Origin of the sequence: Olleya sp. YS (assembly GCF_029760915.1) — a bacterium.
In the GTDB taxonomy this organism is placed as follows: domain Bacteria; phylum Bacteroidota; class Bacteroidia; order Flavobacteriales; family Flavobacteriaceae; genus Olleya.
On record NZ_CP121685.1, the window covers coordinates 2,142,471 to 2,190,000 of the forward strand.

Annotated in this window: 46 protein-coding genes, 2 tRNA genes and 1 rRNA gene (2 of these 49 only partly in view); 27 read left to right on the forward strand and 22 right to left on the reverse strand. The window is 32.0% G+C overall.

Translation table 11 applies throughout. From position 1 onward, the window contains the following. Both Ollyesu_RS09815 and Ollyesu_RS09820 read left to right on the forward strand, forming a co-directional pair. On the forward strand, positions 1-43 hold the final stretch of the coding sequence (locus Ollyesu_RS09815) for a LysE family translocator (RefSeq protein ID WP_279301048.1). It extends 584 nt beyond the left edge of the window; the window shows 43 of its 627 coding nt (coding positions 585-627); the start codon falls outside the window, past its left edge; its stop codon occupies positions 41-43. A gap of 29 nt (positions 44-72) precedes the next feature. Continuing rightward, entirely contained in the window at positions 73-936 is an 864-nt protein-coding gene (locus Ollyesu_RS09820) for a hydroxymethylglutaryl-CoA lyase (RefSeq protein WP_279301049.1), read from the forward strand. A gap of 77 nt (positions 937-1,013) precedes the next feature. On the opposite strand, the gene Ollyesu_RS09825 is transcribed toward Ollyesu_RS09820, so the two are convergent. Next, a complete protein-coding gene (locus tag Ollyesu_RS09825) occupies positions 1,014-3,245 on the reverse strand; it encodes a TonB-dependent receptor (RefSeq protein ID WP_279301050.1) in 2,232 nt (743 codons plus the stop codon). A gap of 250 nt (positions 3,246-3,495) precedes the next feature. On the opposite strand from Ollyesu_RS09825, the gene guaB reads away from it, so the two are divergent. The 3 genes from guaB to Ollyesu_RS09840 all read left to right on the forward strand — a co-directional run bounded on the left by guaB (position 3,496) and on the right by Ollyesu_RS09840 (position 7,182). After that, positions 3,496-4,965 (forward strand): IMP dehydrogenase, encoded by a 1,470-nt coding sequence (gene guaB / locus Ollyesu_RS09830; RefSeq protein WP_279301051.1) that lies wholly within the window; start codon positions 3,496-3,498, stop codon positions 4,963-4,965. A 184-nt stretch (positions 4,966-5,149) separates the two neighbouring features. Then, positions 5,150-6,412: a putative DNA modification/repair radical SAM protein gene (locus Ollyesu_RS09835; protein ID WP_279301052.1), complete on the forward strand. Its 1,263-nt coding sequence runs from the start codon at positions 5,150-5,152 to the stop codon at positions 6,410-6,412. Then, positions 6,412-7,182, forward strand: a complete 771-nt coding sequence (locus Ollyesu_RS09840; protein WP_279301053.1) for a TIGR03915 family putative DNA repair protein — start codon at positions 6,412-6,414, stop codon at positions 7,180-7,182. The genes Ollyesu_RS09835 and Ollyesu_RS09840 overlap by 1 nt, the downstream gene beginning before the upstream one ends. On the opposite strand, the gene Ollyesu_RS09845 is transcribed toward Ollyesu_RS09840, so the two are convergent. The 5 genes from Ollyesu_RS09845 to Ollyesu_RS09865 form a co-directional block, all read right to left on the reverse strand. Then, positions 7,179-8,255: an endonuclease/exonuclease/phosphatase family protein gene (locus Ollyesu_RS09845; RefSeq protein ID WP_279301054.1), complete on the reverse strand. Its 1,077-nt coding sequence runs from the start codon at positions 8,253-8,255 to the stop codon at positions 7,179-7,181. The genes Ollyesu_RS09840 and Ollyesu_RS09845 overlap by 4 nt on opposite strands. A gap of 53 nt (positions 8,256-8,308) precedes the next feature. Continuing rightward, complete coding sequence (locus Ollyesu_RS09850; protein ID WP_279301055.1) at positions 8,309-8,743, reverse strand: SRPBCC domain-containing protein; 435 nt, start codon at positions 8,741-8,743, stop codon at positions 8,309-8,311. A gap of 78 nt (positions 8,744-8,821) precedes the next feature. After that, complete coding sequence (locus tag Ollyesu_RS09855; RefSeq protein ID WP_279301056.1) at positions 8,822-9,058, reverse strand: hypothetical protein; 237 nt, start codon at positions 9,056-9,058, stop codon at positions 8,822-8,824. Further along, on the reverse strand, positions 9,059-9,511 hold the full coding sequence (locus Ollyesu_RS09860; RefSeq protein ID WP_279301057.1) for an SRPBCC family protein: 453 nt from the start codon (positions 9,509-9,511) through the stop codon (positions 9,059-9,061). It abuts the gene before it with no gap. Positions 9,512-9,607: 96 nt separating this feature from the next. After that, positions 9,608-10,348, reverse strand: a complete 741-nt coding sequence (locus Ollyesu_RS09865; protein ID WP_279301058.1) for a hypothetical protein — start codon at positions 10,346-10,348, stop codon at positions 9,608-9,610. Between the two features lie 207 nt (positions 10,349-10,555). On the opposite strand from Ollyesu_RS09865, the gene Ollyesu_RS09870 reads away from it, so the two are divergent. From Ollyesu_RS09870 to Ollyesu_RS09915, 10 genes are all read left to right on the forward strand, one after another. Then, positions 10,556-12,496 carry a peptidylprolyl isomerase gene (locus Ollyesu_RS09870; RefSeq protein WP_279301059.1) on the forward strand — a complete coding sequence of 647 codons (1,941 nt, stop codon included), beginning with the start codon at positions 10,556-10,558 and terminating at the stop codon, positions 12,494-12,496. Position 12,497: 1 nt separating this feature from the next. After that, the gene (locus Ollyesu_RS09875; RefSeq protein WP_279301060.1) at positions 12,498-13,349 is read left to right on the forward strand and encodes a peptidyl-prolyl cis-trans isomerase; all 852 of its coding nucleotides are present in this window, start codon (positions 12,498-12,500) and stop codon (positions 13,347-13,349) included. Next, positions 13,333-14,763, forward strand: a complete 1,431-nt coding sequence (locus Ollyesu_RS09880; protein WP_347567252.1) for a peptidylprolyl isomerase — start codon at positions 13,333-13,335, stop codon at positions 14,761-14,763. The genes Ollyesu_RS09875 and Ollyesu_RS09880 overlap by 17 nt, the downstream gene beginning before the upstream one ends. A 5-nt stretch (positions 14,764-14,768) precedes the next feature. After that, positions 14,769-15,722: a MoxR family ATPase gene (locus tag Ollyesu_RS09885; protein ID WP_279301062.1), complete on the forward strand. Its 954-nt coding sequence runs from the start codon at positions 14,769-14,771 to the stop codon at positions 15,720-15,722. 1 nt (position 15,723) lies between these two features. Further along, a complete protein-coding gene (locus tag Ollyesu_RS09890; protein ID WP_279301063.1) occupies positions 15,724-15,918 on the forward strand; it encodes a gliding motility protein GldL in 195 nt (64 codons plus the stop codon). Between the two features lie 11 nt (positions 15,919-15,929). Continuing rightward, complete coding sequence (locus Ollyesu_RS09895) at positions 15,930-17,075, forward strand: acyltransferase (RefSeq protein ID WP_279301064.1); 1,146 nt, start codon at positions 15,930-15,932, stop codon at positions 17,073-17,075. Positions 17,076-17,278: 203 nt separating this feature from the next. Continuing rightward, complete coding sequence (locus tag Ollyesu_RS09900; protein WP_279301065.1) at positions 17,279-19,549, forward strand: aconitate hydratase; 2,271 nt, start codon at positions 17,279-17,281, stop codon at positions 19,547-19,549. 115 nt (positions 19,550-19,664) lie between these two features. After that, positions 19,665-20,336 carry a Crp/Fnr family transcriptional regulator gene (locus tag Ollyesu_RS09905; protein ID WP_279301066.1) on the forward strand — a complete coding sequence of 224 codons (672 nt, stop codon included), beginning with the start codon at positions 19,665-19,667 and terminating at the stop codon, positions 20,334-20,336. Between the two features lie 84 nt (positions 20,337-20,420). Next, positions 20,421-21,500 (forward strand): hypothetical protein, encoded by a 1,080-nt coding sequence (locus Ollyesu_RS09910; RefSeq protein ID WP_279301067.1) that lies wholly within the window; start codon positions 20,421-20,423, stop codon positions 21,498-21,500. Between the two features lie 100 nt (positions 21,501-21,600). Then, positions 21,601-22,164, forward strand: a complete 564-nt coding sequence (locus Ollyesu_RS09915; protein WP_279301068.1) for a TlpA disulfide reductase family protein — start codon at positions 21,601-21,603, stop codon at positions 22,162-22,164. On the opposite strand, the gene Ollyesu_RS09920 is transcribed toward Ollyesu_RS09915, so the two are convergent. The 7 genes from Ollyesu_RS09920 to Ollyesu_RS09950 all read right to left on the reverse strand — a co-directional run bounded on the left by Ollyesu_RS09920 (position 22,159) and on the right by Ollyesu_RS09950 (position 27,344). After that, a complete protein-coding gene (locus tag Ollyesu_RS09920) occupies positions 22,159-23,304 on the reverse strand; it encodes a lycopene cyclase family protein (protein WP_279301069.1) in 1,146 nt (381 codons plus the stop codon). The two genes, Ollyesu_RS09915 and Ollyesu_RS09920, sit on opposite strands and share 6 nt — an antisense overlap. A 3-nt stretch (positions 23,305-23,307) precedes the next feature. Further along, the gene (locus Ollyesu_RS09925; protein ID WP_279301070.1) at positions 23,308-23,757 is read right to left on the reverse strand and encodes a sterol desaturase family protein; all 450 of its coding nucleotides are present in this window, start codon (positions 23,755-23,757) and stop codon (positions 23,308-23,310) included. A 4-nt stretch (positions 23,758-23,761) separates the two neighbouring features. Next, positions 23,762-24,601 carry a phytoene/squalene synthase family protein gene (locus Ollyesu_RS09930; RefSeq protein WP_279301071.1) on the reverse strand — a complete coding sequence of 280 codons (840 nt, stop codon included), beginning with the start codon at positions 24,599-24,601 and terminating at the stop codon, positions 23,762-23,764. Between the two features lies 1 nt (position 24,602). Beyond that, positions 24,603-26,066: a phytoene desaturase family protein gene (gene crtI, locus Ollyesu_RS09935; protein WP_279301072.1), complete on the reverse strand. Its 1,464-nt coding sequence runs from the start codon at positions 26,064-26,066 to the stop codon at positions 24,603-24,605. A 5-nt stretch (positions 26,067-26,071) separates the two neighbouring features. Continuing rightward, positions 26,072-26,980, reverse strand: coding sequence for a MerR family transcriptional regulator (locus Ollyesu_RS09940; protein WP_279301073.1), 909 nt, complete (start codon positions 26,978-26,980; stop codon positions 26,072-26,074). Positions 26,981-27,135: 155 nt separating this feature from the next. Next, a tRNA-Leu gene (locus Ollyesu_RS09945) sits at positions 27,136-27,221 on the reverse strand. 50 nt (positions 27,222-27,271) lie between these two features. Beyond that, a tRNA-Lys gene (locus Ollyesu_RS09950) sits at positions 27,272-27,344 on the reverse strand. Positions 27,345-27,468: 124 nt separating this feature from the next. On the opposite strand from Ollyesu_RS09950, the gene Ollyesu_RS09955 reads away from it, so the two are divergent. After that, positions 27,469-27,984: a shikimate kinase gene (locus Ollyesu_RS09955; protein WP_279301074.1), complete on the forward strand. Its 516-nt coding sequence runs from the start codon at positions 27,469-27,471 to the stop codon at positions 27,982-27,984. On the opposite strand, the gene Ollyesu_RS09960 is transcribed toward Ollyesu_RS09955, so the two are convergent. Together Ollyesu_RS09960 and Ollyesu_RS09965 are read right to left on the reverse strand one after the other, a co-directional pair. Next, the gene (locus Ollyesu_RS09960; RefSeq protein WP_279301075.1) at positions 27,976-28,479 is read right to left on the reverse strand and encodes a phosphoribosyltransferase family protein; all 504 of its coding nucleotides are present in this window, start codon (positions 28,477-28,479) and stop codon (positions 27,976-27,978) included. The genes Ollyesu_RS09955 and Ollyesu_RS09960 overlap by 9 nt on opposite strands. 3 nt (positions 28,480-28,482) lie before the next feature. Then, positions 28,483-28,857, reverse strand: a complete 375-nt coding sequence (locus tag Ollyesu_RS09965; protein WP_279301076.1) for an RNA-binding S4 domain-containing protein — start codon at positions 28,855-28,857, stop codon at positions 28,483-28,485. 80 nt (positions 28,858-28,937) lie between these two features. Here Ollyesu_RS09965 and Ollyesu_RS09970 point away from each other — a divergent pair, with 80 nt between their 5' ends. Beyond that, positions 28,938-29,897, forward strand: a complete 960-nt coding sequence (locus Ollyesu_RS09970; RefSeq protein WP_279301077.1) for a hypothetical protein — start codon at positions 28,938-28,940, stop codon at positions 29,895-29,897. 35 nt (positions 29,898-29,932) lie between these two features. Here Ollyesu_RS09970 and Ollyesu_RS09975 read toward each other — a convergent pair whose 3' ends face one another. The 3 genes from Ollyesu_RS09975 to Ollyesu_RS09985 all read right to left on the reverse strand — a co-directional run bounded on the left by Ollyesu_RS09975 (position 29,933) and on the right by Ollyesu_RS09985 (position 32,539). After that, the gene (locus Ollyesu_RS09975; RefSeq protein WP_279301078.1) at positions 29,933-30,574 is read right to left on the reverse strand and encodes an outer membrane beta-barrel protein; all 642 of its coding nucleotides are present in this window, start codon (positions 30,572-30,574) and stop codon (positions 29,933-29,935) included. A 145-nt stretch (positions 30,575-30,719) separates the two neighbouring features. Beyond that, complete coding sequence (locus Ollyesu_RS09980) at positions 30,720-31,673, reverse strand: transketolase family protein (RefSeq protein WP_279301079.1); 954 nt, start codon at positions 31,671-31,673, stop codon at positions 30,720-30,722. 20 nt (positions 31,674-31,693) lie between these two features. After that, positions 31,694-32,539, reverse strand: coding sequence for a transketolase (locus Ollyesu_RS09985; protein ID WP_279301080.1), 846 nt, complete (start codon positions 32,537-32,539; stop codon positions 31,694-31,696). Between the two features lie 212 nt (positions 32,540-32,751). Between Ollyesu_RS09985 and tgt the strand changes: the two genes are divergently transcribed. The 9 genes from tgt (at position 32,752) to Ollyesu_RS10030 (ending at position 42,638) form a co-directional block, all read left to right on the forward strand. Continuing rightward, positions 32,752-33,882, forward strand: a complete 1,131-nt coding sequence (gene tgt / locus Ollyesu_RS09990; protein WP_279301081.1) for a tRNA guanosine(34) transglycosylase Tgt — start codon at positions 32,752-32,754, stop codon at positions 33,880-33,882. Continuing rightward, complete coding sequence (locus tag Ollyesu_RS09995) at positions 33,883-34,956, forward strand: LptF/LptG family permease (RefSeq protein ID WP_279301082.1); 1,074 nt, start codon at positions 33,883-33,885, stop codon at positions 34,954-34,956. It begins immediately after the preceding gene. Next, complete coding sequence (locus tag Ollyesu_RS10000; protein WP_279301083.1) at positions 34,943-35,830, forward strand: DMT family transporter; 888 nt, start codon at positions 34,943-34,945, stop codon at positions 35,828-35,830. Before Ollyesu_RS09995 ends, Ollyesu_RS10000 begins: the two co-directional genes overlap by 14 nt. Positions 35,831-35,960: 130 nt before the next feature. Further along, entirely contained in the window at positions 35,961-36,914 is a 954-nt protein-coding gene (locus Ollyesu_RS10005) for an acetyl-CoA carboxylase carboxyltransferase subunit alpha (protein WP_279301084.1), read from the forward strand. Between the two features lie 255 nt (positions 36,915-37,169). Then, positions 37,170-38,705, forward strand: a complete 1,536-nt coding sequence (gene dnaB / locus Ollyesu_RS10010) for a replicative DNA helicase (RefSeq protein WP_279301085.1) — start codon at positions 37,170-37,172, stop codon at positions 38,703-38,705. 21 nt (positions 38,706-38,726) lie between these two features. Then, positions 38,727-39,761, forward strand: a complete 1,035-nt coding sequence (locus Ollyesu_RS10015; protein ID WP_279301086.1) for an AI-2E family transporter — start codon at positions 38,727-38,729, stop codon at positions 39,759-39,761. A 70-nt stretch (positions 39,762-39,831) separates the two neighbouring features. After that, positions 39,832-41,091 carry an asparagine synthetase B gene (locus Ollyesu_RS10020; RefSeq protein WP_279301087.1) on the forward strand — a complete coding sequence of 420 codons (1,260 nt, stop codon included), beginning with the start codon at positions 39,832-39,834 and terminating at the stop codon, positions 41,089-41,091. Positions 41,092-41,279: 188 nt separating this feature from the next. Beyond that, entirely contained in the window at positions 41,280-41,549 is a 270-nt protein-coding gene (locus Ollyesu_RS10025) for an EF-hand domain-containing protein (protein WP_279301088.1), read from the forward strand. A 9-nt stretch (positions 41,550-41,558) separates the two neighbouring features. Then, positions 41,559-42,638: an adenylate/guanylate cyclase domain-containing protein gene (locus tag Ollyesu_RS10030; RefSeq protein ID WP_279301089.1), complete on the forward strand. Its 1,080-nt coding sequence runs from the start codon at positions 41,559-41,561 to the stop codon at positions 42,636-42,638. Between the two features lie 77 nt (positions 42,639-42,715). On the opposite strand, the gene rplT is transcribed toward Ollyesu_RS10030, so the two are convergent. The 4 genes from rplT to thrS form a co-directional block, all read right to left on the reverse strand. Next, positions 42,716-43,060, reverse strand: a complete 345-nt coding sequence (gene rplT, locus Ollyesu_RS10035) for a 50S ribosomal protein L20 (protein ID WP_111660471.1) — start codon at positions 43,058-43,060, stop codon at positions 42,716-42,718. Between the two features lie 108 nt (positions 43,061-43,168). Then, entirely contained in the window at positions 43,169-43,366 is a 198-nt protein-coding gene (gene rpmI / locus Ollyesu_RS10040; protein ID WP_279301090.1) for a 50S ribosomal protein L35, read from the reverse strand. Positions 43,367-43,430: 64 nt separating this feature from the next. Beyond that, positions 43,431-43,940: a translation initiation factor IF-3 gene (gene infC / locus Ollyesu_RS10045; RefSeq protein ID WP_279303071.1), complete on the reverse strand. Its 510-nt coding sequence runs from the start codon at positions 43,938-43,940 to the stop codon at positions 43,431-43,433. Positions 43,941-44,010: 70 nt separating this feature from the next. Further along, positions 44,011-45,945 (reverse strand): threonine--tRNA ligase, encoded by a 1,935-nt coding sequence (gene thrS, locus Ollyesu_RS10050; RefSeq protein WP_279301091.1) that lies wholly within the window; start codon positions 45,943-45,945, stop codon positions 44,011-44,013. Between the two features lie 678 nt (positions 45,946-46,623). Between thrS and Ollyesu_RS10055 the strand changes: the two genes are divergently transcribed. Next, positions 46,624-47,530: ribosomal RNA gene (locus tag Ollyesu_RS10055) — 16S ribosomal RNA — on the forward strand; it runs 613 nt beyond the window's last position.

Sequence of the window (47,530 nt, forward strand, 5' to 3'; positions counted from 1 at the left end):
ATTTATTGGTATTGCCATTTTCATTTTCTTTTCTGAAAATTAACTACTTTTATACAAGATTTAAAACCGACAATGTCAAACTACGTAAAAGTTATAGAATGTCCTCGAGATGCCATGCAAGGCATTAAGCAGTTTATTCCTACCGAAAAAAAAGTGCAATACATACAGTCATTGTTAAGAGTGGGTTTTGATACTATAGACTTTGGGAGTTTTGTGTCACCAAAAGCTATTCCGCAAATGGTAGATACAGCAGAAGTTTTGGCACAATTAGATTTGTCTAAAACTACTAGTAAACTGTTGGCAATTGTAGCTAATTCGCGTGGTGCAGATGATGCGTGTCAACATCCAGAAATTGATTATTTAGGATATCCTTTTTCTATTTCAGAGAATTTTCAGATGCGTAATACTCACAAAACTATTGCGCAATCTGTAGTGACTTTACAAGACATTTTAAATAAAGCTGATGCAGTCAATAAAGAAGTCGTGGTTTATATTTCTATGGGTTTTGGAAATCCGTATGGTGATCCTTGGAATGTAGATATTGTTGGCGAGTGGACCGAACGTTTAAGTAAAATGGGAGTAAAAATCTTGTCTTTAAGTGATACAGTTGGTACGTCCAACCCAGAAAATATCGAGTATTTATTCTCTAATTTAATTCCGCAATATGCTAACATCGAGTTTGGCGCACATTTACACACCACACCATCAACATGGTTTGAAAAAGTAGATGCAGCCTACAAAGCAGGATGTAGACGTTTTGATGGAGCTATACAAGGATTTGGTGGATGCCCTATGGCTAAAGATGAATTAACTGGCAATATGCCTACAGAAAAAGTTTTCTCTTATCTAACCGCAAAAAAAGCACATAATTTAAATGCCATGTCATTTGAAAGTGCTTACAATGAAGCCTCTAAGATTTTCAATGCATATCATTAAAAATTTGATATAGCATAAATTAAAAAAAGCTCATAACTAATTAGATATGAGCTTTTTTGTGTTGTAACTATACTTAATTAAAACTGAAACTCTAAACCTGCATAAGCACCAAAAGGATGTCCTGGTCTTAATCCTGCAGGTACACGTGACACTGCATACTCATTATTCAATAAGTTAATGATATTAGCAGTAGCACTTAATTTAGGTGTGATTTTATAACGACCAGATAAGTCTAATACAATTGCGGATTCCACTTTTTGGTTAGCTGGTATATCACCACTTCCAGAGACTGTTCTAAAGGCACCATTGTATCTTGTATTTAAATTAACGCTGTATTTTGCATGTTCTAAACCTATGCTAGCATTAAATTGATGTTTAGCTATGTAAGGGATTTCATCACCTTCTGTAACAGTTCCCCAAATACCATCATCACTTCCAAAACTATTTAAAAACTCGGAGTCTGTCAAGGTATATCCAAGTGTAATTGGTAATGCAAATGTTGTGCTACTTTCTAAAACATCATAATTTAATAGTAGCTCAATTCCTCTTACTGACACTTCTCCAGCATTAAATAAGTCTAAGCTTCCTGTTCCTCCAGAAGCTGATAAATCACTTCCTAAAAGATTACTATAGTCATTATAAAAACCAACTACTTCCCCTTGGATACCATTAACATTGAATCTAGTTCCTAATTCGTAATTTATACTCTCTTCAGCCTTTTGACCGTCTTCATTACCTGGAGGAGAAAATCCTTTGTGTACACCTCCAAATAAGGATAAATCGTTGTTAAATCTATAATTAAAACCTATTCCAGGAATAACTATATCCACTTTGTTTTCTCTACTAGATAAATTATCTCCACTTCTTGAAAGATCACTAGTTCCAAAATTATCTCGGGCTAAAACAATGTTTTCATAACGTAAACCAGGTGTTAGTGTTAAGTTTTTGTATTTAAATTTATACATAGCATAACCTGCAAAAGCTTTGGCGCTACTAATTCTGTTTGCATCACTACCTTCTGGTGCAGCAGTTGTTAGCTGCATGATTCCATTGTTAATGCTATAACCATCTTTCCATTGGAATCGATCTTCCTCATCATAATGATAACGAAATCCAACTTCTACATCGTGAAATGTATTGTCTCCATAAAAGTGATAATCAAATTTAGTTTGTACACCTTTAGAAATATAAGCTCTGTTATTTGCTTTCACTAGTAAAGCATCTGCACCAGAATTTAAATTTCCGTTTGTAAAACCAAAATGAGTAGGATAGTCCTCAGGATTTTCGACAATGGTAGCAATACCAACTTTCTCTCCATTAGCAACAACATCATTCAATTTGTACCAATTACGTTCAAATTTATTGTAGTATGCATTGGTGCGAATACTAAAGTTTTTGCTAAATTCTAGATTGTGTGTTATCAAAAATTGTAAATGCTCATTAGTCATTTTATCAACTTGAGAGCTAGCATAACGATCAAATGGATTGGCTTCAAAATCTGCTTCAGTTAATCCTAAATACGTTTCATTTGACACTTCATCTGCATATTGAAATTTAAACTCTATATTTTGTTGAATTGCTGCATCTTTACTATTATTAAATCTCAATTTTGCTACTATATCGTTTTTATCAAAACCTGTGTTGGCATCATTTAATAGATTTTTAAACCCAGCAGAATTAAAGTTTAAATACTCAATATTATAACCAATATGCTCTTTGCTATCTCCAACAGAAGCATATAATTGTCCACTATTAAAGCTACCGTAAGAGGCTTTTATTCTACCAGAAAAAGTATCAGGAATTTGAGTCGATACCAAGTTAATAGCACCTCCAGTAGTAAAAGGTCCATATTGTACTTGACTACTTCCTTTTAAAATTTCAACTGCTTGCATACGTCCTACCGATGGAAAATAATAAGCAGCAGACGCGCTGTAAGGTGCAGGAGCTATTAGCACTCCATCTTCCATTAAACTAATTTTTGCACTTCGCTCTGGTGAGGTTCCTCTTAAACTAATATTTGGACGTAAACCAAAACCATCTTCTTCTACAATTGTTACTCCAGGAACAGTTCTTAACACACGATTAATATCTGTATATCCTAATTTTTTCAATTCCGCAGGAGAAATATAGTAGGCTGAACCTGTTCTGTTTTTAGCAACATACTTGTTACCAAAAATAACATTTGACTTAATTAATACTTCATCTAACTTTTGTACAGAATCTAAAGTGGATTTTTGTTGATTTTCATTATTTTGGGCAATAATTATACTTGTAAAGCATAATAAAATAAGGGGTAATAGCTTATTCATTTATTTAGACTGATTAAAAATAGTGTTATTTTGAGAGTGCAAATATAAGCCTCACAATTACTTTTTCAAAGCTTATTTAGAATAAATAAAAACAATATTTTTAAGCTATTGATAGTTAGCACATTGCAAATGTTAAAATTTTTTAAAAAAAACTTAAGGTCTTAGATGTGATATCTGTTTTGAACATAAAAAATGAATAATAGTTCATATTATTAACGTATATTTGCTTGCAATTAATTCTAATTGCATCATGACAGCACACGAAAATAAAATTGTTGGAGAAGGTCTTACATATGACGACGTACTTTTAGTTCCAGCATTTTCAGAAGTTCTTCCTCGCGAAGTCAACATTCAGTCAAAATTCACAAGAAACATTACCATAAATGTACCTATAGTATCTGCTGCTATGGATACGGTCACAGAAAGCAGAATGGCTATAGCTATGGCACAAGAAGGTGGCATTGGTGTATTACATAAAAACATGACCATAGAGCAGCAAGCTACTAAAGTGCGTAAAGTAAAACGTGCCGAAAGTGGTATGATATTAGATCCTGTCACGTTACCCTTAACCGCAATTGTTGCAGATGCAAAAAATGCCATGCGAGAATTTAGTATTGGAGGTATACCAATTGTTGACAATAATGGTGTTTTAAAAGGAATTGTTACGAATCGGGATTTACGCTTCGAGCATAATAACAATAGACCTATTGTTGAGGTAATGACTAGTGAAAATCTAGTAACTGCTCCTATAGGCACCTCTTTAAAAGATGCGGAAAAAATTCTTCAAGAAAATAAAATTGAAAAGTTATTAATTGTAAAAGGTAATAAATTAGAAGGGTTAATAACATTTAGAGATATAACTAAAGTCACCCAAAAGCCATTTGCAAATAAAGATACTTACGGACGATTACGTGTTGCAGCTGCAATTGGAGTCACAGGTGATGCTATAGACAGAGCTGCAGCTTTGGTTAAAGCAGGTGTTGATGCAATAGTCATAGACACAGCACATGGACATACCAAAGGTGTGGTAACGGTCTTAAAAGAAATTAAAACTAAATTCCCGCAACTGGATGTTATTGTGGGTAATATTGCTACTGGTGAAGCAGCTAAATATTTAGTCGAAGCAGGAGCAGATGCTGTAAAAGTTGGAATTGGACCAGGTTCTATTTGTACAACGCGAGTGGTTGCTGGTGTTGGCTTTCCTCAATTTAGTGCAGTGCTAGAAGTTGCTGCAGCTATAAAAGGAAGTGGAGTACCAGTAATTGCAGATGGCGGAATTAGATATACAGGTGACATCCCTAAAGCATTGGCAGCTGGAGCAGATACTGTGATGTTAGGGTCGTTATTAGCAGGAACAAAAGAAAGTCCTGGAGAAACCATTATTTACGAAGGACGTAAGTTTAAATCCTATAGAGGTATGGGTTCTGTAGAAGCGATGAAGCAAGGTAGTAAAGATCGCTATTTCCAAGATGTGGAAGATGATATTAAAAAACTAGTACCAGAAGGTATTGTTGGTCGTGTACCATATAAAGGCGAGTTGTATGAAAGTATCCATCAATTTATTGGAGGATTAAGAGCAGGAATGGGTTATTGTGGTGCAAAAGATGTGGCGACTTTAAAAGAGACAGGACGTTTTGTAAAAATTACAGCATCAGGTATTAATGAAAGTCATCCACATGATGTGACTATTACAAAAGAAGCACCTAATTATTCGAGATAATATATTTTCTGCTTTGACAGAAATATTAATATAAAAAAGCACAACTTTATAGTTGTGCTTTTTTTGCTTTCAAAAGAAAAACTAAATAAAAAATATCACAAATATGTTTAAATATATTTAAACATAATACATAAAATGAAATATAATTTTGTAATTTAGCACCTCATTAATTATATGCTATTTTATGTCTTTTGAACGGATTAAAGAAAAACTTAATATCCTTGCTGACGCTGCTAAATATGACGTGTCTTGTTCTTCTAGTGGAAGTAACAGAACTAATAAAAACAAAGGTTTAGGTGATGCTTCATCGTCTGGAATTTGTCATACCTACACAGAAGATGGTCGTTGTGTGTCGCTATTAAAAATTTTGTTAACCAATCATTGTATTTTTGATTGTGCCTATTGTGTGACACGTAAAAGTAACGACATAAAACGTGCTGCGTTTAAGGTTCAAGAAGTTGTTGATTTAACTATTAATTTTTATAGACGTAATTATATTGAAGGCCTTTTTTTAAGTTCTGGTATTTTTAAAAATGCTGATTATACTATGGAACGTTTGGTAGCTGTGGCTAAGAAGTTAAGATTAGAAGAAAATTTTAATGGTTATATCCATTTAAAATCTATTCCAGGTGCTTCAGACGAATTAATGCGAGAAGCTGGTCTGTATGCTGACCGATTAAGTGTTAATATTGAAATTCCTACAGAAAAAGGATTAAAATTATTAGCGCCAGATAAAAACAGAGCTGATTTTATAAAGCCAATGCTTAAGGTAAAAAACGAAATTATTCAGTATAAATCAGAAAAGAAATTAATTAAAAGTACACCAAAATATGCGCCTGCAGGACAAAGCACACAAATGATAATTGGAGCAACTGGAGAGAATGATATGCAAATTATGTATACCTCTAATCATTTTTATAAACACTTCAATTTAAAGCGTGTTTACTATTCTGGATATGTTCCTATTAGTAACGATTCTAGGTTACCGCAAATTGGAAGTGCAGTACCAATGCTTAGAGAGAATAGGTTATATCAAACAGATTGGTTATTGCGTTTTTATGGATTTAATATCGAGGAAATTTTAAATGCCTCTCATCAAAACTTAGATTTAGATATAGATCCTAAGTTAGGTTGGGCTTTACGTAATTTGCACGAGTTTCCTGTAGATGTAAATACAGCAGATAAGCGGATGTTAGCCAGAGTTCCAGGCTTAGGAATGCGTTCTGTACATAAAATTTTAAATGCTAGACGATTTAATAAGCTTAACTGGGAGCACCTTAAAAAAATAGGCGTTGCACTTAATAGAGCGCAATACTTTATCGTTTGTGCCTCAAATCAGTTTGAAAGAAGGGATTTAACTCCAGAACATATCAAAGGATTAATATTGCAAAATTCTAAAAGCAAATACACATCCATGTTAAGTACTCAAATGTCTTTGTTTAATTGATGCAAAATACGTTACTAATATATGATGGGTCGTTTGATGGATTTTTATGTGCAGTATTTTATGTATACGAGTATAATGTAGTTACTCCAAAAATTATCAAAGCATCACAATATCAAGAGCAGCTGTTTTCAAATACAGAAACTATAATTACTGATAAAGAAAAAGCAAATCGTGTGTGGAATAGCTTAAAAATTAAATGCGGTAAGCGTGGTGTAGCACAATTGTATTACGCTTTTTTAAGCGAATTGTATAATGTAGAAAACACGTTGTTAGAAGTTATTAAATATGCTTTCAAGTCTACAACATCTATAATGAAAGATTATGCAAATATGTATGTTTTGGAGATGTCCAAAATAACAAAAAAGGTAAGCAGAGAAAAGCATAGAATGGAAGCTTTTGTTAGATTTAGATTAACAAAAGATGAAGTGTATTTTGCAAATATAGAACCCGATTTTAATGTATTACCACTTATTGAAACACATTTTAGAAAACGTTACGCAGACCAACAGTGGATAATATATGATTTAAAAAGAAACTACGGATTATATTACAATCTAAATACAGTTGAGATCGTGGTTTTAGAACTTTCAAAAAATATAACAACAAACACGACATCCGAATTTTTTACAGATACGGAACTAGAATTTCAACAGTTGTGGAAAGATTATTTTAAAAGTACAAACATAGAATCTAGAAAAAACTTAAAATTACATAATCAACACGTTCCTAAACGGTATTGGAAGTATTTAAGCGAAAAGCAACCATTTTAATCAAAATGAGTCTTATTGTCAAAATGCTTTTCTAAATGTTTATTAGCTTCTTCTATTTCTAAAGATGTTGGAGGTTCTTTTTTTTGAGCATTTGCTAAATTTGGCTCAAAACTTAATGACATAAACAATGGAAAATGGTCAGAATCTATAGACTTGCAGACTCTTTTGTTTTTAAACCTAAATTCTTCAGAAACAAAGATATGATCTAATGGCCAACGCAAAATAAAGTTTTTAGCATTATAAGTGTTGTAAAATCCTCTTCCAACTCTTGCGTCAAGTAAACCGCTTATTTTTTTAAATAAATTAGAAGTTTCAGACCAAGCTACATCGTTTAAATCACCTAAAACTATAACTGGGTAATTAGAGTCGTTAGCCAATTTTGCAACTAACATTAATTCTGCATCACGTTCTGTAGACATTGGGTTTTCTTGAGGCATTGGAGGTGTTGGGTGAATCGCATAAAATTGCACAATACTTTGATTAGGTAGTTGCAATTTGGTATGTATTGACGGTATACTATCGTTAATTAAATATTTAACTTCAGGCTCTATTAATTTATGTTTAGAATAAAACAACATACCATAAGTGTTAGGCAACGCTATTTCTACTTTATATGGGTACAAAGAATTTACAACAGAACTTAAATCGTTCTTCCAACGGTTATTGGCTTCTGTCAAAACAACCACATCAGCCTCTATTGATTGAATAGCTTGCATGACCTTGGATGGATTTTTGTTTTTCTGCAATAAATTAGCGGTAAATAATGTTAAAGAATCTTGACTAGTTGTAGTATAATCTTTTAACTCTGTATTAACTAGAGGTGTAAAAGGGATGATTTTACTAGTTTGAAAAATAAAACATCCTAAAAGTGTTATGATAAACAAATAATCTTTATAATCTTTAAAGTCAAACTTAATTAAAAAGATTAAAGCAGAAACCAAGGTTAGAATAGTTAATTGAATATGAGGAAAATCTAACATTCTTATAAACCAATAGTCTAAATCCAAAGTTGGTAATAATGTTAGTATTACTGTAATTAACCCAAAGGTTTGTAAAAACTGTTTTAATTTCATTATTTATTTGCCTAAATAGTAATAATATTTGTTTGAAATTAAAACTTTAAATATTATTCTTCTGATAATTCTTTGATTTTTTTTAAAGCTTTTGGAAAAGTCTTGTCAAAGTAATCTATATATTCTTCTGTGGTGTCCATATTTACATAAAGCTCAGTGTTTCCATTTTTTTCAATAAGCTCATAAGATTCTTTTGCGTTTTCCCATGCTTTAGATTTTTCATCGTAAACTTTTTTACCTTCTTTTATAAACCCTAGGTGGTTAAAAACCATAAGTTTATTTGGTGTTTTCTGATGAATCTTACTAAACATACCATCACCATTTGGTGTCAAAAAATCGACAGAACTGCCTTCTTTCCAATCAGTTTTAGCGTAAGCTCCTTCAGCAAAAACTTTAACCCATTTTGGATAATTTCTATCTGTAAAAAGTGTATTCCAAACTTTTTCTTTAGATGCATTGATAGCTATATTGTACTTTAAAGTTCTCATATTAATATCAACTTTTTATATAATTATTGGTCATACCTACTGTAATGTCAATATTATAGATGTAGATTAATTTCTTGCTTAATCATTGTAAACTTGACCACGATGTGGTTTTAAAGCATCACGTATAGGCTTCATTTCACTCTCATTAACTACCATAAACGCTATACTGTGCATATCGTTTACTTGCTCAAAACCAGTAATGTTTAATTCTGTTTTTTCTAAAGCAATGTATTCTTTAAGATGTATTTCGTGATGCTCAGCAATTTTTAAAGCATCAGGACCTCTAAAGTCCCAAATTAGTTTTAATTGTCTCATTTATTTAGCTAAAGAGGTTCCGTTTTCGGCAAAGTTTTTAAAGTCAGTCAAGTATTTTTTTGATTGCTTCTTAAACGCTTTTGGCATTAACAGTGCCATCATGCGCATTGTAAAATTAGTAGGAGCAAATTCGTTAATACTAGTCCATTGAGTAGTATTATCATCAATTGCTTCAAAAAAATTTTGCTGGATATTATGCATGCCTTTAGTATCAAAATTAAAATGATAGGCTTTGTTTTTTTCTTTGAAGGTAATAGTTTCTACCAGAGTCATCTTACGGTTACCAAAATTATAATTTAATTTCATCTTGGCGTTTACAGTTCCAGGGTCTCCAGAAATATGCTCATAGCTCACTAAGCCTTCTTGCCAATGTTTCATGTTTTCATGATCATCCAACAATTTAAAACACTCGTGTAACGATTTGTTAATAGTGACTTGAACAGTATATTTCATTTGTAAGCGATATAGTACTAAATCTAAAAAAAAAATAGCGATTGTTACATTACAATCGCTAAAGGTATTAAGATAGTCGTTAAAATACTTTTATCGTTATAAAACGACTTTTAAAGTAAGTCTAGACTTTATAGTTTCTATAACCACAATACTAATTTGGTTTTTCGGTAAATTTAAATTTTTTCGTAAGGTATTATTGACTTCTAGATTAGGTAAACTCAAAATTTCTTTACCTAAAATATTGTATGCCTTAACCGTTACTGATCCATTGTAGTTAGAAATCAATAACTGATTGTCAATCATTTTAGCAGTCAATGCAGTATTTGTAGCTTCAGGAATACTTAATGTAGAATTTTTTGGCGCATCTATTAAATCTATATATAAATCTGCAGTTTGATTGTTTCCACCACCTCCAAACTCGTTTTGGAAAAGTAAATTAAACCCAAAAACGGTTGTTCCATCAGGAACAGCTGTGTAAAACTGAGATAAATTTATGGTAATACTGTACGTGTTTGGTCCAGCATTTGGGTCAGTATCAGAACTTACCAATGTCAATTGTGGTTGTGCAGCTAAATCGCCAAAAGCAGGTGCACCTTGAAAGCCTCCTGATGGTGTATCTAAGCCACCATACATGTGAATGTAAGTACGACCCTCTGTATAAAAATTGTTAATAATATCTACATCTTCAAAAACAATAGTGATTTGGTCATTAACAGTAGATGAGGTTGCAGTTATTGTAGCTGGTGCACCATCATAACCGCTAAAGGTTAAAGTTTCTTGTGCTAAAACAGCATTTGACACTAATAGCAATAACAGTAAAAAGTAATTTTTAATCATATAAATTCTATTTTAAAGTAAAAATAGCATATTAATTAATACTAACCATAATTTTAATACTTCTATAACGTTTTCGTGTTAATAATTTTTCCATTTTAGCGTTTTAAACCTACCTCAATTAAGTTTATTGGATGGTTTGCAAAAGTGCTTGTATTATAGTGTAATATTGCTATTTTTGCAGACATTGCTAATAAAAGAGCCCTTATTATGAAAATGAATTTTTTACATGTTACATTAACACTGCTTTTACTGTTAGGTTTCCATGTTAATGCACAAAACAAAACCGTTTTATTTACTGTAGATGGTGAGCCCGTTTATACTAATGAATTTAAACGCGTGTACAGTAAAAATTTAGATTTAGTTAAAGACGATTCACAAAAGGATATTGACAATTACTTAAATTTATTTGTTAATTACAAGCTTAAAATAGCAGAAGCTAAAGCACTAGGTTTAGATCAAAAACCGTCCTATTTAAGAGAGTTTCAAAACTACAAAAATCAATTATCTAAAAATTACTTAAACGACAATAAAGTTACAGACCAATTAATTGAAGAGGCTTATAATAGATTGCAAAAAGAAGTTGATGCCAATCATATTTTAGTACGAATTGATGAAAACGCAAGTCCACAAGACACCCTTTTAGCATACCAAGAAATTCAAAAATTGAGAGGTCGTGTTATGGATGAAGGTTTTGAGGCAGTCAAAAAAGATATCCATAATGGAAGAACTTTATTTGCTGAAGAACTTGGGTATTTTACAGCATTTAAGATGGTATATCCTTTTGAGAATGCAGCATTTAACACACCAGTTGGGGAATGGTCTCAGCCTTTTAGAACTCAGTTTGGATATCATATAGTTTGGACTAAAGACAAACGTGATAATAGAGGAGAAGTAACAGTAGCTCACATTATGTTAACAGATGATGAGAAAGATGAGCAAAGTGCTAAAGACCGTATTGAAGAAATATACAAACGTGTTAAGCAAGGCGAAGATTTTGCTGCTTTAGCTAAGCAGTTTTCAGATGATAAAAGTTCTAGTGCTAATGGAGGAAAACTAAACACGTTTTCTGCAGGTCAATTAAGTTCTAAAATATTTGAAGAACAAGCATTTGCATTGCAAAACGTTAACGATATAACTAAGCCTTTTAAGTCGGAATTTGGATATCATATTATCAAATTATTAGAAAAAAATGGTATTAAACCGTTTAAAACACTAGAACCAGAACTAAGAAACAGAATCAAAAGAGATTCTAGGTCTAAAGTAATAGAAGACAAGCGTATTGAAAAGTTAATAAAACAATACAATGTGTCAACTGAAGCAAATTTAACTCCTTTTGTAAAAATTTTAAATGACGATTTTTTTGCAAGCAGTTGGAAAATTCCATCAAACTTTAAAGGAAACGACGCTTTATTAAAAATTGGAGAAAAGACCATTTACCAGAGAGATTTTGCTGATTTTTTAGTAAAAAGTCAACGCAGACGACAAGCTAAAAAGTCATTTGATAAATTAGTAGAGGACAATTATAAAGTATTTGTAGAAAGTAATTTAAAAGCCTATCAAGAAGATAATCTAGAAAATGAAAACGAAGACTATGCTCAAATATTAAGCGAGTATCGTGATGGTTTATTGTTGTTTGATTTAATGGAAACCGAAATTTGGAATGCAGCAAAGCAAGACTCTGTAGGATTACAAGAATACTATTTACTTAATAAAGATAAATATTACTATGATACAAGGGTGGATGCTATTGTAGCCTCTTCAGCTAAAAAAAATATTATAAAAAGAGTTGAAAAACTTTTAGAAAACAATAAAACAATCGATGTTATTAAAAATGGATTAAATTCTGATACTGAAATTAACGTCAGTTTTATTGTTGACACTTTAGATATTAATCATCAGGCATTGCCAAAAGGGTTAAATTTATCAACTGGAGTTTCTAAAATATATAAACATAATGATGCTTACACGGTAATTAAAATCAAAGAAGTGCTTCCTAAAATGTCAAAAACTTTTGCTGAGTCTAAAGGTAACGTGATTTCAGATTTTCAAGAACAAAAAGAACAAGACTGGTTAGCAGATTTATCTAAAAAATACAAAGTAATTATTAATCAAGACGCTTTAAAGCAAGTAAAAGAAGAGTTAAAATAAGTTGAAAAAAGTATTTTACATAGTATTTTTATTTAGTGTTTTATGGTCATGCGACTATTTTAATCAAGCACCAAAAGAAGATGCAATTGCAAGAGTAGACGATGTCTTCTTATATAATAAAGATTTAAAAAAGGCAATGCCAGAATTTGTGTCCCAATCAGATAGCGCTGTGTACGCTAATAATTTTATAAACAAATGGGCAACTCAGCAACTTTTGGTTAAAGGTGCAGAAGTAAATTTGTCAGATACTAAATTAGAAAAGTTTGATAAGTTAGTCCAGCAGTATAAATATGACTTGTACAGCAAAGCATATTTAGAAGCATTGGTTACCAAAAATTTAGATACTTTAGTGTCTCAATCAGAAGCTTTAACTTATTACGAGGCTAACAAAGAAGCTTTTAAATTAAATGAAGAGTTAATCCAATTTAGATATATTAATGTCGAGGCTAATAGATTAGATTTAGAAAATATCAAAACAAAATTTAAACGTTTTAATGAAACTGATAAAAAAGAATTAGACTCTATTTCAATTCAATTTAGATCATACTCATTAAAAGATTCTGTATGGATACGAGTAGATCAAGCCATTAAAAAAATTCCGGCTGTTACACAAGAGTACAGAAATGAATTGTTAAAAAAATCTAATTTTATACAACTCAAAGATTCATTAGGATTATATTTGATGCAAATTAATAATGTGTTGCTACAAAACGATACAGCACCACTAGAGTACGTAAGACCAACCATCAACCAAATCGTTGTTAATAAACGAAAACTAGAATTAATAAAACAATTAGAAAAGGACATTACTAAAGATGCCATTAAAAACAAACAATTTGAGATTTACAATTAAAACTAAAACGCTTTCTGCATTTGCGTTTTTACTATTAGCAACAGTTACTGTTTCTGCACAAGAAATCATTGACGAAACTACTACAGAACAAGCTGTAGATTCTACATTAACTAATGGTGCCATGAAGGTAGATGGTGTGGCAGCTGTAGTAGGAGATTATATTGTTTTAGATAGCGATATCGACAAAATGATCATACAATTAAAAGCTCAAGGCGCATCGTTACAAGGTGTGACGCGTTGTCAATTATTTGGTAAACTGTTAGAAGATAAATTATACGCTCACCACGCAATACAAGACAGTATTCAAGTTAGTGATGCTGAAATTAGATCCTATGTAGACCAGCAAATTCAGCAGTTTTTACAACAATTTAATGGTAATATGGATGCCTTACTTAAATTTTATAAAAAAGAAGATGAGGTTAGTTTCAGAGAAGAGATTTTTGAAATTAACAAAAGCAATAAGTTGGCATCAGAAATGCAAAGAAAAATTATTGAAGATATTGAAGTGACTCCAGAAGAAGTACGCCAGTTTTTTAATAAAATTCCTGAAGAAGAACGTCCAAGATTTGGTACAGAACTTAAAGTGGCTCAAATTATTGTTGAGCCAAAAGTTAGCGAAGCAGAGAAACAACGCGTTATTGAACAATTAAAAGAGTTTAAAAGAGAGGTCGAAGAAGAAGGGAAAAGCTTTAGATCTAGAGCTGCATTTTACTCGGATGATCCAGGTTCTAAAAAATCTGGAGGTAGATTACCACCAATGAATAGAGCACAACCTAGAATGGTAAAAGAGTTTAGAGATGTTGCATTTTCTTTACAAGAAGGTCAAATTTCAGAGCCTTTTGAATCAGATTTTGGTTATCATATTATTTATCTAGAAAAAATTAGAGGTCAAGAATATGATGTAAGTCATATACTATTGGTGCCAGAAATATCTGATGAAGAGGTGATGGAAGCCAAAGAAAAAATTGAAAAAATAAGAACTGAAATTAATGAAGGTGTCTATACTTTTGCTGAAGCAGCAGAAGAATTTAGTGACGAAAAAGAAACTAAATATCAAGGTGGGCAATTAATAAACCCACAGACACAAGATTATAATTTCGAGCTGACTAAAATGGACCCAGAATTATACGGTCAATTGCAAGGATTAGAAAATAACACTGTAAGCGAAGTATTAACAGATACTGATAGACAAGGAAATATTAAGTTTAAATTAGTAACTGTAACCGATAGAATAGATGAGCATGATGCTGATTATGCTCGCGATTATTTGAAAATTAAAGAATTAGCTTTAAATGAAAAGCAATTTGAAACTATTGGCAAATGGCAAGATGAAAAAATTGCTGACACATATATTAAAATTAGCGAAGCGCATAGAGGTTGCGATTTTAGTAGTAACTGGTTAAAAAATAAGTAAAATATATGTCTGACGTTGCAGCAATTAAAAATTTAGTTAATAAGTATAACGATTTAAGACAAGAAGTTGCCAAAGTTATTGTTGGTCAAGACGATGTAGTAAATCAAATTTTAATCTCAATTTTCTCTGGTGGACACGCCTTATTAATTGGTGTTCCAGGATTGGCTAAAACGTTAATGGTTAATACTATTTCTCAAGCTTTAGGGCTAGATTTTAAGCGTATTCAGTTTACTCCAGATTTAATGCCTAGTGATATTTTAGGAAGTGAAATATTAGACGAAAACCGCAATTTCAAATTTATAAAAGGACCTATTTTTGCTAATATTATACTTGCAGACGAGATTAACCGTACACCTCCTAAAACACAAGCAGCATTATTAGAAGCTATGCAAGAGCGTGCAGTGACAGTTTCTGGACATCATTATAAATTAGATTTGCCATATTTTGTGCTAGCAACGCAAAACCCAATTGAGCAAGAAGGAACATATCCTCTACCAGAAGCACAATTGGATCGTTTTATGTTTGCTATTAATTTAGAATATCCATCTTTTGCAGAAGAGGTACAAGTGGTTAAAGCTACCACTTCAGACCATAAACCACAGGTAAACAGCTTGTTTGCTGCCCAAGAGATTATAGATTTCCAACAGTTAATTAGACGTATTCCAGTAGCTGATAATGTTATTGAATATGCAGTCACCATGGTAGGTAAAACTAGACCAAACAGTGGTGCTGCATCAGATTTAGTCAAGCAGTATATAGATTGGGGAGCAGGTCCAAGAGCCTCTCAAAATCTAATATTGGCTGCCAAAACACATGCAGCTATTAACGGAAAGTATTCTCCAGATATCGAAAATGTACAAGCGGTCGCTACAAGTATTTTGCGTCATAGAATGATTAAAAACTATAAAGCAGAAGCAGAAGGTGTTACAATTGAGCAAATCATTAAAAGCTTGTTTTAAAATGAATTTGAAACAATTTAGAGTGCCATTATTATTATTAGTTGTAGGTATAACCCTAACTATTGTAGGTGCTTATTTTAAAATTCAACAATTAGAACACGGTAGTTTACTATTAACCGTTGGAACTTTCATAGAATTTTGCGCTATATTTTTAGGCATTATTAAACTAATAAAAATTTCAAGACAAAAATCTTAACCCTGCTTTAATTGAAATCAATTACAACATATAAACAAAGAATTTTTGGTTTAGATGTTGTTAGAGCAGTTGCTATTTTACTAATACTTTGCTCACATTCCACTATTTTATTATGTCCAGAATCTAAATCTACAACTATAAAAATGGTTCAGTTTTTTGGAACTATTGGTGTGGATATTTTCTTTGTGTTAAGTGGGTTTTTAATAGGTACTATTTTAATAAAACACATTATAAAACAACAAACTAGTGTAAAGCAGTTCACCCAATTTTGGATGCGTCGTTGGTTTAGGACTTTACCTAATTATTATTTGGTATTACTAATTAATATAGGACTACTATATGTATTCAATACAGAACTCCCAAAACAATTATATAAATACTTTTTCTTTTTACAGAATTTTAGCCAAGAACAACCAGACTTTTTTACAGAATCTTGGAGCTTATCTATTGAAGAGTTTGCCTATATCTTGGGACCAATTATTCTTATGGTTTTAGCATTAGTATGTAAGAAATTAAATAAATGGAGTTTCCTTATTATGACGCTTATAGTTATTGTTGGATTTACCTTAAACCGTTTTATTTATGATGTAAGTTTTACTGTAGACAATCTTGATATATCTTGGAGTAAAAATCTTAGAAAGGTTGTTGTGTATAGAATTGATAGTATTTACTATGGTTTTTTAGGTGCTTTTATAAGTGTTTATTATACAAAATTTTGGATACGTTATAAATGGTTAAGTCTGATATTAGGAGCAATTATTTTCATGATTACTCACTTTTACATTTACAAAAATCAACTGGAGCCAAATGTTTACAGTAGTTTTTTTAATATTTGGTATTTGGCGTTAGTTTCAATATCAATTCTCTTAACATTCCCTGTATTATCTAATTGGAGATCAAATCATGTATTAACTAAACCTATCATAACAATTAGTTTGTGGTCGTATTCAATTTATCTAGTTAACTATTCTATAGTGTTATTATCCATGCAGAGGTTAATTGATATTTCAGTACTAAACTTACTCAATAAAATTTTAGTTCTACTGTTGTTTTGGAGTATCACTTTTAGTTTTTCATTTGTATTATTTACTTATTTTGAATATCCCATCATAAAATTTCGTGATTCTAAAAGATTTAAACAATGGTTTAGATTTTAGTTTTCTTGTTAATTTACGATTTTATGACACTTAAAATTATCATTTTTATAAATTTAAACTAATTTTAGTTGCTATTATTGAGTATAATTCAACGAATACTCAATTTTGTTATATATTTTCAAAATTCTTCAATTTTTTGTAATTTTGCAATTCCTGACTTACAGGATAAAAACAAATAAACAACCCTTTTAAATATAGACTATATGGCATTTGATATTGACATGATAAAAAAGGTATATAACCAAATGACAGAGCGCGTTGATGCAGCACGTAAAGTTGTTGGAAAACCTTTAACGCTTTCTGAAAAGATTTTATACTCACATCTTTGGGACGGAACACCTACTAAAGCCTTTACAAGAGGTAAAGACTATGTAGATTTTGCACCAGATAGAATTGCATGTCAAGATGCGACTGCACAAATGGCTTTATTACAATTTATGCAAGCTGGAAAAGATAAGGTAGCAGTGCCTACTACAGTACATTGTGATCACTTAATCCAAGCTAAAGAAGGAGCAGCAACAGACTTAAAACATGCCAATAGTGTTAGTAGTGAGGTGTTTGATTTTTTAGAATCAGTATCTAACAAATATGGGATTGGTTTCTGGAAACCTGGAGCTGGTATTATTCACCAAGTTGTTTTAGAAAATTATGCGTTTCCTGGAGGTATGATGATTGGTACAGATTCACACACAGTAAATGCTGGTGGTTTAGGTATGGTAGCTATTGGTGTTGGAGGTGCAGATGCTGTAGATGTTATGGCTGGTATGGCTTGGGAATTAAAATTTCCAAAACTAATAGGTGTTAGATTAACAGGTAAATTATCTGGATGGACTGCTCCAAAAGATGTTATTTTAAAAGTAGCAGAAATCCTTACTGTAAAAGGTGGTACTGGAGCTATTGTAGAATATTTTGGTCCAGGTGCAACAGCAATGTCTTGTACAGGAAAAGGAACTATTTGTAATATGGGTGCAGAGATTGGTGCAACTACGTCTACCTTTGGATATGATGAATCTATGGAACGTTACTTACGTGCTACAGACAGAGCAGATGTTGCTGATGCTGCTAATCAAGTTAAAGATTATTTAACAGCAGATGATGAAGTGTATGCAAATCCAGAACAATATTTTGACCAAGTTATAGATATTAATTTATCAGAATTAGGACCATTATTAAACGGACCTTTTACACCAGATTTATCTACGACAGTGGGTAAAGAAATGACTGAAAAAGCGACCTCTAACGAATGGCCATTACAAGTAGAATGGGGACTTATTGGGTCATGTACTAACTCGTCTTACGAAGATTTATCACGTGCATCGTCAATTGCACAACAGGCTTTGGATAAAGGACTAAAAATGAAATCAGAATTGGGAATTAATCCTGGTTCTGAGCAAGTACGCTTCACTGCAGAAAGAGACGGTATTCTTGGAATATTTGAAAAACTGGATGCTAAAATATTTACAAACGCATGTGGACCATGTATTGGTCAGTGGGCACGTTATAGTGATCCTAAAAATGCACCTAAAAACAGTATTGTACACTCGTTTAACCGAAACTTTGCTAAACGTGCAGATGGTAACCCAAATACGCACGCATTTGTTGCTTCACCAGAAATAACTGCAGCAATAGCAGTTGCTGGTCGATTAGATTTTAATCCATTAACAGATACGCTAATTAACGAAGATGGACAAGAAGTAAAGTTTGACGAGCCAACAGGTTGGGAATTACCACCTAAAGGGTTTGCAGTAGAAGATGCTGGTTATTTAGCGCCAGATGAAGATGGAAGTGGAGTGGAAGTTAAAGTAGCCTCAGATTCTGAAAGATTACAACTACTAACACCATTTACACCAATAGGAAACGATATTACAGGTGCTAAGTTATTAATCAAAGCATTTGGTAAGTGTACGACAGACCATATTAGTATGGCTGGTCCTTGGTTACGTTTTAGAGGACATTTAGATAATATTGCTAACAATACACTAATTGGAGCTGTAAATGCCTTCAACAAAAAAACAAATTTTGTTAAAAATCAATTAACTGGTGAGTATGGTGGTGTACCAGACGTACAACGCGAATATAAAAAAGCAGGAATTAAAACAGTTGTAGTTGGAGATCATAACTATGGTGAAGGATCATCTAGAGAACATGCTGCAATGCAACCACGTCATTTAGGTGTTGCTGCTGTAATTGTAAAATCTTTTGCACGTATCCACGAAACAAACCTTAAAAAGCAAGGTATGTTAGGATTGACTTTTGCTAACGAAGCTGATTACGATTTAATCCAAGAAGACGATACCTTTAACTTTTTAGATTTAAACGAATTTGCACCAGGTAAGCCATTAACAATCGAGTTAGTTCACGCTGACGGAAGTAAGGATGTCATTAAAGTAAATCATACCTATAACGAAGCTCAAATTGCTTGGTATAATGAAGGAAGTGCGTTGAATTTAATTAAGAAAGAAAATAACGCATAATGCTTTAATATTGTTAAAAAAATAAAAACTTCCGAAAACTTCGGAAGTTTTTTTGTTTATAATGTAAGGAAATAACGAGAATTGCGACAGTTGATTTATCTAATAAATCACAACTATGAATTCACTTTGGTTTTTCGAAGACGTAAACCTATTTAAAAAGTTATGTCCTCATTTGTTCGAAGCATACAAAAGCGACCACCATTTTGATGCTTATAAAAAGAAAGATTACATTTATTTTACAGAAGATTCTGCTAACAAAGTCTTTTTAATTGAAAGTGGAAAAGTAAAAATTGGCTATTATAACGACGACGGACAGGAAGTTGTCAAAGCTATTTTGTCTAAAGGACAATTATTTGGCGAAAAAGCTATTTTAGGTGAGTCTAAACGAGACGAATTTGCTCAATCTATTGACAATAATACCTCCATTTGCCCTATAGGAGTAAATACAATGCACAATTTAATGCGCCAAAACGAAACGTTTAGCTTTAAAATATACAAGTTTATAGGTTTCAAACTTCAGAAGTTAGAAAGACGCCTTCAATTATTACTCTTCAAAGATACAAGAACAAGATTATTAGAATTTATACATGAGTTATGCAACGATTATGGTTACGACTGTGAAAAAACAGGAGACCATATAATTAAACATCCTTATACTCAAAAAGACATTGCGTCTTTAATAGGTGCATCACGACCTACGTTAAACATTATTTTAAACGAATTAAAAGAAGAAAAAATAATTGATTTCAATAGAAAAGAAATCAGAATCTACAATAAAACAGCGTAATGTTAGATAGCTAACATTTTATTAATCATAAGATTAATAGCTTTGATTTGAACAAACTTAATATTAACAAAAAAAGCAATTATTATGATTAGAAAAATGTATGTAGCCATTTTGGCTTTAGGACTAATTAGTGTATCGTGTAATAATGACGATGACGCTGTAACACCAACTCCAATCGTTCCAGATGCTAAAGCGATAACAGGAGGACCTTTTAACTTTGTAGCTGGCGATGGAATAGTCGATAATGTATCAGGTATAGCAACAGATCCAACTGCTGTTGGATCAAACTTTACTTTTGTTATTACAGATGATGCTGGTAATATTTTAGGTTTACCACCAACAATATCTGCATTGGAAGGTGTTGATTTTGATGGAGCAGGAACAGGTACTTGTTTAATTTGGTATTTACGTTATGAAGATGGATTACAAGGTGCAAGTGTAGGTGCAAATGCCAGCGGATTACAAGGTAGTTTTAGTTTATCAAATTCAATTTCAGTATTTAGAAGCCCTCAACCAGATGGAGGTATGTTAGCAGGTGGTGATTTTACGTTTTGTGTAGACGGAACAGCAGATATGGTTTCTGGTATTTCGCTATCAGGTAATGTAGGTGCAAATAGTACATATGTTATTACAGATGATGCTGGCAATATTTTAGGGTTACCACCAACAATAGCAGATGTTGAAGGCGTCGATTTTGATGGAGCTGGAGCAGGAACTTGTTTAATTTGGCACTTATCGTATGAAGATGGATTACAAGGTGCTATGATGGGAGCTAATGCAAACGATTTACAAGGATTTTTTGACTTATCAAACCCAATTACTGTAGTTAGAAACCAGCCTAATGCTGGAATGATTTCTGGAGGACCATTTAATTTTACTGTAGACGGGACACCAGATATGGTTAGTGGTATTACGCTTGATGGTACTGCTACAGGTACTAATGCCACATGGGTTATTACAGATGACGCAGGAAATATTCTAGGGTTACCACCAACATTAGCGGATGTTGAAGGTGTTAATTTTGATGGTGCAGGAGCTGGAACTTGTTTAATTTGGTATTTACGCTACGAAGATGGATTACAAGGTGCTATGATGGGTGCAAATGCTAATAACCTATCAGGTTGTTTTTCATTATCAAATTCAATAACAGTGGTTAGAAATTAATAGTATTAAAAAGAAAAAGCAATTTATTTAAGTTTGTTTTTTATTAGATTTGAAGCGTCTTTTGTGTCATGCAAAAGGCGCTTCATTAATTATAATAGTTATGAAAAAACCTAAGCTGACCTTTAAATATATATTGTTTGCTGTGATGTTATTATTACTAATAATACCACAAACTAGGCAAATCATACAAATACAGTTGCACAAAGGGTTAGCACTGTTTTCACCAAGTGTAGAAAGTGAATCTAATAGAAAGATTATTACTAACTATAATTGGAATTTAATAGATATTAACGGAAATAAATATAATTTCCGTCAAGCGGAAAATAAAGTCGTGTTAGTTAGTTTTTGGGCAACCTGGTGTCCACCTTGTATAGCAGAACTGCCAAGTCTTCAAAAGTTATATGAAGACTACAAAGATAAAATTGAATTTGTATTTATTTCTAACGAAAAACCAGAAAAACTTTACCAATTTTCGGTACATAATGGCTATACTTTTACAATTTATAACCCATCTGAAGCCTCACCAAATAAGCTTTTCGATGTTAATAGTATTCCTAGAAATTTTTTAATTGATAAAACAGGTCAGGTAGTAATTGATAAATCTGGTGCAGCCAATTGGAATAGTGAAACGGTTAGAAATACTATAGATAAACTGTTATTATAGTGTTTTAAAAAAGGCTTTAATGAAGCTCCAAGAAAATAAAGACCACATTATGTTTAGTTCCTCTTTAAACGTCGATTCTTCATCTAAAAACCGAAACATAGTTTGTATAGAGTTCTTACTATAAAATTGTTTGAAAATCCATTCCCCTTTATGGTTTTCATCTTTTAAAACTTTTAAAAATATTTTGTCGTAAAATGCATATTTACTTTTGAATAAGTCTTTTGAAGGAACCTGATTTGATTTAAGATTACTTATTATTTGGTTGACTTTTTTTTCTGTATGCTTAAAACTGTATCCAGTACTCCCTTTAACCCAACCACCAGCTGTACCAATTTTAGTGATTTTATTTGTGTTATGTTTTTCAAAAGGATAGTTAGTCATGGGTATTTGACCCATTTCGGTTTCAATAATTTTATAGTTTTCAATCTTTAAATACTCTTGTATGTATTGTTTTAAAAAACTATCATAAACATGCTCATCAACAAGTTGTTTTGTAAAATAAGTAAACTCTACTAAAGCTTCACGCTTAGAAAACGGTAATACATAATTAAATGTTGTTTGATTACCATCCCTTAGTCGGTAATCCATCATGGTTACCGTGTCCTCTTCAAAACAATCTGTTTCAGTTTCAATAACCCAACCTTTAAAGTGTTGCGTTATAGTAATGTAATTTGGTAATTTTGATTTTGTTTCTTCAGTAATCCGACTGTCAAAAACATGATCAGCAGTATAAGTATTACTATCTGTTGTAACTGATACGGTTTTATGTTCTGAAATAGAGGTGACGTTTTCAATAATAAAATGGATGTTACCTTGCTGTTTAATTTGTGTTTTAGCTTCAGTATAAAAATCTATTGCACGTATGGTTTTATAGGTATAAGGTACAAGATTTAGATTGATTTTTTTTGTATTGAAGATAACGTTTGCCTTCTTCCATTTCTGGTAGGTTATCGCATCCCAATTTTTATTTTCGGTTTCCCAAAAACTCCAAGTCTTATCGTTTGCTGTTTTTGTAGAAGGATCAATTAAAGCGATTTGCTTATCTTTAAAATAAGAATCTTTACTTATGGCTAAAGCCAATTGTAAACCTGCTAATCCATTACCAACAATAATGTAGTCATAATGGGTGTTGGGAATCATGGATTATTTTTTGAAGTATTTGAAGGGTACAAATAACATCCCAAAATTTTCACCTTCACCTTTTCCTAAGTGTTTGTGGTGTATTTTGTGTGCACGTCTTACTCCTTTAGCGTACCAATTATTAGCATTCCTAAACATTTTGAAGCGTTGGTGTATGAAGATATCATGTACAATAAAATATGCTAAGCCATAAGCCATAATACCTAATCCTATTGGTAAACAATACCACACGCCTTCGTAGTTCCATAAATAGAAACAACTCATACTGACTACTGCGTAAAAAATAAAAAATGCATCATTACGTTCAAACCAACTATCATGATCTTTATGATGGTGATCTTTATGTAATGACCATAAAAAACCGTGCATAATATATTTATGTGTAAACCAAGCCATAAACTCCATAGCACAAAAAGTGCCCAAAAAAACTAATATCCAATATAATACTTGCATTGTCCTATAATAAATTAAGTTGATACTTAACGTAACTTCGTGTTAAAAGCTCTGCTTTTTTGTAATTAGGGACTCTGATACGAGTGTTTTTAATGTCTAAAGCAGGTGTTTTTTTAAGTTTTTTTAGTAGTTGGTTGTAATATCGATAGGCCATAAACACTCCAAATTTTGCTTCAATGGGTAGTTTTTTTATACCAATAAGACCATTATTAAAATCATTTTCAATGTCTTTAATAATGAATAATTTATCTTCCTCAGTTAAATTACAAAGATCTGTGTTAGGAAAATATGTTCTATCTAATAAATCGTGATCAGCTTTCAAATCCCTTAAAAAATTAACTTTTTGAAAAGCAGAACCTAAAGACATGGCTGTGCCTTTTAAGTCTTCGTACATAGCTTGATCACCTTTAACAAAAACTTTTAGACACATAAGGCCTACTACATCTGCAGAGCCATATATATAGTCCTTGTATTCTTGTTCGGTTTCATATTTAGATTTTGATAAATCTAGACGCATACTTTTCATAAATGCATCAACCATATGCTTATCAATATTACATTTATGATATGTGTGTTGAAAAGCATTAAGTATAGGGTTTAAGCTTATTTTATCTCTTAAAGCAAATTCTAAATCGTCTTCAAAACGTTTAAATAATTCTTTTTTATTGTAATCATGGAAGGTATCAACAATCTCATCAGCAAATCTTACAAAACCATATATGTTATAAATATCTTGTCTAATGCTGTTTGCTAGCATTTTAGTTGCTAACGAAAAAGACGTACTGTAGGACTTTGTCACCACTTTACTACAATTGTAGGATACAGAATCAAATAGTGCTTTCATTTTAATTTTGGTGGTGTTTAGTGATTAAATCTGCTACTAGTTTTCCAGAAATCAATGCTGGAGGTACACCTGGACCTGGTACTGTTAGTTGTCCTGTAAAGTAGAGATTTTTTACTTTTTTACTTTTTAGTTTTGGTCTTAAAAAAGCAGTTTGCATGAGTGTGTTGGCCATTCCGTATGCATTGCCTTTATAAGAATTATACTCCTTAATGAAGTCTTTTACACAAAAAGACTCTTTAAAGATAATATTATTTGTAACATTCTGTCCTGTTAATAGTTCAAAACGTTTAATTATTTTATCAAAATATAGTGATCTAATTTCTGGTGTGTCTTCAATTCCAGGTGCAATTGGAATTAAAAAGAAACCTGTTTCACAACCATCAGGTGCCATGCTTGAATCTGTTTCTGAAGGGAAATTCGCATAAAATAAAGGGTCATCAGGCCATTTTGGGTTGTCATAAATATCTTCTGCGTGAGTTTCAAAATTAGTATCAAAGAATAAATTATGATGCTGAATATTATCTAACTTTTTATTAAAACCAACATAAAATAGAAGGGATGACGGAGCAAAAGTCTTTTTACTCCAATATGTTTCAGAATATTGACGATATTTTTCATCTAACAACGTTTCTGAATGATGGTAATCTGCACCACTTAAAACGATATCAAATTCTAACGCTTTATTGTTAACAATAATTGATGAAGCAGACTTACCTTCAACATTAATTTTAGAAACTGAACTATTAGTTTGTATTATAACACCTAAGCTCTCTGCTAAATCTTTCATCGCTTTAATAATTTCATACATGCCACCTTTAGGGTGCCAAGTACCTAAACCAAAATCTGCGTAATTCATAAAACTGTAAAATGAAGGTGTATTACTTGGTTTAGCACCTAAAAACAAAACTGGAAACTCTAATGTAGAAATAAGTTTAGGGTTTTTAAAATGCTTTCTCACATCTCCACTTATAGTTTTAAAAAATTGGTCTACTCTAGTAATAGTGTCTTTGGTTACAAGTTCAAAAGGTGAAATGCCAGGTTTTAGAACTACTTTATTAATGGCTATATCGTAATGATCTTGAGCTTTTTTAATAAATTTTTTTAATGGTTTCGAACTACCAGACTCGATGCGTTCAAATTCAGTACAAATTTTATCTAGTGTGTCATCAATAGTTATTACATCATCTTTAAAAAAGATTTTGTAAGCTGGGGATAATTTATCTAACTGGTAATAATCTGAAGTTTTTTTACCAAAGTCAGCAAAAAATTTATCAAATATATCTGGCATCCAATACCAACTTGGTCCAATATCAAATGTAAACCCTTCTTTTTTAAATTGTCTGCATCGACCGCCTACTGTATCATTTTTTTCAAAAATCGTCACCTTATTACCTTGCTTTGCTAAATAGCAAGATGCAGAAAGTGCCGAAAAACCAGAACCAATAATAGCAATGTTTTTGCTCATACTAATTAAACGTATTGTATATTTTCAAGGACTTCTTTGGTTGATTTATAAGTCGTAATATTTGGATTGGATAAGTCTTGAATCAAAGATGTCATCCTACCAGAAATAATTAATTTATTTTTTGTGTTTTTTAGCAGCTTAGAATCAAATTCTTTCAAATAATTTACAAGGTCATCTTTTTCGGGTTTTACTGTAAAACAAGACACAAATGTTATCTCATCATATTGAGATAATAAGAATTGAAGACTATCTAAAGGAACACTTTGACCAAGGTAGATTGAGTGAGACCCTTTGTTAATTATTTCGTAGTTAGTAAATAATAGTCCAAGCTCGTGCACCTCATTATCTGGCAAATACAAAACATAAGCATTAGTGTCTTTTGTAGGTTTAGAATTATTTAATGCTTTTTCTGTATTTAATATAATCTTTTGCTTGATTAGTTCAACAATAAAATGCTCATGAGCAGGCGTAATAGTATCTGTTTGCCAAAGTAAGCCTATCTCATCAAGCAACGGAACAAACACATCATAGAAGATGTCCTTAAAAGAAAACTCGTTAATTAAATCATTGTAAGTCTTGTAAAATAAACCTTGATCAAAATTAATCATTGCTAACTTCAATAGATTAATTGTATGGTTGTTTTTGTCGTTTTCTTCGGCAATTTGCTTTACCAAAGCTGGTATCTCATCAGCATTTAAGCTTGCAATTTTAGAGATTTTATAACCATTTTTATTTAAGTAACTAATATTTAATATTTTTTGTAAGCTGGCTAAGCTGTAATATCTAATATTAGTTTCAGTTCTATTGGGTTGAAACAAATTGTAGCGCTTTTCCCAAATTCTTATGGTGTGCGCTTTGATACCTGATAAATTTTCAAGGTCTTTTATGCTAAACTTATTCTTTATATTGTTCATTGTTTAGCTAAAATAATTAAACAGAACGAATATTTACATAAAATGAAGAAACATTTTGAAATAATTAACAATTAACTTTGATTTCAAGAGAAAAATTATGAATCTCAAAACTTTGAGAAAATTTACAAGTCCAACTTTTAAATCATAATTTATAGTGCGCACGAGAAGACTCGAACTTCCACGACCAATAGTGGTCACTAGCCCCTCAAGCTAGCGCGTCTACCAATTCCGCCACGTGCGCTTTTGAAAAATAAAGATAAAAAAAAAGTTAAGCAGAAGCTTAACTTTTTGTGACCGGGCTGGGGCTCGAACCCAGGACCCTCTCCTTAAAAGGGAGATGCTCTACCAACTGAGCTACCCGGTCTTTTCCTTTTGAGGGTGCAAATATAAAACGTTTTATTAATATTACAACCCTATTTTAAATTATTTTTTTGTTTTTTTGTTTTCATTTTATCTATAATTTTAATAATCAATATTTAAGCTTAAAAATGAATTTAGTTTTAGTTGGATATATGGCGTCTGGAAAATCTACAATTGGCAAAAAATTAGCTAAAATCATGGATTATGAATTTATAGATTTGGATGAGTATATAGAAACCAAAGAAAATTTAAGTGTTTCACAAATTTTTAAAACTAAAGGAGAAATTCATTTTAGAAAATTGGAACAACTATACTTAAAAGAAATAGTATCTACTGTCAATAAATCAGTTATATCTTTGGGAGGTGGAACACCTTGTTTTTATGATACAATGACTTGGTTAAATGCATTAGAAAATATTACAACCATTTATTTGAAAACAAATCTGGATATACTTGTTAACAGGCTTTATAAAGATAATAGTAGGCCTTTAATAAGTCATATTAACTCTAAATTAGAATTAAGAGATTTTGTTGCAAAACATATTTTTGAGCGTTCCTATTTTTACAATCAAGCAAAGATTGTAATAGAATCTACAACTTCTAAGGAAGAGACAATAGACAATATTATTTTTAAGCTAATTTAAGTAAGCCTTCCAATCTTTATTATCTAAATCGACTTGGACATGCTCATTTAAAGAGGTAGACAGAGATATACCTTTATAGTCAGCTTTAACTGGAAATTTTTTATGATTTCTGTTAACTAAAACAGCAGTTTTAAATTGTTTTAATGGAGCTTCTAAAAAGTGTTTTACACAATAGATTAATGTGGTTCCGGAGTTTAAAACATCATCAATTAACACAACGGATTTGTTCTGGTAATCTTCCATTTTAATAGAAGTTTTAATAGCTAATCTAGGATTTTTTTTATCAATTGAAACTTTACAAAGTACCGGAGATATTGGAGAGATTTTAGAAAGAATAACTTTTAGTTTTTTTGCAAGAATATAGCCATTAACATCAATACCTGCTAAAATCACTTCTTTTTCATTGGTATTAGCTTCATAAATTTGATAAGCTATTCGTCTTAACTTATTATTTATGGCACTTTTATCTAAAATAATATCTTTGATTACACTCATAAATTATTGTTCATTTTCAAAGGTTAAATTATCTAAATCTCTTCTATCTTTTTTAGTTGGTCGTCCAACTCCTTTTTTTCTATAGTAATCTTTAGCTAATTTAAGTAATTCTTGAGCTTCAAAAGCAGATTTTGGTGTTTTATCAACTCTGTAAATATCAACCAATTTAGCTCCAACTCTGTTTGGAGGTATGTCTAAAACGGTTAGTTTGTAATTTACTTGATTTTTTCTAACCTCTATAGTATCTGTTGGATAAACCTCTCTACTAGGTTTGACTACAGCTTCATTTACCTTCACGTGCCCTTTTTTGCATGCAATTGTAGCAATGTTTCTGGTTTTAAAATATCTAACACACCATAAAAATTTATCTATTCGCATACAAATTATCTAAAATTAGCGTTAACGTTATTGTACAAAATTATATTAAAATGTATCTTGCCGACTCAAAAATAGCAATAATGAAATTAAGAAAAATTACTTTAATACTTTTAACAGTTTTTGTTACTATATTATCTTGTAAAGATGAAGAAGATGATACACCAGTATTTGTTGAAAGAGATAGAGCAGAAGTATATGCTGAAGATTTAGCAGAAATTGAAGCGTACTTACAAACTCATTTTTATAACTATGAAGAGTTTGAGTCAAATCCTGTCTATAGTGATTTGTCATCTTCACCTGCTAACATAACACCAAATGATTCTTTCGAAATAGTTTTCGATACCATTGAAGGTGCTAATAGTGATAAAATTCCACTAATAGACCAAGTTGAAGAGAAAATAGTGACTCAAGATGGTATAGATTATAAACTGTATATTTTAAGAGTAAGACAAGGTTTGGGGCATTCCATTCACCCTCTAGATGCTGTAGGTGTTTTATATGAAGGAAATTTATTAGATGGAGAAGTGTTTGATAGTGCAGATGTTGTAAATACTCCTTTAAACCTTTCTAACGTAGGATTTTCATTAGGCGTTATTACTGGTTTTAGAGAAGCTTTAATAGAGTTTCAAGCTAGAGAAAGTTATAGCGAAAACGGAGATGGTACCACAACTAACCATAATTATGGTATTGGTGCAGTATTTATTCCTTCAGGATTAGGATATTTTTCTGCTGCAACAAGTAATATACCTAGTTATACTCCAATAATATTTAAATTAGGACTTCTAACAAGAATAAATACAGATTATGATGGTGATTCAATTTTTTCACGTTTGGAAGACTTAGATGGTGATGGTGATGGCTCTAATGAAGATACAGATGGTGATGGCTTCCCCAACTTTTTTGATAATGATGATGATAACGATGGTGTTTTAACTGCTAACGAAGATTTAGACCAAGACGGAGATCCAACTAATGATGATAGCGATGGTGATGGTATACCCAATTACTTAGATGCAGATTCTAACGAGTCTAATCAATAACAAAAAAAAGCCACTTTTAAAGTGGCTTTTTTAGTTTACAACATAATGGACAAACTTAGTATAAGCTGTTCAGGTCGTGTGTCTAATCTGTTAGGATTATTGATTGTTATATTATTATTTATAATAGTAGCTTCATTATCGTTAAAACCTCTTTCATAACGTAAGTCTAATCCAATTTTGTTAATACTAAACCCAATTCCAAAGTTTAATCCTACCGAAAAATCATTCTCTATAGTGTTAATAGTAGCATTTTCAAAACCACTATCTAGTACATACTGTACAGAAGGGCCTCCAAAAACACTAATAGGTCCCAACACTTTTATACCAACCAATAATGGTGCATCTAATTTTTTAAAATCAAAAGTACCTGCATCATAATCACTTGACGTAGCTGTATACACTAGCTCTGGTCTAAAATAAAGTTTGTTACCTAGTTTACCAAAAATTCCAACGTGGTACCCAATATTTTGATCTGGATTTTGATAATTGTTAGAAATAGATTCAAAGTAGTCACCATTTCCATTGTAGTTTAATCCACCTTTAATACCAAAACCACTTTTAGTTTGAGCAAAAATTAAAGTTGTAAATAATAACGAACCAATTGATGTTAAAATTAATTTTTTACTTACACCTGTTTCAGGACTTAAGTTTTTGTAAAATCTTTTTAAAATTTTCATAATTGTTGTTTTTTGATGAACATTTATTATAACGAAAATTATGCCAAAATATTTTTAATGCTGTTTATCAGTTACTTAAATGTATAAAAAAAAGAGGGGTTAATCTAATTGATTAACCCCTCTTTTAAATATTAATTTTAATAATCTACTTACGATTTATAACTTTTTCGGATGCTTTTACAATAGCATCTGCGTTTAAACCATATTTTTCCATGAGTTGCTCTGGTGTTCCAGATTCACCAAAGGTATCGTTGGTTGCAACAAATTCTTGAGGTGTTGGCTGATGTTGTGATAAAACACGTGCTATACTTTCTCCTAAACCACCTAAATGGTTATGCTCTTCGGCTGTTACAATGCATTTAGTTTTCTTTACAGATTCTATAATAGCATTAGCGTCTAAAGGTTTAATGGTGTGTATATTGATGACTTCAGCAGAGATACCCTTATCATGTAAAGCTTTTGCAGCTTCTAAAGCTTCCCATACTAAATGTCCAGTAGCAACAATAGTTACATCACTTCCAGATTGTAATTGTAAGGCTTTTCCAATTTCAAATTTTTGATTTTCAGGTGTAAAATTGGCAACTTTTGGACGTCCAAAACGTAAATATACTGGACCATGGTGATCTGCAATTGCAATTGTTGCAGCTTTAGTTTGATTATAATCACAAGGATTAATCACTACCATACCTGGTAACATCTTCATTAAGCCAATATCCTCAAGAATTTGGTGTGTAGCACCATCTTCACCTAAAGTTAAACCTGCGTGCGAAGCACAGATTTTTACATTTTTATCAGAGTAAGCAACACTTTGTCTTATTTGATCGTACACACGACCTGTAGAAAAGTTTGCAAAAGTACCTGTAAATGGTATTTTGCCACCAATGGTTAATCCTGCTGCCATACCTATCATATTAGCTTCTGCGATTCCAACCTGAAAAAAACGCTCTGGATGATTTTTTTTAAAGTCATCCATTTTTAGAGAGCCAATTAAATCGGCACACAGCGCAACAACGTTATTATTAGTTTGTCCTAATTCTGTTAGTCCAGCTCCAAAACCTGAACGCGTATCTTTACTTCCTGTATTTGTATATGTTTTCATTTTGTCTAAGTTTTGGTTAGTTAGTAATCACCTAAAGTTTCAGGATTTTGCTCTAATCCAATAGCAAGCTGCTCGTCGTTTGGTGCTTTACCATGCCAAGCATGCGTATGCATCATAAAATCTACACCATGACCCATAACTGTTTTTAGTAGCACACAAACAGGTTTACCTTGTCCTGTAAGGCTTTTAGCTTTTTCCATACCTTTTAAGATGTCTTCTATAGAATTACCGTTTTCTATATCTACAACTGTCCAACCAAAAGCTTCAAATTTTGCTCTAAAACTACCCATTGGTAATACTTTGTCAGTTGGTCCATCAATCTGTTGACCATTTAAATCTATTGTAGCAATAATATTATCTACTTTATTACCAGCTGCATACATAATAGCTTCCCAATTTTGACCTTCTTGCATTTCTCCATCACCATGTAAACTGTAAATTAAATGTTGACAACCGTTTAATTTTTTAGCTTGTGCTGCACCTAACGCTACACTTAATCCTTGTCCTAACGATCCGGAAGCAATTCTAACTCCTGGTAAATTTTCGTGAGTGGTTGGATGACCTTGTAGTCTAGAATTTATTAATCTAAAGGTGTTTAATTCTTCTACAGGAAAATAACCTGATCGTGCTAAAACACTATAATAAACAGGAGAAATATGTCCATTGGATAAGAAGAAAATATCTTCTCCAATACCATCCATATCAAATCCTTCTTTTCTGTCCATGATTTTTTTATAAAGTGCTACAAAAAACTCTGCGCAACCTAAAGAACCACCTGGATGACCAGAATTTACTTTGTGGACCATACGTAAAATATCTCTGCGTACTTGTGTTGTTAAATCTTCTAATTGTTGTATGCTTGCCATGTTTTATGGGTTAATTATTTTGTTCCAAAATTAGTTTTTTAAAAGGCGGTCACAAAAATTGAATCGTTACACTTATTAACGATTTGCCTCGATTTCTTAACAATTACAATTATTTTTTACTGTGTGGTACAAAAATTTCAATTTTAGTAAGTATTTAAGACCCTTTGTGTATTTCTTATTTATATTTGCTAGCTGAAGATTTAAGAAACACAATGACTTTCGATTTAAAAGGAAAAGATACGCAAAGCAACGCTAGAGCAGGAGTAATAACAACAGATCATGGAGTTATTGAAACTCCTATTTTTATGCCTGTTGGTACTGTAGCATCGGTTAAAGGAGTGCATCAAAGAGAATTAAAAGAAGATATTAATCCTGATATTATTTTAGGTAATACTTACCACTTATATTTAAAACCACAAACCGAAATACTAGAGAAAGCAGGAGGTTTACACAAATTTATGAACTGGGACCGAAATATCTTAACAGACTCTGGTGGTTATCAAGTATACTCGCTATCTGCAAATAGAAAAATTAAAGAAGAAGGCGTCAAATTTAAATCTCATATAGACGGAAGTTACCATACATTCACACCAGAAAATGTCATGGAAATTCAACGAAGTATAGGTGCAGATATTATTATGGCTTTTGACGAGTGTACACCTTATCCATGTGATTATAATTATGCAAGACGATCTATGCATATGACACATCGTTGGTTGGATAGGTGCATTAATCATCTAGAAAAAGTACCTTTTAAATATGATTATTCTCAAGCGTTTTTTCCTATAGTACAAGGTAGTACCTATAAAGATCTACGTAAACAATCTGCCGAATATATTGCAAATGCTGGTGCAGTTGGTAACGCTATTGGTGGCTTATCTGTAGGTGAGCCAGCAGAAGAGATGTATGCGATGACAGAGGTAGTTACAGATATATTACCAGAGGATAAGCCACGTTATTTAATGGGAGTTGGTACACCAATAAATATACTTGAAAATATTGCATTAGGCGTTGATATGTTTGATTGTGTTATGCCAACCCGTAATGCTAGAAACGGAATGTTATTTACTGCTCATGGTACTATTAATATCAAAAACTTAAAATGGCGTGATGATTTTTCGCCTATTGATGAGATGGGAATTACTTTTGTAGATACAGAATACAGTAAAGCCTATTTAAGACATTTGTTTACTGTTAACGAGTTATTAGGAAAACAAATTGCTACCATTCATAATTTAGGATTTTATTTATGGTTGACCAGAGAAGCTAGAAAACATATTTTAGCAGGAGATTTTAGAACTTGGAAAGACCAAATGGTAAAGCAAATGGATAAACGTCTATAAGTGAAAATATTAGATTGGTACATACTAAAACGTTATTTAATGACATTTGCAGTCATGCTTTTGTTATTTATACCTATTGGTATAACCGTCCATTTAGCTGAAAAAATTGGTAAAATTCTTGAAAATAATGCGCCTTTCGGCGAAGTTATGCAGTACTTGTTAGACTTTACCATTTATTTTGCACATTTATTATTTCCTTTATTTTTATTTTTATCTGTAATATGGTTTACTTCAAAATTAGCTAATAACACTGAAGTTGTTGCGTTTTTAAGTTCTGGTGTATCGTTTACACGATTTTTAAGACCCTATCTAATTGGAGGTGTAATAGTAGCAATTATATCAATTGTTTTAGGATTGTATTTAGCTCCAAATGCTAGTAAAGGATTTAATAATTTTAAATATAAATACCTCTCTGGAAAAAAAGCACTTAATAACACTAATGTATTAAAACAAATTAATGATAAAGAAATCATTTACGTCACTAGTTTTGATACCAAAAACAAAACAGGTATAAATTTTACTTTAGAACATTTTGAAGAAGGTAAGATGAGCTATAAAATTAGTGCGTCTAATATTAGGTATTATGAAGAAGATTCAGCATTTGTGTTACGTAATTACGTTAAAAGAACCATTGGAGAAAACAACGATGTACTTGAAGTGCAAAGAAAAAAAGATACTATTTTAAGTTTTGATTTGGATGATCTAACTCCTGAAGATTATATAGCTGAAACTTTAAGGTATAATGAATTGATTCAATTTATCGATAGAGAAGAAAAAAGAGGCTCTAAGTACATAGGACGTTATAAATTAGCTAAATATCAAAAATGGAGTTTACCTGTTTCAGTCTTTATATTAACCATCATAGCAGTTGCGGTGTCGTCAAGAAAACGTCGTGGTGGTATGGGAGTTAATTTAGCTTTCGGCATTTGTATAGCCATGATATTTGTATTTTTTGACAAAATATTTGGGACCCTTGCTTCACAATCAGATTTTTCGCCATTACTAGCAGTCTGGTTTCCAAACATTATTTTTGGAGTATTAGCACTTATCTTACTGCGCAATGCAAAACGATAAACTTAAAAATTATCTTCACCTTCATGTTCTAGTATTTATAGCTGGTTTTACAGCTATTCTCGGAAAACTTATTACTATAAATGCGGTTAGCTTAGTTTGGTATAGAATGTTAATAGCTACGGTTTTAATGTTTATTTACATTAAAATTACTAAAGTCAATATCTCTATTACAAAAAAAGGATTTTTCAAATTATCCATTGCAGGTATCATAATCGCATTGCATTGGATAACCTTTTTCGGATCTATTCAAGTATCTAATGCCTCTATTGCGTTAGCTATGTTTTCAACTGGTGCTTTTTTTGCATCATTCATAGAACCTATAATTTATAAGCGTAAAATAATTGCTTATGAGATTGTTTTTGGACTAATTGTAATTGTTGGTATTTACTTAATAGTTCAAAGCGAATTAAAATATATATATGGAATGGTATTAGGTGTCATTTCGGCATTTTTATCCTCACTATTTGCAGTGCTTAACGGAAAATTTTTAGAAGAGCATTCTGCTACTAAAATTTCGTTTTATGAGTTTGTAAGTGGTGTATTTTTTATATCAATTTATATATTATTTTTTGGTGAAGGCTTTAATGCTAATCATTTTAATATTTCAGCTTCAGATTGGTTATGGCTATTTATTCTAGCTTCAGTATGTACAGCTTACGCATTTATAGCTTCAGTGTATGTGATGCGATTTATTAGTCCTTATACTGTAGTTTTAACTTATAATTTAGAGCCTATATACGGAATCATTTTAGCTTTAATACTATTCCCAGAAACCGAAACCATGTCTACCTCTTTTTACATTGGTGCCTTCATTATATTAGGTGTTGTTTTATTAAACGGAATATTAAAAAACTGGAAACAATCAAAGATTTAAAAATCAAAGCAAACTAACTGATTATCAATTTTTAACGTTAAAATATGCTCATTTTAATTGTATTCATAAAAAATGAAACAAAAAAAATGTAATTTTGCAACCTAACAAATAAACAAAACTATCATTCCCTATGGAATATTTAGAATTTGAATTACCTATAAAAGAACTAGAAGACCAACTAGAAAAGTGTCAAGTTATTGGAGAAGAAAGTGATGTTGATGTGACACAGACTTGCAAGCAAATCGAAAAAAAGCTTGTAGCTACAAAAAAAGAAATTTATAAAAACTTAACTGCTTGGCAACGTGTACAATTATCACGTCATCCAGACAGGCCTTACACTTTAGATTATATTAGAGCCATTTGTGGCGACTCATTTTTAGAACTTCATGGAGACAGAGGTTTTAAAGATGATAAGGCAATGATTGGTGGTTTAGGAAAAATTGGTGACCAAAGCTTTATGTTTATTGGTCAACAAAAAGGGTTTAATACAAAAACTAGGCAATACCGTAATTTTGGTATGGCTAATCCAGAAGGCTATCGCAAAGCATTACGCTTAATGAAGTCTGCAGAAAAATTTGGGATTCCTGTTGTGACATTATTAGACACTCCTGGAGCTTATCCTGGTTTAGAAGCAGAAGAGCGTGGTCAAGGTGAAGCTATAGCCAGAAACATTTTAGAAATGACACGCTTAAAAGTACCTATTATAACCATAGTTATTGGTGAAGGTGCATCTGGTGGAGCATTAGGTATTGGTGTAGGTGATAAAATCATGATGTTAGAAAACACATGGTATTCTGTAATATCTCCAGAATCTTGTTCTTCTATATTGTGGCGAAGTTGGGAGTATAAAGAGCAAGCAGCAGAAGCTTTAAAACTAACTGCTAACGATATGAAAAAAATGAAAATTGTAGACGATATCATAAAAGAACCACTTGGTGGAGCACATACAGATAGAGATACAACATTTAAAACAGTATCTGATGCAATTGTCAAAGCTTATGACGAGTTTAAAAACTTATCACCAAAAGATTTAGTAAATAAACGCATCGAAAAATATTCAGAAATGGGAGTTTTTAAAGGATAAACCTTATAAAACCATTTGCTAACAAAATCTGAAGTTTTTGCTTCAGATTTTTTTTGTGCTTGTTAACAAAAAAATAGAGTTATTAACATAATAAATGTTGATGACCTGTTAAGATTGAGTAACTTTGTAATTCAATATTTCTTAACTATTTATTTACTTTCGCTAAAACATAAATTAGTCATATTTATAAGCTAGTTTAATCAATAAATAACCACAAAAAACCATTAAGTTTTTACTTAAAATTATTACCATACAATGAAGCAACCTAATCAAATAAAAGGGTACCAAGTTGACAAGAGCACCATTATTAGCCTTGAAAAGGGGAAGATTCCACCTCAGGCTTTAGATTTGGAAGAAGTTGTTCTTGGTGCTATGATGATTGACAAAAAAGGGGTTGATGAGGTCATAGATATTTTAAGTCCTGAAGCATTTTACAAAGAGGCACATCAGCACATCTTTGAAGCCATATTCATGCTGTTTCAAGAAAGTCAACCTATTGACTTATTAACAGTTTCTACGCAATTAAAGAAAAACTCAAAGTTAGATTTAGCAGGTGGTGATTTTTATCTTATTTCTTTAACTCAAAAAGTATCCTCTTCTGCGCATATCGAGTTTCATGCACGTATTATTTTACAAAAATATATTCAGCGTAGTTTAATTAAGATTTCTTCAGAAATTATTGAAGATTCTTATGATGAAACCCAAGATGTATTTGATTTGTTAGATAAAGCAGAATCTAAATTATATGAAGTTACCCAAGGAAACATTAAAAAATCTAGTGAAACTGCTCAAGATTTAGTAATTCAAGCTAAAAAGAAAATTGAAGAAATTTCGAAAAAAGAAGGAATGAGCGGAATCCCTTCTGGATTTGATAAACTAGACAAATTAACCTCTGGTTGGCAAGAAAGTGATTTAATTATTATTGCAGCACGTCCTGGTATGGGTAAAACAGCTTTTACCTTAACTATGGCTCGTAATGTAGCGGTAAATTCAAATATTCCTGTTGCATTTTTCTCTCTAGAGATGGCATCTGTACAGTTAATTACACGTTTAATTTCTAGCGAAACTGGGTTGTCTTCAGAAAAACTAAGAACTGGAAAACTAGAAAAGCATGAGTGGGAACAGCTTAATACTAAAGTTAAAGACTTAGAAAAGGCACCATTGTTTATTGATGATACACCATCACTTTCTATTTTTGATCTACGTGCAAAAGCACGTCGTTTAGCTTCACAACATGGTATAAAAATGATCATGATTGATTATTTACAGCTAATGACAGCTTCTGGTTCAGGTGGTAATCGTGAACAAGAAATCTCTACTATTTCCAGAAACCTAAAAGCACTAGCTAAAGAGTTAAGTGTACCTGTTATAGCATTATCACAGCTGTCACGTGCAGTAGAAACTCGTGGTGGAAGCAAACGTCCTTTACTATCAGATTTACGTGAGTCTGGTGCAATCGAGCAAGATGCAGATATTGTTAGCTTTATTTACAGACCAGAATATTATAAAATAGACGAGTGGGATGACGAAGAACGCTCACCAACAGAAGGTCAAGGAGAGTTTATTGTAGCAAAACATCGTAATGGAGGTTTAGATAGTATTAGATTAAAATTTATTGGACACTTAGGTAAATTTGATAATCTAGACGATTTTGACACGCCTTTTGGTCAAGAGTTTCACAGTAAAATGAATGCTGCTGCAAACGATAATACTTTTGCTCCAGATAATTTCCCAACTGCCAACGATGCTTTTGATGCACCAGAACAGGATGACAATGATGTGCCTTTTTAATAAATTTGAACCTACAACTTAATGGATAAAATAAAAACTACTAACTATTTACTTTTAGTCATTGTAATACCTATTATATTTTACTTATTAAAAGTATTGTCCTTTATATTTGTGCCCTTAGTGTTTTCTATGTTTATTGCATTATTGTTTTTACCATTAATGCGCTTTTTACGTAAACGAAAACTCCCTAAAATGGTTAGTGTTATTATAGTAATGTTAGTCATAGCTTTAGGTATAAAAATAGGAGTGGAGTTAGTTAAATTATCAAGTAGAGAGATCTTAGCATCAGATTCTCAGTTTTTTCATAAAGCAGAAGACAAAATAAACACTTTAGTAGATAGTGTTGAAGCATTTTTTGGAGTTCAAAAAGTAGAGGGAAGTCGCTCATTAACAAGGTTAGTAAATAAGGAGGCATTACTGGATAATTTATCTCCAACACTTAGCTTTATTAGTAAATTTTTGACAGCTCTACTAATGACAACCTTTTTTGTCGTACTATGGTTAGCAGAATCTATTAATGTAGAAAAGTTAATAAATAGAACAATTTTAAAGAAAAAACACACGTCTATTAAAACCTTCATGAAAATTGAAAAAGACTTAATAAAATTTATTAAAGTTAAGTTTTTAGTCAGTTTTTTAACAGGTGTTTTTACTGGATTAGCCTGCTATTTCTTTGATGTAAGCTTTCCCATTTTCTGGGGATTATTTGCGTTTTTAATCAATTTTGTGCAAATGGTAGGCTCGTTTATTACAGTAATTTTACTGTCCATTTTTGCGTTTGTCGAGCTAGAAACATCCAGTAAACTATTATTTTTTATCTTATCAATTGCTGGTACCCAAGTACTGTATGGTAGTATTTTAGAACCAGTTTTTATGGGTAAATCATTCTCTATAAATGTTATAGCTGTACTAGTTATGCTAATGTTTTGGGGATATATTTGGGGTGTTCCAGGATTAATTATGGCAATTCCTATTACAGTATTTCTTAAAATTATTTTTGAACAATTTCCCAGAACAAAAATTATTTCAGACCTGCTCTCTGGCTCATCTAGTTAATTTATTGCTAATTCGTTTTTAAAAGTTGCTTTTTTAACTATCTTTCAAGTTATAAAATCACTTATTTTAAATGAAAAAATTAGCAGCATTTATAATCCTGTTTCTATTTGTTAATCAAATATTTGCATCCTATATTTTAATTCCTATGGATGCAGACACGCAAAAAAATCATTTAAAAGCTTACGGAATAACTTATTGGACTTTAGAAAAAGATATAAAAGTAAAATGGCTTCTTAACTATAGAGGTGGTTCGTTTTTATTACCAGATAGTGAAGACATTCAACGAGAATGTCAAATAAGAGGTGTTAGTTTTGAAGTACTATCTGATGCTAAAACAGAGAAAATTTTAGAAGAAATTAGCAGTCCTAGTAAAAATATGGAAGCAGTTGTGCTTGAAAAAGCACCAAAAATTGCGGTCTATACACCAAAGGGTAAATTACCTTGGGACGATGCTGTTACTATGGTATTAAGCTATGCAGAAATCCCTTATGAAACCGTTTATGATGAAGAGGTATTAAAAGACGAACTTCTGTTGTATGATTGGTTGCACCTACATCACGAAGATTTTACAGGACAATACGGAAAATTTTATGCACGCTACCGTCAAGCAGCTTGGTATATACAAGAAAAGAAGGATGCAGAAGCTTTAGCAGCAAAATTAGGATACACTAAAGTTTCTGAGGCAAAAAGAGATGTGGCACTTAAAATTAGAGATTATGTTGTAGGAGGAGGATTCATGTTCGCCATGTGCAGTGCTACAGACAGTTTTGATATTGCATTATCTGCAGAAAATATAGATATCTGCGAGCCTATGTTTGATGGAGATGCAAGCGATGGTAATTACCAATCAAAAATAGATTTTTCTAAAACATTTGCTTTTAAAGATTATACCTTAGAACGTAGTCCAATGGTATACGAGTTTTCAAGCATAGATATGACTACTAAGCGAATGATTCCAAAAGAAACTGACTATTTTTCATTAATGGATTTTTCAGCTAAATGGGACCCAATTCCAACTATGTTGTGTCAAAATCATACTGCTTTGGTTAAGGGATTTATGGGACAAACAACATCCTTTACAAGAGAAGAAATTAAATCAAACGTACTTGTCATGGGAGAAAATAAAACTAATGGAGAGGCTAAATACATACACGGTATAAAAGGAAAAGGCTTTTTTACCTTTTATGGTGGACACGATCCTGAAGATTACACCCATAAAGTTGGAGATCCTAAAACCGAATTGGAATTACACCCAACCTCACCAGGCTACCGATTAATTTTAAACAATGTGTTATTTCCTGCAGCAAAAAAGAAAAAGCAAAAAACATAATTTTTGGGCGTTACCACAAGGTTCAGGCTTTCGCAAGTCGCAAGCAAAGATGTGCTCCAACAATTACTCAACTACGAAGTAATCATGAATACAATAATAACATTATAAAAAAATGAATAATCCTTAACGCAGTACCTCAATCAACTAGACTTAATCAATAGATAATTAATACATCAATCATTACTACAATGTCAACAAAAGATGATATCCTAAAAAAAATAGAAATACTAATTACTAGCCATTTTGATTCACCAAAAAACGCATTCGACTTTTTTGATGAAAATGGAGATAAAAAACTATCAAAATCCGAAATTAAAAAGCTACTTCAAGAAGCAGAAATTAGTGGTTTTATTAGAGGTATTGTAGCTTCAAAGCTAATTGAAGGTTACGATAAAGATGGAGATAAGCTAATAAGCTGGTCAGAATTTAAAGCAGCAATAGACGAGATTTCATTATAAAAACACCATTTGAAAAACACACTATTTCAATTTTTAAGGTTACTATTTGCGACTATCATTTTTTGGTCACTAGCCTTCTGTTTATTTATCATGATACGTTACTATCAAGTAGGAGCAGAAGGAGGTAAAGCGTTTGCTACTTCAGATAGTGAAGTAGTCCCAATACTACAATGGTTAGAATTTGGAGTTTTTGCTGGGATTATTGTCGGAATTGTTTATGCTATAGTAGAGTTTATATTTGAAAAATTTCAACTCAATAAACTAGCAACTGGATTAGTATTACTTGAAAAGTCTTTGATTTATTTACTAATGCTTATCCTATCAACCAATTATATAGTTGGACTAATAGAGCAACAAATAGACAGAAACTTACCAAACGAGAATGGCTGGTGGAAAGAAAATAAAGTGTTTTGGTTAGTTGTAGGTTATTTTATTATATGTTCATTAATATTTTCATTTTTAAAAATTTCCAAAGAAAAATTTGGTAAAGGGGTTTTATTTAATCAGTTAATTGGTAAATATAAAAAGCCACGTGAGGAAAAACGCATATTTATGTTTTTAGATTTACAGGGTTCTACAACCATAGCAGAACAATTAGGACATTACAAATATAGCGAACTGATACAAGAATGTTTTTACGACTTAAATAGAGTTATTACCAATTATAATGCAGAAATATATCAATATGTAGGCGACGAAGCAGTCATAAGTTGGACATTTAATAAAGGAATAAAAAATAATAATTGTGTTGAACTGTTTTTTAAATTTCAAGATAGACTATTAAAAAAACAGAAAGCCTATCAAAAGCATTTTGGATTACAGCCCAAATTTAAAGCAGGTTTGCATGGTGGAAATTTAATCGTTACAGAAGTAGGTACTCTAAAAAAAGAAATAGCTTATCATGGAGACGTTATAAATACATCTGCAAGGATTCAAGGCGAATGTAATAAGTACAACGAAACACTTTTAATTTCCAAGCAATTGTTAGAAAAATTACAGCTAAACAAATATAAAATACAATCCATTGGAAATATTTCTCTGAAAGGAAAAGAAGAAGAGGTCAGGTTATATTCTATAAATAAGTCATAAAAAAAATCCGATTCAATTAAGAATCGGATTTTCTGTATTATAAGCGAAGTATTGTTATACAATTGGCAAAATGCCCCTTATTTTACTTTATTCACAATAGCTTCAAAAGCTTCTGGGTGGTTCATCGCTAAATCAGCTAAAACCTTACGGTTTAACTCGATGTTATTAGCTTTTACTTTTCCCATAAATTGTGAATAAGACATTCCATGTAATCTGGCTCCTGCGTTTATACGCGTGATCCATAAAGCACGAAACGTTCTCTTTTTATTTCTACGGTCTCTGTATGCATACTGCATAGCTTTGTCAACCGCATTTTTTGCTACTGTCCAAACGTTTTTACGACGTCCAAAGTAACCTTTTGCTTGTTTAAGCACCTTTTTTCTTCTGGCTCTTTTAGCTACAGAATTTACTGATCTAGGCATAATTTTAATTGTTTTTTGTAGTAGGCGGTTAATAAATTAACACTTTTTTTAAATCTTAGTTTGCCTAACTCCAGGGTTTATAAATAATTTTAACCGGTTAAAACAATGTTACTTTAAACGTAACATGACTTTAACATTGTTCTCGTCTGCTTTATCAACTAAAGCATCATGAGTTAAAGCTAATTTACGTTTTTTAGACTTCTTTGTTAAGATGTGACTTTTAAACGCGTGCTTTCTTTTAATTTTACCAGTACCAGTAAGCTTAAATCGCTTTTTAGCACTAGATTTTGTTTTCATTTTAGGCATTTTGTTTCCTAGTTTTAATTATTTCGCTTATAATGTTTTTACTACTGAAATTATTCAGTTTTATCTATTTTTTTGGAGCTATAAACATGGTCATTCGCTTTCCTTCAAGTCTTGGCATTTGTTCTACTTTTCCAAATTCTTCCAAATCTTGAGCTAAACGTAATAACAAAATTTGTCCTTGCTCTTTAAACACAATAGATCGTCCTTTAAAGAATACAAATGCTTTTAATTTAGCTCCTTCTTTCAAGAATTTCTCGGCGTGTTTCTTTTTAAATTCGTAATCATGGTCATCTGTTTGAGGACCAAATCTAATTTCTTTGATAACAACTTTTGTAGCCTTAGATTTTAATGCTTTTTCCCGTTTCTTCTGTTCATAAAGAAACTTCTTGTAATCCATTATTTTACATACTGGTGGATCTGCTTTTGGCGAAATTTCAACCAAATCTAATTCTTGCTCTTCTGCTATTGCTCGAGCTTCTCTAGTGGTGTAAATTCCTACTTCAACATTGTCTCCAACTAGACGCACTTTTTCTGCTCTAATTTTTCCGTTAATGTTGTGTTGATCTTCCTTAATGATTCTTGCCGGACCTCTTGATCTTTTTCTACGTATTGCTATGACTTATATATTTTAGTTAAACTTAATTTTAAAATTGTTTTTTTGTTTTATTTATCTCTGTTTTAACAACTTCTGCAAACTCATCTACACTAATCGTGCCTAAATCTTCTCCACCATGTTGTCTTACAGAAATCTTACCTTCGCCCTCTTCTTGCTCTCCAATGATAATCATATAAGGCGTTTTATTCATTTCAGCCTCTCTAATTTTTTTACCAATAGTTTCACTTCGATTATCTACAAGTGCGCGAATTTCGTGATTTTCTAGCAAAGTTAAAACTTTTTGACCGTATTTTTCATATTTCTCACTAAGAGTTAGTACAGAAACTTGCGTTGGCATTAACCAAAGTGGGAAATTTCCTCCAGTGTGTTCTAACAAAATAGCAATAAAACGTTCCATACTTCCAAATGGAGCACGATGAATCATTACAGGTCTGTGGGTATCATTATCACTTCCTTTATAGGTCAATTCAAAACGCTCTGGTAAGTTGTAGTCTACTTGTATAGTTCCTAATTGCCACTGTCTACCTAATGCGTCCTTTACCATAAAATCTAACTTAGGACCATAAAAGGCAGCTTCACCAGTCTCTACCACATAGTTTAATCCTTTGTCTTTTGCGGCGTTAATAATAGCTTGTTCTGCTTTTTCCCAATTCTCAAGACTACCTATGTATTTTTCTGGTTTTTCTGGATCACGTAACGAGACTTGAGCAGTAAAATTTTCAAAACCTAAAGATCCAAATACATATAATACTAAATCTATAACATCTTTAAATTCCTTATCTAACTGGTCTGGAGTACAAAATATATGGGCATCATCTTGAGTAAATCCACGTACTCTGGTTAAACCATGTAATTCACCACTTTGCTCATATCTATATACTGTGCCAAACTCAGCAAATCGTTTAGGTAAATCTTTATAAGACCATTGTGTACTATTATATATTTCACAATGATGTGGACAATTCATAGGTTTAAGCAAAAACTCTTCTCCTTCTTTAGGAGTAGATATGGGTTGAAAACTATCTTCTCCATACTTAGCATAATGTCCCGAAGTTACATATAATTCTTTTTGACCTATATGTGGTGTAACAACCATTTCATATCCTGCTTTTTTCTGAGCTTCTTTTAAAAAGTTTTCTAGTCGCTCTCGTAAAGCTGCCCCTTTAGGTAACCATAAAGGTAATCCTTGACCAACTTTTTGAGAAAATGTAAAAAGCTCTAATTCTTTACCTAATTTTCTATGATCACGTTTTTTAGCTTCTTCTAAAAGTTCTAAATAAGCAGTTAGCTCTTTTTGTTTCGGAAAAGAAATCCCATAAACACGAGTCAATTGTGGTTTATTCTCATCGCCTCTCCAATATGCACCTGCAACAGATAACACTTTTACAGCTTTAATAATACCAGTGTTTGGTATATGTCCACCACGACATAAGTCTGTAAATGTTGAATGATCACAAAATGTAATTGTGCCATCTTCAAGATTTTCTATTAACTCAGTCTTATATATATTATCTTTATATAAGGATAATGCATCTGCTTTAGAAACAGATCGCATAGAAAACTCATGTTTTCCACGGGCAATCTCTAACATTTTATTCTCAATAGTCTTAAAATCTTTATCACTTATAGAGTGTTCACCAAAATCAACATCATAATAAAATCCATTATCAATTGCAGGACCAATAGTTAATTTACAACCAGGATATAACTCTTCTAAGGCTTGAGCTAAAACATGAGCAGAACTATGCCAAAAGGCTTTTTTACCCTCATCATCATTCCAAGTATATAGAATTAAAGAACCGTCAGTATATAGACTAGTAGTAGATTCAACAGTATCTCCGTTAAAACTAGCCGAAATAACATTTCTAGCTAAACCTTCACTAATACTTTTTGCAACATCAATTGGTGTGCAACCTTTTTCATAAGATTTTACACTACCATCTGGTAAAGTAATTTTTATCATCAAAATCAAATTAAGGCACAAATATAATAGTATAAAACTTGTCTAGCAATACAACCTTATAAGTAATGACGTAAATTTTTATAACTATAGCGTTTTGATCTGATAGGGGTCTGGTTTTTCATTATATATTTTTTACTATATATTAGCAAGAATAATGAGTAGTTGTTACAATCCCTAACGCGGTTTTAATCCAAATGCAGATGATTTAGTTTGTATATGGACTATTTGAGGTTAAATGCAGTCTTAAGATAAGATGAGAGGCAAAAAAATGGCGGTTATAAAGTATTGATAATAATGGTGTTGAAGGGTTAAAAAAAAATAAAGTAAAAAAAGATTCAAAAAAGGGTTGTGGGAATAAAAAAGGGTTTTATATTTGCACCCCGAAAACGACGTAATGGAGTTTTAGGTAAAAACGTACGGGATTTTATTGAAAAGCAACCAGTGAAAAAAAATATAAATATTTTTTCAAAAAGAGTTGTGGGATAAAAAAAAGCGAATTATATTTGCACCCGCTTAAGAGATAAACGACTTAAGTACACGATAAAAAAGTTCATAAACATATTGAATTGACAGCGTAAGAGAATAATTGGAAACGATTATTTTCAAACAAAAGAATAAACCATTTTGAGTATTTTAGATTTTTAATTGTTAAGATACAGTCGCAAGACTAAAAATTTAACGATGAAGAGTTTGATCCTGGCTCAGGATGAACGCTAGCGGCAGGCTTAACACATGCAAGTCGAGGGGTAACAGAGGTGCTTGCACTTGCTGACGACCGGCGAACGGGTGCGTAACGCGTATAGAATCTGCCTCTTACTAAGGGATAGCCCAGAGAAATTTGGATTAATACCTTATGGTATGTTAACTTGGCATCAAGATAACATTAAAGGTAACGGTAAGAGATGACTATGCGTCCTATTAGCTAGATGGTGTGGTAACGGCACACCATGGCGACGATAGGTAGGGGCCCTGAGAGGGGGATCCCCCACACTGGTACTGAGACACGGACCAGACTCCTACGGGAGGCAGCAGTGAGGAATATTGGACAATGGAGGCAACTCTGATCCAGCCATGCCGCGTGCAGGAAGACTGCCCTATGGGTTGTAAACTGCTTTTATACAGGAAGAAACACCTCTACGTGTAGAGGCTTGACGGTACTGTAAGAATAAGGATCGGCTAACTCCGTGCCAGCAGCCGCGGTAATACGGAGGATCCAAGCGTTATCCGGAATCATTGGGTTTAAAGGGTCCGTAGGTGGATAATTAAGTCAGAGGTGAAATCCTGCAGCTTAACTGTAGAATTGCCTTTGATACTGGTTGTCTTGAGTTGTTATGAAGTAGTTAGAATATGTAGTGTAGCGGTGAAATGCATAGATATTACATAGAATACCAATTGCGAAGGCAGATTACTAATAATATACTGACACTGATGGACGAAAGCGTGGGGAGCGAACAGGATTAGATACCCTGGTAGTCCACGCCGTAAACGATGGTCACTAGCTGTTCGAATTTCGGTTTGAGTGGCTAAGCGAAAGTGATAAGTGACCCACCTGGGGAGTACGTTCGCAAGAATGAAACTCAAAGGA

What these genes read in the sequence shown, in the direction of transcription:
- Ollyesu_RS09905 (WP_279301066.1), top strand. Translation starts at nt 19,665, where the DNA reads ATGAATTCACTTTGGTTTTTCGAAGACGTAAACCTATTTAAAAAGTTA.
- Ollyesu_RS09985 (WP_279301080.1), bottom strand. Translation starts at nt 32,539, where the DNA reads ATGGCAAGCATACAACAATTAGAAGATTTAACAACACAAGTACGCAGA.
- Ollyesu_RS09975 (WP_279301078.1), bottom strand. Translation starts at nt 30,574, where the DNA reads ATGAAAATTTTAAAAAGATTTTACAAAAACTTAAGTCCTGAAACAGGT.
- Ollyesu_RS09820 (WP_279301049.1), top strand. Translation starts at nt 73, where the DNA reads ATGTCAAACTACGTAAAAGTTATAGAATGTCCTCGAGATGCCATGCAA.
- Ollyesu_RS09865 (WP_279301058.1), bottom strand. Translation starts at nt 10,348, where the DNA reads ATGATTAAAAATTACTTTTTACTGTTATTGCTATTAGTGTCAAATGCT.
- Ollyesu_RS09940 (WP_279301073.1), bottom strand. Translation starts at nt 26,980, where the DNA reads ATGAACAATATAAAGAATAAGTTTAGCATAAAAGACCTTGAAAATTTA.
- guaB (WP_279301051.1), top strand. Translation starts at nt 3,496, where the DNA reads ATGACAGCACACGAAAATAAAATTGTTGGAGAAGGTCTTACATATGAC.
- Ollyesu_RS10005 (WP_279301084.1), top strand. Translation starts at nt 35,961, where the DNA reads ATGGAATATTTAGAATTTGAATTACCTATAAAAGAACTAGAAGACCAA.
- Ollyesu_RS09885 (WP_279301062.1), top strand. Translation starts at nt 14,769, where the DNA reads ATGTCTGACGTTGCAGCAATTAAAAATTTAGTTAATAAGTATAACGAT.
- Ollyesu_RS09860 (WP_279301057.1), bottom strand. Translation starts at nt 9,511, where the DNA reads ATGAAATATACTGTTCAAGTCACTATTAACAAATCGTTACACGAGTGT.
- Ollyesu_RS09870 (WP_279301059.1), top strand. Translation starts at nt 10,556, where the DNA reads ATGAAAATGAATTTTTTACATGTTACATTAACACTGCTTTTACTGTTA.
- Ollyesu_RS09915 (WP_279301068.1), top strand. Translation starts at nt 21,601, where the DNA reads ATGAAAAAACCTAAGCTGACCTTTAAATATATATTGTTTGCTGTGATG.
- Ollyesu_RS09960 (WP_279301075.1), bottom strand. Translation starts at nt 28,479, where the DNA reads ATGAGTGTAATCAAAGATATTATTTTAGATAAAAGTGCCATAAATAAT.
- Ollyesu_RS09955 (WP_279301074.1), top strand. Translation starts at nt 27,469, where the DNA reads ATGAATTTAGTTTTAGTTGGATATATGGCGTCTGGAAAATCTACAATT.
- Ollyesu_RS09920 (WP_279301069.1), bottom strand. Translation starts at nt 23,304, where the DNA reads ATGATTCCCAACACCCATTATGACTACATTATTGTTGGTAATGGATTA.
- Ollyesu_RS09850 (WP_279301055.1), bottom strand. Translation starts at nt 8,743, where the DNA reads ATGAGAACTTTAAAGTACAATATAGCTATCAATGCATCTAAAGAAAAA.
- Ollyesu_RS09980 (WP_279301079.1), bottom strand. Translation starts at nt 31,673, where the DNA reads ATGAAAACATATACAAATACAGGAAGTAAAGATACGCGTTCAGGTTTT.
- rpmI (WP_279301090.1), bottom strand. Translation starts at nt 43,366, where the DNA reads ATGCCTAAAATGAAAACAAAATCTAGTGCTAAAAAGCGATTTAAGCTT.
- Ollyesu_RS09970 (WP_279301077.1), top strand. Translation starts at nt 28,938, where the DNA reads ATGAAATTAAGAAAAATTACTTTAATACTTTTAACAGTTTTTGTTACT.
- Ollyesu_RS10000 (WP_279301083.1), top strand. Translation starts at nt 34,943, where the DNA reads ATGCAAAACGATAAACTTAAAAATTATCTTCACCTTCATGTTCTAGTA.
- Ollyesu_RS09965 (WP_279301076.1), bottom strand. Translation starts at nt 28,857, where the DNA reads ATGCGAATAGATAAATTTTTATGGTGTGTTAGATATTTTAAAACCAGA.
- thrS (WP_279301091.1), bottom strand. Translation starts at nt 45,945, where the DNA reads ATGATAAAAATTACTTTACCAGATGGTAGTGTAAAATCTTATGAAAAA.
- tgt (WP_279301081.1), top strand. Translation starts at nt 32,752, where the DNA reads ATGACTTTCGATTTAAAAGGAAAAGATACGCAAAGCAACGCTAGAGCA.
- Ollyesu_RS09855 (WP_279301056.1), bottom strand. Translation starts at nt 9,058, where the DNA reads ATGAGACAATTAAAACTAATTTGGGACTTTAGAGGTCCTGATGCTTTA.
- Ollyesu_RS10020 (WP_279301087.1), top strand. Translation starts at nt 39,832, where the DNA reads ATGAAAAAATTAGCAGCATTTATAATCCTGTTTCTATTTGTTAATCAA.
- Ollyesu_RS09930 (WP_279301071.1), bottom strand. Translation starts at nt 24,601, where the DNA reads ATGAAAGCACTATTTGATTCTGTATCCTACAATTGTAGTAAAGTGGTG.
- Ollyesu_RS10025 (WP_279301088.1), top strand. Translation starts at nt 41,280, where the DNA reads ATGTCAACAAAAGATGATATCCTAAAAAAAATAGAAATACTAATTACT.
- Ollyesu_RS09910 (WP_279301067.1), top strand. Translation starts at nt 20,421, where the DNA reads ATGATTAGAAAAATGTATGTAGCCATTTTGGCTTTAGGACTAATTAGT.
- Ollyesu_RS10015 (WP_279301086.1), top strand. Translation starts at nt 38,727, where the DNA reads ATGGATAAAATAAAAACTACTAACTATTTACTTTTAGTCATTGTAATA.
- Ollyesu_RS09925 (WP_279301070.1), bottom strand. Translation starts at nt 23,757, where the DNA reads ATGCAAGTATTATATTGGATATTAGTTTTTTTGGGCACTTTTTGTGCT.
- rplT (WP_111660471.1), bottom strand. Translation starts at nt 43,060, where the DNA reads ATGCCTAGATCAGTAAATTCTGTAGCTAAAAGAGCCAGAAGAAAAAAG.
- Ollyesu_RS09835 (WP_279301052.1), top strand. Translation starts at nt 5,150, where the DNA reads ATGTCTTTTGAACGGATTAAAGAAAAACTTAATATCCTTGCTGACGCT.
- Ollyesu_RS09840 (WP_279301053.1), top strand. Translation starts at nt 6,412, where the DNA reads ATGCAAAATACGTTACTAATATATGATGGGTCGTTTGATGGATTTTTA.
- Ollyesu_RS09825 (WP_279301050.1), bottom strand. Translation starts at nt 3,245, where the DNA reads ATGAATAAGCTATTACCCCTTATTTTATTATGCTTTACAAGTATAATT.
- Ollyesu_RS09890 (WP_279301063.1), top strand. Translation starts at nt 15,724, where the DNA reads ATGAATTTGAAACAATTTAGAGTGCCATTATTATTATTAGTTGTAGGT.
- Ollyesu_RS09845 (WP_279301054.1), bottom strand. Translation starts at nt 8,255, where the DNA reads ATGAAATTAAAACAGTTTTTACAAACCTTTGGGTTAATTACAGTAATA.
- Ollyesu_RS09900 (WP_279301065.1), top strand. Translation starts at nt 17,279, where the DNA reads ATGGCATTTGATATTGACATGATAAAAAAGGTATATAACCAAATGACA.
- dnaB (WP_279301085.1), top strand. Translation starts at nt 37,170, where the DNA reads ATGAAGCAACCTAATCAAATAAAAGGGTACCAAGTTGACAAGAGCACC.
- crtI (WP_279301072.1), bottom strand. Translation starts at nt 26,066, where the DNA reads ATGAGCAAAAACATTGCTATTATTGGTTCTGGTTTTTCGGCACTTTCT.